Genomic DNA, 57,671 nt, shown 5'->3' with positions numbered 1-57,671 from the left:
TGGAACTCTATGACCGCGAAGACGTGCAGCAGCGCTTCGCGCATAGTGAAGGCGACGGTCAACAAGCCACCCTGCTGATCGAGGGAATCAGTTGCGCCGCCTGCTGCTGGCTGATCGAGCGCCACCTGCGCGCCCAACCCGGCGTGCTGGAGGCCAGCCTCAATATGGGCAACCAACGCCTCAGCCTGACCTGGAACCCGCGAGACAGTAAACTCTCCAGCCTGCTCGCCAGCCTGCGCCGTATCGGCTACAACGCCCATCCTTACGAGCCGGATAAGGCTTCCGAGCAGATTGCCGAAGAAAATCGCCGTTACCTGCGCCGCCTCGGACTGGCCGGGTTGATGTTCATGCAGGTAATGATGGCGACCATGGCCCTATCCAGCGAGTTTGATCAGGACATGACCGAAGGTATGGCCCATCTGCTGCGCTGGGCCAGCCTGCTGATGACCACACCTGTGGTGTTCTACAGCTGCGCGCCCTTCTTTCAGAGCGCCCTACGCGATTTGCGCAATCGCCGCCTGAGCATGGACGTTTCCGTTTCGCTGGCCATAGGTGGTGCCTATCTGGCTGGCATTTACGCCACACTCATCGGCCAGGGCGAGGTGTATTTCGATTCGGTCACCATGTTTGCCCTGTTTCTGCTCGCCGGCCGTTATCTGGAGCGACGAGCGCGACAGCGCACCGTGGAAAGCACCGCCCGACTGGTCAACCTGCTGCCGCCCAGCGCCTTGCGCATCGAACCAGACGGGTCACGCCAGCGCATCATGCTGGAAGAGCTGCGCTGCGGAGATCTGGTCGAGGTCAAACCCGGAGAAAGCATCCCGGCTGACGGGCTGATTGCATGCGGCACCAGCAGTGTTGACGAATCAGCCCTGTCCGGCGAATACCTTCCCATCGCCAAGCAGCCGGGCGACCGCGTCACTGCCGGCACCCTGAACGTCGAAGGCCCACTACAACTGCGCATCGAGGCGCTGGGCGAGCAGACCCGCCTGTCCGCCATCGTTCGCCTACTTGAGCGTGCCCAATCCGACAAGCCCAGGCTTGGCCGGCTGGCTGACGACGTAGCCCAGTATTTTTTGCTCACCGTACTGCTCGCCGCCGTGGTCGTCGGCGGTGCCTGGTGGTGGACGGCAGACGCCCATACCGCCTTCTGGATTGTACTGGCCATGCTGGTCGCCACCTGTCCCTGCGCCCTCTCGCTCGCCACGCCTACAGCGCTCACCACCGCCACCGGCAGCCTGCACCGCCTGGGTCTGCTGGTCACCCGTGGGCACGTGTTAGAGGGGTTGCCACAAATGCAGACGGTGATCCTCGACAAGACCGGCACCCTGACCGAAGGCCGCATGACGCTGGAACAGATCCAGCCCTTTGCCGGCGTCAGCAGCGATCAAGCCCTGCGCTGGGCGCAGATGCTCGAAAGCCACTCCGAACACCCCATCGCTCGCGCTTTTGGCCGCACCAGCGCCCAAGCCAGCGCCTCCCACAACCAGCCCGGCATGGGACTGGAAGGTGTGTGCGACGGCCAGCGCCTGCGTATTGGCAAGGCCGAGTACGCCATGGAGCTGAGCCAGCAGCCGCTCCCCGAGCGCCCCAGCGGCGATGGTCAGTGGCTGCTGCTGGCCGGCGATCAAGGCCCGCTGGCCTGGTTTGGCCTGAACGACCGCCTGCGTAACGATGCCGGCGAGCTGATCAGCGGCCTGAAACAGCGAGGCCTTGATGTGGTGCTGCTATCTGGCGACCACCAAAGCGTGGTGGACCGGGTCGCCGCTGAACTGCAGATTGAACAGGCAATTGGCAATGCCAGCCCCGACGACAAGCTGGCCTATGTGCAACAACGCCAGCGCGCAGGTGAAAAAGTGTTGATGATGGGTGATGGCGTGAACGATGTACCGGTACTGGCCAGCGCCGACATTTCCATCGCCATGGGTAATGCCTCGGACCTGGCCAAAACCAGCGCCGATGCGGTGCTGCTCGGCAGCCGACTCGGCGCCCTGCTGCAGGCCATCGAGATTGCCAAGCGCACCCGTGCGATCATGATCGAGAACTTGGGCTGGGCTACGCTGTATAATGTTGCGGTCCTGCCGCTGGCAGCGCTAGGCATGATCACCCCGGCTCTTGCGGCCCTGGGCATGTCAGTCAGTTCACTGCTGGTGGTGCTCAACGCCTTGCGCCTGACCCGCATCCGCCAGCCTGCGCAAGCCGCATTGCCAGTCGCCCAACCGGAGCCGAGCACATGACCGTCCTCTACATTCTCGTGCCCATCGCCATCGTGCTGGTCATTATTGCTGTCTGCCTGTTCAACTGGGCGGTCAACAACGGCCAGTACGAAGACCTCGACAGCCCCGCGCACAGCATCTTGTTTGACGAAGATGACCCGGCGCACCTCGCCGCGCAGCAGCGCGAGAACAACGGCGACGCAGCGGACAACGAGCAAAAACCCCATTCATGAGCGACCTGCTACCCCAGTTGCTGACCGCGCTGGCCTTGGGCCTGCTCGGCGGCGGGCACTGTATCGGCATGTGCGGCGGCCTGATGGGCGCCCTGACCATGGCCATTCCGCCGGAGCGCCGCCATGGCTGGCCGCTGTGGCGCCTGCTGCTGTCCTACAACGCCGGCCGCATTGCCAGCTACAGCGCCGCCGGCGCCCTGCTTGGCAGCCTCGGCTGGGCCCTGCAGGGCATGGGCCTGGGTGTGATCCTGCGCAGCATCGCCGGCCTCTTGATGATCGCCATGGGGCTGTACCTGGCCAACTGGTGGGCGGGCCTGACCCGCATTGAACAGCTCGGTCGCGGCCTGTGGCGCCATATCGAACCGCACGCCCGCGCCCTGTTGCCGGTGCAGCGGCCCGGTCAGGCCCTGCTGCTCGGTGCCCTCTGGGGCTGGCTGCCCTGTGGCCTGGTGTACAGCACCCTGATCTGGAGCAGCAGCCACGGCAGCGCTGGCCATTCCGCCCTGTTGATGCTCTTCTTTGGTCTCGGCACCCTGCCGACGTTGCTGGCTACCGGCGCTGCAGCCGAGCGCCTGACCGCCCTGCTGCGTCGGCGCAGCCTGCGGGTCAGCGCCGCGCTGGTAATAATCCTGTTTGGACTCTGGACCTTGCCCGGCCCGCATCAACAATGGCTGATGCAGCACTTGAGCCTGCCATCGCAGGCACATCACGGGCATGAATGAACACCTGTTACAACACTCCCAGGCGTGGCGACGATGCCCTGCTTGCGGTAGGCTTTGCTGATCGAACAACGGAGCTGTGACCGTCATGACCGATGCAATCAAACTCAAGTCGCTGCCTGAAGCGCACTGCAAGGACTGCAGCCTGGCCGCCATGTGCCTGCCGCTGGCGCTGCAAGACCAGGAGCTCGACACGCTGGACAGCATCGTCAAGCGTGGCCGGCCGCTGCGCAAGGGCGAGATGCTGTTCCGTCAGGGCGACCCCTTTGACTCGCTCTACGCGCTGCGCTCCGGCACCATCAAGACCTTTACCGTTGACGATGCAGGCGTAGAGCAGATTACCGGTTTTCATCTGGCCAGCGAGCTGATTGGCCTCTCCGGCATGGACGGCGAGCGCCAGCCGGTCTCGGCAGTCGCACTGGAAACCACCTCCGTGTGCGAAATCCCCTTCGAGCGCCTGGATGATCTGACCGCCACCATGCCGTCGCTGCGCCGTCAGGTCATGCGCCTGATGAGCCGCGAAATCCGCGATGATCAGCAGATGATGATGCTGTTATCGAAAAAGACCGCCGACGAGCGCATTGCCACGCTGCTGATCAACCTGTCTGCCCGTTTTCGCGCCCGCGGCTACTCGGCCCGTTCCTTCCGCCTGGCCATGTCACGCAACGACATTGGCAACTACCTGGGCCTGGCAGTAGAAACCGTCTCGCGCGTGTTCACCCGCTTCCAGCAACAGGGGCTGATCGCAGCCGACGGCAAGGAAGTAGAAATCACCAACCACGGCGAGCTCTGTGCGCTGGCCGGTGGCCAACTCGACTGATCCGGTAACCGCTGATGATCTTTGACGAATACGCTATCAAATCGCTGATTCGCCCGGTGCCGGGCTTTCCGAAAGAAGGTGTCACCTTCCGCGACATCACCCCGCTGTTCCAGTCACCCAAGGCCCTGCGCATGGTGGCCGACAGCCTGATCCAGCGCTATATCGACAGCCCGGTCACTCATATCGGCGCGATCGACGCCCGCGGCTTTCTGATCGGCTCGATTCTGGCCTACGAACTCAACCGGCCCCTGGTGCTGTTCCGCAAGGCAGGCAAGCTGCCCGCCGACACGCTCAGCGCCAGCTACGAGACCGAGTACGGGGAGGCAACCCTGCAAATGCACCGCGACGCCCTGAGCGGCGGCGAACAGGTGCTGCTGCTGGATGACCTGATCGCAACCGGTGGTACTTTCCTGGCCGCCGCCAGCCTGGTGCGTCAGAGCGGTGCCGATGTCTACGAAGCCGCTGCCATCATCGATCTTCCCGACCTGGGCGGCTCGCACCAGATGCAGGACACCGGCATCCCCACTTACACCCTCTGCGCCTTTGCCGAAAGCGAGCGCTGATTCCGGCGGCCTGCATGGCAGGCCGTAACCCCTTTCAAGACTCCCATGAACCAGACACTTGATCTCAACACGCCTTGGCGCGAGCGCCTTGCCGCTCGGCTGGAGCAGCCGCGTTTTCAGTACACCATCACTGCCCTGATCCTTATCAATGCCGTTATCCTTGGCCTGGAGACCGCGCCTTCGGTCATGCAGCGCTGGGGCGGCATTTTGCGCGTGCTCGACCAGTTGATTCTCACCTGCTTTGTAGTCGAGATCGCCCTGCGCTTTGTCGCCCACGGCTGGCGACTGCTGCGTGACCCCTGGGGGTTGTTCGACACGCTGGTGGTGGCAATCGCACTGGTGCCTGCAAGCGGCCCGCTGGCGGTGCTGCGCGCCCTGCGCGTGCTGCGGGTACTGCGTCTGGTCTCCATCGTGCCCAGCATGCGGGTGGTTGTGCAGTCGTTGCTCGCCTCGCTCCCCGGCATGGGTAGCATCGTCGCGCTGCTTGGCCTGATCTTCTATGTTGCCGCGGTCATTGCCACCCAGCTGTTCGGCGAAGCCTTTCCCGAGTGGTTCGGCACCCTCGGCGCGAGCCTCTACACGCTGTTTCAGGTAATGACGCTGGAAAGCTGGTCGATGGGTATCGTACGTCCGGTGATGGAGGAGTTCCCCTACGCCTGGCTCTACTTTGTGCCCTTCATCCTGATTGCCACCTTCATGATGCTGAACCTGTTCATTGCAGTGATCGTGGATGCGATTCAGCATCAACGCGATGCACTGGAGCCGGCGCAGGAGCCAGTGGAAGACCCTCAGCAACTGCTGCTGGCCGAAGTACAGGCCCTGCGCAGCGAGCTGACCGAGCTGCGTGAGCGCCTACCCAGGCACGACTCTGGACCTGATCAGACAGCTTGCATATCATCAAGCCGGGAACAATAACAAAGGCTGTCGCCGGGAACGCACTGAGGCAGCCCACGCGTAGAGGACTCCACGCATGAGCAACACGCTGCCGCCCGATACACGGCTATTGCTGATTGATGACCACCAGATCTACCTCGACGGCTTGAGCCTGACCCTTGGCTCGCTTTGTGAAGGCGTCCAGCTCGACCACGCCCATAACGCCGCCGAGGCGCTGCAGAAGGTAAATGAACACCCCTACGACCTGATTCTGCTGGACCTGCAGCTGCCCGACAGCAGCGGCCTGGCGCTCCTACAGAAGCTGCGCGCCGCCGACGCCATGGCGCCCATCGCCATCCTCACCGCCAGCAACAGCCCCAGTGACCTGGATGCCGCCCTGCAGCTGGGCGCCGCCGGCTTCATCAGCAAGACCGCCGACGGCAAAACCCTGCTGCAGGCGGTCACCCAGTTGCTGTATGGCGCACAGGTAGTGATCAGCGACGAGAATCACCCGCTGGATCGCCAGAACAGCGCCCGCGAAGTCGGCATAACCCCGCGTCAGCTGGAGATCCTCGACCTGCTCGCCGAAGGTCTTCCCAACAAGCTCATCTGCCAGCGCCTGTCACTCTCCGAAGATACGGTCAAAACTCACCTTAAGGCGCTGTTCTCCTCACTGGAAAGCCACAACCGTACCGAGTGCGTGAATCACGCGCGCAAACTCGGACTGGTGAGCTTTTAAGCGACGCTACGCCGGAATGACGGGCCGGGAACGCCGATTTCCAACTCGGCCATAACGTTGCACACAGGTTCGCTGGTCGAGCGGGAGCTCGACCTCCCCGGGTAGCGCGGCGCTAGGTGTGAACTGGCGCCTGCGCCAGCAACTGCTGCACGGTGCGCCGCAGGCGTGCTGGCAATACCGGCTTGTAAAGCAGCTGAACATCGGCCAGGCGCACTGCTTCAGTCAACTCCTCCGAGGTGTCTGCCGTGACCAGCGCAGCGGGGCCGGCATAATAGCCGTGCTCGCGCAGCTGCCGAATCAGCTCCAGACCGTTAAGCTCGCCTTCCAGGCGGTAATCACTCAACAAGACGTCGACAGCCACAGTGCGCAGCCCTGCCACGGCCTCCTCGGCACTCGAAAACGCCCACACAATGCAGCCCCAACTGGACAGCAGCGCCTGCATGGCCTCGCGGCTAACGCGGTCATTCTCGATCAAAGCAACCTGGCCGCGCAGCTGAGGCATTACCACGCTCACCGGCTCTTGCGGCTCCATCTGCCACTCGCCCACCGGCGCCTCAAACCAGAACCGGGCGCCCTCCCCAACCCGTGACCACAAGCCCGAGGGATAGGCCAGCAAATGCAGTATCTGCCGACAGATACTCAGCCCCAACCCCACGCCCTTATCCAGGGTGCGCGCAGGGTTACGCAACTGGGTAAACTCCTCAAAGATGCGCTCCTGATCAGCGTCGGCCAGCCCGCAGCCGTTGTCGACCACGGCAATACGTAAGCGCTCGTCCACGCGCACCACTTCAATCCGCACCAGGCTGGCCTCGGCATGAATCAGTGCGTTGTTCAGGTAATTGCGTAGTAGCCGCTCCAGCAGCAGCGGATCGCTCTGGACCGCCAGATGCGGCGGGCAATCAATCTCCAGCCGGATGCCCCTGCGCCGGGCGTAAGTCTCAAGGCTGGCGACCAGGCGCTCTAACCAGGGCCGCAAATTGAACGAGCGGGTTTGCGGCCGCACCATGCCCACGCTCAACCGCGAGATATCCAGCAGCGAATTCAGCATCGCCTGCAGCAGCTGGGTCGAGTCGGTCAGGCGCTCCACGGTACGGCGCGCCTCGCCTTCCAGTACCTGATCCTGCAGATGCTGGATGAACAGCAACATGGCGTGCAACGGCTGGCGCAAGTCGTGACTGGCCGTCGCCAGAAAGCGGGTTTTGCTCTGACTTTCGCGCTCGGCGCGGCGCCGAGCCGCCTCCAGCAATTGCTCGTTCACATAGCCCTGACGCTGCATGTACTCGTAGATATAGGCGCCGAGCGAGCCCATCAGCGCAAAGTTGCTCAAAAAGATGCCGTCGGATATCACCCGGGCCGGCTCGCTGCCAGAGAGCTGGGCGGCAGCCAGATAGCTCAGCACAATCACCCACGAGCCGATCACCGCGTGGCGCATGGGCAACGCCACCAGAAAGAACCCCGACAGCAGCACCAGATAAAGACCATCGTGCGTCACGCGAATGGGCACCTCGGCCAGCCGGGCAACAGTAATCACCATCACCACCATCAGGCCGGAGCAGCAATAGGCCAGCGTCGATACCGCAAAGGCCCGCGCCGGCCTTACCCGCCCCGGACGGTTGGCGTACCAGATAGCGCCACACACCAGCAGCAACGCCGCCGCACGAATACTCAAGGTGTAGCGCGCCACCTCAGGCGGCAGATAAAGATGATCAAGCCACATGAACAGCAGCATGAAGAGAATAGAGGAAGCAGCGACGACAACGACACGACCCGCCATCTTCACGTGCAGGTAGTGCTGAAACGCCTGCTCCAGCGGCCCGCTGAAGCGCAAACGGGCAAAGCCGCGCTGTTGCGCCAACAGCGCAGGTTCATCAATGCCGACAGCGGCAGAAGGAGTGCTTGAGGTCATGCGAATTTAGGGCCCATCGTTGTTATGCATTTGGCCTATATGCCGACTGGTTATATGGCGCAACCATGGCGGCGTTAAATAATTTAAGAACAACACTTTACTGCTGGTTACTAGCGCTATGCTTTAACACAGGACGCTAACTGACAGGACGTACCTGCATGTCTGCCAACCTCGCTTCTGCCCAGTCGTCAGCCTTTTCGTTGGTCGAGTCACTCCATCCGCAGCACCAGCAACTGCAACCGGTCATGCAGTACCTGCAGCTCGACTGCCCACAACTCCAGCGCCTGCTGCTGGGCACCCTGTTGTGCATGAGCAGCTTGCCAACCAGTCGCCGGGCTGCAGATGCCGTCGGTCCGTTTGCCATTCCGCCACGCTTGCACACGCTGATCTGGGATGACTACCTGGCCTTTCAGCCGGACCTGGCCAGCAAGGTGCGCGGCCTGGCCAGCCAGCACTGCTTCCTGACCGACCCGCACGCCGAGCTGGGCTACAACCTGGGTTACGCCGCCGCTATCGCCTGGCTTGTCTACCAGCGCCAGCACATGCTGCCCAAGGCCGGGGCGTCGCTGGCTAGCCTAGCGCGAATCTGGGAAGCCTCCTACCCCCATAGGGGTGGCCACGCCGAGGACTTCCGGCGCGCCTGGCGCAGCAACTGAGCCCGGCCCATCAATACCGCAACATCAAGCAACCCGATACCCGCTTGACCCCTGCCAGGCGCTGGCGCATTGTCGGCGGCACAGTCGTCGGCCGACGGCCCTGACCAGAGGACAAAAACAATGCCCCAGACTTCCGATATCAATCGCCAGATACTGCTGGAGTCGCGCCCGGTTGGCGCCCCGACCCAGGCCAATTTCCGCATGGTCGAAACCCCTGTCCCCACCGTGCAAGCCGGGCAGATGCTGCTGCGCAACCGCTGGATGTCGCTTGACCCCTACATGCGTGGGCGCATGAGCGACGCTAAGTCCTATGCCGACCCGGTACCGGTTGGCGGCGTAATGACCTGCGGCACCGTCAGCGAAGTGGTCAGCTCCCAGCTCGAAGGCTACGCCGCAGGAGACCTGGTCATGTGCTTTGCCTCCGGCTGGCAGGACTACACCCTGTCTGATGGCAGCATGGTGTTTCGCCTGGACCGCAACATGGCTGAACCCTCACAGGCCCTGGGCGTACTCGGCATGCCCGGCTTCACCGGCTACATGGGTCTGACCGACATCGGCCAGCCCAAGGTGGGCGAAACCGTGGTGGTCGGCGCGGCAACCGGCCCGGTTGGCACCGTGGTGGGACAAGTGGCGAAGGTTCTGGGCTGTCAGGTGGTGGGCGTGGCCGGTGGTGCAGAAAAGTGCGAGTACGCCGTCAAAGAATTGGGTTTTGATGCCTGTATCGACCATAAAGACCCGGCACTCGCCGAGAAACTGGCCGCAGCCTGCCCCAAGGGCATCGACGTGTACTTCGAGAACGTTGGCGGCAAGGTATTCGACGCGGTCATGCCGCTGCTCAACGCCCACGCCCGCGTGCCGCTGTGCGGCCTGATTGCCCAGTACAACGCCACCAGTCTGCCCGAGGGCCCCGATCGCCTGCCGCAGCTGATGCGTCTGATGCTCAGCCAGCGCATCCGCATGCAGGGCTTTATCATCTTTGACAACTACGGCCACTGCTATCCCGACTTTCTCAAGACCATGACGCCCTGGGTCGCCGAGGGCCGGGTTCGGGTAAAAGAAGACCGTGTAGAGGGGCTGGAAAACGCGCCCGATGCCTTTATTGGCCTGCTCGAAGGGAAGAACTTCGGCAAGCTGGTGGTGAAGATCGCCGACTGATCAGACAACCGGATCAGCCAGCCCGAGCGCCCGTCATTCGACGGGCGCCAACTCCCACTCCCGGTTGGCCAGATAAGTGCTTACCCGCGCACGTTGCGCCTCGGTCAGGTGCAGGCCCAGCTTGCTGCGGCGCCACAGCAGCGTTTCAGCATCGTCGGTCCATTCGCGCTCGCGCAGATAGCGAATCTCGCGCTCGGTCAGCCCGGCGCCAAAGTCCTCCCCCATATCCTCGGCACAGGTCATCCCGCGCAAGAAAACGCGGCACAGGGTGCCGTAACTGCGCGCAAAGCGCGCACGCTGCGCCTCGCTGAGCCAGGGGTAGCTCTGCGCCAGTTCTGCCTGCAGCGCGGCCTGGGTGTCGAAGTCGCCACCGGCCAGCGCATGTTCTGCCGTCCACGCCGGGCCCGCAGTCGGAAACCACCGCTGCAGGCGGTCCAGCGCCTGCTCGGCCAGCTGCCGGTAGGTCGTCAGCTTGCCGCCAAATACCGCCAGCAGCGGCGCCTGCCCCGGCTCCGCGTCCAGCGTGAGACTGTAATCGCGGCTGACCTCCGCCGCGCTTGCCGTGGCACTGCTGATCAAGGGCCGCACACCGGCAAAGCGGTGCACAATGTCCGATGCGCGTAACTGGCGCTTGAAGTGCGCATTGACCACCTCCAGCAGATAATCGACCTCGTCCTGATCCGGCTCAACCACCGCCGGGTCGCCCTGAAAGTCCACATCCGTGGTACCAATCAGCGAGAACGCGCCTTCGTAGGGCAGCACAAAGACAATGCGCTGATCCTCGTTCTGCAGAATGTAAGCCTCGCTGCCATGATGCAGCTGTGGCACCACGATGTGACTACCCTTTACCAGCCGCACCCCATGCGGCGAGCGAGTATTGACCACCCGCTCCATCACCCGCGCCGCCCAGGGGCCAGCCGCATTAACCAGCGCCCGCACCAGCACGGTACGACGCTCACCCGCAGCGCTTTCCAGGTCCACCTCCCAGAGGTCGTTGCGGCGCCGTGCGGCGGTACAGCGGGTGTGCAAACAGATCTCAGCGCCCAGACTGGCCGCCTGCACCGCGTTAAGCGCCACCAGACGCGCATCATCCGCCCAGCAGTCGGAATACTCGAACGCGTAATCGATAATCGGGTTAAGTACGCCCTGACCGTTCAGCACCTTGCCGGTCGAGCCGGGCAAGCTGGTGCGCCTGTGCAGGTGGTCGTACAGAAACAGTCCGGCGCGCAGCATCCAGCGCGGACGCAGGTGCGGGCGGTGCGGCAACACAAAGCGCAACGGCCAGATCAGGTGCGGCGCCTTTGCCATCAACACCTCGCGCTCGCCAAGGGCCGCGCGTACCAGACGAAACTCGTACTGCTCCAGATAGCGCAGGCCGCCATGTACCAGTTTGCTGCTGGCCGATGAGGTATGTGCGGCCAAGTCATCCTGCTCGCAGAGCAGTACCGACAGCCCGCGACCGGCCGCATCATTGGCAATGCCCACCCCGTTGATACCGCCACCAATAACCAGCACGTCCAGCACGGCTGTTGATGTGGTCTGGCGTCGTCGTTCTTCCGGGTGTGGCGTGAGCATGCAGGGTCCTTTTCAGCTATGCCGGGGCCGGAACGGCAGTCCGGCATGATTGTCAGAGTGCAGGGCTCGGCACAGGGTGGCCGACCGTCCTCTCTAACGCTGTCTGTTGTACAACGGCGCGCGGGCATCAGCAAGCCGGCAGGCGTGACTCGCTGCACAGAGCTTGGCCAATCAGCACCTGCGGTTTAACCTTGGTAGCCCAGCGCTGCCCCTACACTTGAAACAAGCGACACCATGACCCCCGCAACCAAACTGCTCGACAAGGCCAAGGTGGCCTACCAGCTGCACCGCTACACCCACGACCCGCAGGCCGAGTCCTACGGCGGCGAGGCAGCCGACAAGCTCGGCCTGGAGCACCGCCGGGTATTCAAGACCCTGCTGGCCGCCAGCGAAACCGGTGAGCTGCTGGTTGCCGTGGTGCCGGTGTCGGACAAACTGAACCTCAAGGCCCTTGCCGCCGCAGCCAAGGTCAAGAAGACCGCCATGGCCGACCCGGCAGCGGCGCAGCGCAGCACCGGTTACCTGGTCGGCGGTATCAGCCCGCTCGGGCAGAAGAAGCGCCTGCGCACCTTTATCGACAGTAGCGCTGCAGACTGGGACAGCATTTTTGTCAGCGGTGGCCGGCGCGGACTGGAAATTGAGCTCAAGGCCAGCGACCTTCAGGCCCAGACCAACGCGCAGCTGAGCGAGCTGTGCCGCGATTAATACACACCAACACCCATTTGATCAGGACACCCGACATGGCCAAGCCGATCCTCGCCATTGACCAGGGCACCACCAGCAGCCGCGCCATTATGTTCGCCGCCGATGGCAGCCCGCAGCACAGCGCCCAGCAGGAGTTTGCCCAGCACTTCCCGGCAGACGGTTGGGTTGAGCACGACGGCGAAGACATCTGGCAATCCACCCTTTCCGTGTGTCGTGAGGTACTCGACAAGGCCGGCATCAGCGCCGGCGAGGTGGCCGGCATCGGCATTACCAACCAGCGCGAAACCACCCTGCTCTGGGATGCCGAGAGCGGTGAACTGCTGCACCGCGCCATCGTCTGGCAGGATCGCCGCACCGCCGAGTTCTGCGCGCGCCTCAAGGCCGACGGCCACGAGGCACTGATCAGCGAACGCACCGGGCTGCTGATCGACCCCTACTTTTCTGCCACCAAGCTGCGCTGGCTATTGGACGAGGTGCCCGACGCGCGTGAGCGTGCCGAGCGCGGCGAACTGCGCTTTGGCACCATCGACTGTTTTTTGCTCTGGCGCCTGACCGGCGGCCAGGTGCACCGCACCGATGCCACCAACGCCTCACGCACCATGCTGTTCAACATCCACACCCAGCAGTGGGATGAGGAGCTGCTGCAGCTGCTCGACATTCCGGCCAGCCTGCTGCCCGAGGTCATGGACAGCGCGGCCGATTTTGGCCAGACCGACGCCAGCGTGCTGGGTGCCAGCGTGCCCGTGTGCGGTATCGCCGGCGACCAGCAGGCCGCGCTGATCGGCCAGGCGTGTTTCAGCCCGGGCATGGTCAAAAGTACTTACGGCACCGGCTGCTTTATGGTGATGAACACTGGCGACACACCCATCCGCTCGCAAAACCGTCTGCTGACCACCGTTGGCTACCGCCTAAAGGGCCAAACCACCTATGCGCTGGAAGGCAGCATCTTTGTCGCCGGAGCCGCCATTCAGTGGCTGCGCGACGGCCTCAAGCTGATCCAGCACGCCGGCGAGACCGAGGCCCTGGCACGCCAGGCCGGCGACCATACCGGCGTGTACCTGGTGCCCGCCTTCACTGGCCTCGGCGCCCCCTACTGGGACCCGACCGCCCGCGGCGCCATCTTCGGCCTGACCCGCGACACCGGCATCGCGCAGATTGTTGCCGCTGGCCTGCAGTCGGTCTGTTTCCAGACCCGCGACCTGCTCGACGCCATGCAGGCAGACGGCGCGCAAAACACCGCCGCCCTGCGCGTGGACGGCGGTATGGTCATCAACAATTGGGTCGTGCAGGAGCTGGCCAACATCCTCGGCGTCACCGTCGACCGCCCCCAGGTCACCGAAACCACCGCCCTGGGCGCCGCCTATCTGGCGGGCCTGCAGCTCGGTATTTTCAAAGACCTCGACGATATCGCCAGCCACTGGGCGTGCGAGCGCACCTTTACCCCAGCCATGCCGGAGGCACAGCGCAATGCACTATACGAAGGCTGGCTGGACGCAATTAGACGGGTGCGGGAGTAGGCAGCACGGGATCCCGCCTGCGCGGAAGTGACGACTGAGCACTAATCCGCTCAGCGAACTAACGCCCCACACCACGCACTGTCATCCCCGCGAAGGCGGGGATCCAGACAGGGTTCCGAGCCAGCCCTGGATTCCCGCCTGCGCGGGAATGACGACTGGGTGCTAATCCGCTCACCCAACTAACGCCCCAACCCCATACACCGTCATCCCCGCGAAGGCGGGGATCCAGAGCGGTCTCCAAGGCAACACTGGATTCCCGCCTACGCGGGAATGACGGTGGAGTGTTGGCGGCACTATGGGTTAACCAGAGCCACGTGGCGTACTCAGGCCCATGGAAGCTGACTCCGCATCCACACCGCCAATGGCCGCATCAGATACCGTTAATCCAGCCCCAGCATCCCGCGCAGCGTGGACAGCTCCTCGGCCAATACCGTCACCGGCCCAACCAGAGCACGGCGGTCGCGCTCACTGACCTTGTCGTAGGTCTGGAAGCCTTTGCTGGCGTCGCCTTCGCTCAGGTGATAGTTGGCCAGCGTGTCTTCGAGCGCGGCAAAGTTGCTTTCGATCCGCGCGACAAAGGCCGGGTCGTCCTGCTCGACCAAGGGTTTGACCAGCTCGAAGATTTTCTTGGAGCCATCCAGGTTGCCCTGGAAGTCCCACAGGTCGGTATGGCTGTAACGGTCTTCCTCACCGGAGACCTTGGTCGCAGCCACTTCCTCCATCAGCGCAGCTGCGCCACCGACAACCGCTTCCGGCGGAAAGGTCAGGTCCTGCACGCGCTGCTCCAGGTCGTTCACATCGCTCATCAGGCGCTCGGCATAGACATCCATACCGTCGGTGCTGCGCTCATGGAACAGGCCGTACTCCAGACGGTGAAAACCGGTGAAGGTCGGATCTTGGACGCCATGTTCGTAGTCGTCTTCACGGGCGTCGATGCTGGCGTCCAGATCGGCAAACAGCTCGGCAATGGGCTCGATGCGCTCGTAGTAAACGCGGCTGGGGGCATACAGCGCCTGGGCGCGGTCAAGGTCACCGGCCTTGACCGCGTCGGTAAAGGCGCGGGTGTGCTCGGTGAACTGCTCAAGGTTATCGAGCACATAGAGTTTGTAATCGGTAATCGGCGCTACCAGCGCCTGCGGCGCGACGGCGGCCTGGGCCTGCAGCGCGCCAAGACTCAGTGCAGCGGCAAGCAAAACACGACGGGGAATCAGCATGTTGGTCTCCTGAAAGATCGGATGAATATCAGTCACGCATCACGGGTTGCATCGGCAGCAGCCAGCATGCCGCTGCCCAGATAATCGCCAGCCTGTACGCCCGGCAGAGTGAAGAAGTACCCCCCGCCTATCGGCTTGATGTACTCCTCCAGCGGCTCGCCATCCAGGCGCTTCTGCACGGTGATAAAGCCGGCCTGCAGATCAGCCTGATAGGCGATAAACAGCAGCCCCATATCCAGCTGGCCGTTGGCTTCGACGCCATTGGAGTAGTTAAACGGGCGACGCAGGATCAGGTTGCGCTCGCTGCCGTGGGTACGCGGGTTGGCCAGGCGGATATGCGAATCCAGCGGCGTCACGCTGCCGTCCGGGTCACCGGCGTATTGCGGCAGGTCGTGCTCGACACCGCCGTGCATCGGCGAGCCACTATCACGGCGGCGACCAAAGATGGCCTCCTGCTCCTGCAGCGGCGTGCGGTCCCAGCGCTCGACAAAGTTGCGGATCAGCCGCACCGCCTGATAGCTGCCGTTGTGCGCCCAGGCCGGCTCGTCGTTGCTCCGGTCAACCCAGACCAGTTGCTGCATCAAGGTGCGGTCATCTGCTGGCGGGTTGGCGGTGCCATCGCGAAAGCCGAGAAAATTGCGCGCGCTTTCGGTCTCGCCATCGGGGCGCGGCGCCATGACCGGCACACTGCCCTCCTGCTTCCAGCGCACCATCAGCAGGCCGGGGGTGTTCTTGATGATGTCGCGCAGCGCGTGAATGGTGGTGCCTTCGCTATTGGCGCAGAACTGCAGCGAGATATCGCCGTGGCAACGCGCGGCGTCCAACGCGTCATTCGGAAACGCTGTCATGCGCTCCAGCTGCCGTGGCTTGACGTCAGCCAGGCCAAAGCGCTCATCAAACAGCGAGGCGCCAACCGACAGCGTAATGGTCAGCCCATCCGGGTCGATGGTCGGGCCAAGAATGCCGGAGTCGACCGGCGGATAACGCGGGTCGCGCTGCTCGTAGCTGCCGCCCTGGGTGAGAAAGGCAATGCGCTCGCTCAGGGTGCGCAGCAGTTGCTCCAACCCGTCGCGGTCGCGGGCCAGCACATCAAAGGCCACCAGCATGCCTACCGCCGGGCGCGGGGTAGTGATGCCCTGCTGCTTGTCACCGTGCCAGGGATAGGCTTGTCCGGTGGTTGCGCTGGTGGGGGCATCTGCCACCTCGGCCGCATGCGCCGGCTGACCGGCCAGCGCACCGCCACTCAGGCTCGCGGCGGCGATACCGGCCCCGGCAGCGCCAAGGCCCTGCAGAAAACGTCGACGATCCAGCCCCGCAAACGGGCAACCCTGTGTTTGAGGGTCATGCTTACTCATGTTTTCTATTCCTGATCAGCCGCGGCAAGCAGCGGGTTGACGCTGGCCAGTTGCTCAGCCAGGGCCTCACTCAGCGGCAGCACGCGTTGTGCGTCGCCATGGGATACCTCGGTAGCCAGGGCCTGATTGGCCTCGGCCAGTTGTGCCGCCTGATCGGGGTGCGCCTGCTCCAGCACCGGCGCCACCAGGCTGACGACCTTGTCTACGCCCTGCTGCAGACTTACCAGGTCGGCCTGCGCCAGCTCGCTCAGCTGCGCTTGCCCCTGCTGCTGGTCATGCCAGGCCTGCAACACCCGCCCGGCACCGCGCGCCAGCTGCGGCGCGGGCACGCCCTCGGCGCGCAGCCGCTCACGCAAATCGGCCACGTCCTGATTAAGCTGCTCGGCTACCGGCAGCAGTCCGTCCAGGCTTTTCTGCTCAAACAGGCCGTAAGCCAAGCGCTGAAAGCCCATGAACTCTGGGTCCTGCTCGCGCTGGGCAAAGTAGTCGGCTCGGGCGTTGAGGCGCTGATCGAGGTCACTGAACAGGCCAACGGCCAGAGCCATCTGCTGATCCACCGCGCGGGCATCTCGATAGGCCTGCTGGGCAGCCGCCAGGTCACCCGCCGCGATCTGCTGTTGCAACTGCTCGGCCGCCTGCGCCAGAGCGCGGCCACGCAGCGTCAGGTACACCTGATATTCAGCCAGCGGCCCGATCAGCGCGCGGGCAGACACTTCGGTCACGCGCTCGCTGCCGTCGCCCTCGGTTACCGTCAGCGTGCCTTGGGGGTTGCTCAGCAGGCCGCAGGTCATCGCGTATTCACCAGGCGTCAGCTGCGCGGTGAGCTGCTGGTGCATGCCCGGCGCAATGTTCTCGCGCTCCTCCAACACCATCACGCCATCGAGAATCTCCCACTCGATAGCCCGCTCAGAGCCGTTGATCACGGTGAAGCGCCGCTTGCCCGCCGGCACCGAAATGGCATTGGGCACGCAGCCCTTGGCGGTAACGGCGACCTCGGTGCCGTCGGCGGACTGCCCGGCCGACTTGCCGCCCAGCGAAAAATAGAACAGCGCCAGCGCACCCAGCATCAGCAGGGCAGCCGCAACCAGTCCGGCCCGCAAGGCCAGGCGACTGGGCGCAGAAACAGGAGAATCAGACATCGGAAGACACTCGCAAACAGATGAAAACAGCAGTTGAAAACAGCGCTGGGCCAATCAGCCCCGGGCCGCAGCAGACGCAGGCAACGCCTGGCCGCGCGGCCAGAAGAAGGCGCACAGCGCCAGAGCCAGATACCCGAGGTACGCCACTAGCTCACTCACGCTCGGCGTGGGGTAGTAGCCAAAGATGCCAGCGAACAGGCTACCCAGTGCGGTATCCAGCGGCAGCCAGTCACTCAGGTCAAAGACCACCGCCTGAGCGTGGTTCCACAGGCCCGCCTCATGCAGCGCGCGCACCGAGCCGGCAAACAACCCGGCGGCCACCAGCAGGATGAACAGCCCGGTCAGACGGAAGAAGTGCTTGAGGTTCAGGCGCAGGCTGCCACGATAGAAGGCCCAGCCGACCAGCGCCGCGCAGAGCACACCCAAAAGCGCACCCAGCGGCGCACCATGGCTCTGGCTTTGCTGAAATACCGCCAGCAAAAAGAAGATCGACTCCAGCCCCTCGCGAGCCACTGCCAGAAACACCATGCCGATCAACGCCCAGGTGTGCTGACGGCCGTGGGCAAACGCCTGATCCAGCGCACCGGTCAGCTCGCCGCGCAGGCCCTGGGCGGCGCGGCGCATCCAGAACACCATCCAGGTCAGCATCGCCACGGCAACAAAGCCCACCAGCGCTTCAAACAGCTCCTGCTGGCGTTGCGGAAACTCCGCGCTGACAAACTGCAGGCCGGCACCGGCCAGCAAGGCAAGGCTGACCGCCAGGAAAATACCGATCCACACCAAGGGCATCCAGGCGCCGCGCCCGGTCTGGCGCAGATAGGTTGCAATAATGCCGACAATCAGCGCAGCCTCAAGGCCTTCGCGCAGCATGATAAGAAAGGGAATCAGCATGAGATGAAATCGCAGATGAGAATTAATACGCCAGAATGATACTCGTAACAAAATATGTAACAAGTCATGATCGCGTATCCAATTTGGAAACACTGATTTCTCAGCTGACGCTACAAGAAAGGCATACCGCAGTAGGGCGGACTAAGCCGCAGGCGTGTCCGCCGGCAGCCCTTAATCCTGACATTGATGGCTTGGGCGGTTGAACCATGCCAGCGCAGGCAGCCACAGCCACACCGCATCACCCTGTCCCGGGGACACGGCTGCGGCTTTGCCCGCCCTACGTGCCCAAGCTTGGGCTCGGGGATTAGCGCAGCAGCCCGGAGAACGGCAGATAGCGCACGAGGTCACCCGCCGCAAAGGTCTCCCCTGCCGGCACGCAGACCAACCCGGTGGCCTGGCTGGCACTGCTGAGCACACCGGAGCTTTGGTTACCGGCCAACTGCACGGCGCCCTGCTCGAGCCGTGCTCGAAGATACTCATCGCGGGTGCCTGCCTCGGCCCAGGCAAAGGCCGTCGGCAGCTCAAACTGAGGCGCTGCGGTGTCCATCGCCCCCAGTCGGGTCAGCAGATACGGGCGCACCAGCAATAAAAAAGTGACCAAGGTGGCCGCCGGGTTGCCCGGCAGGCCGAGCACGGGCGTGCCGGCGTAGGTAGCCAGCGTAAAAGGCTTGCCCGGCTTGATGGCCAGCTTCCACAGATCCACACTGCCGCCGCCGCGCAGTGCTTGCCCCAGGCAGTCAGCCTCGCCAACCGAGACACCGCCGGAGGTGATAATTACATCGGCTTCAGCGCTCAGCTCGCGCAGGCGCGCGTGGGTGGCGTCCAGGTCATCCGGCAGGATGCCCGCATCCAGGACGGTCTGGCCCATGCTCTTGAGCAGCCCGATCAAGGTAAAACGGTTGCTGTTGTAGATTTGCCCCGGCGCCAGCGCAGTGCCCGGCTCCACCAGCTCATCACCGGTCGACACCACCGCCACCCGCAGCGGCTGACGCACCGATACCTCGGCCAAACCGACCGAGGCGATTACACCCAGCTCTTGCGGGCGCAGGCGCACACCGGCGGCGATCACCTGCGCGCCCGCCACAATATCCTGTCCGCGCCGACGCACGTTCTGGCCGGGCACAACAGGCGCCTGCAACTGCGCCACCTCGCCCTGCTGTACAACGTTTTCCTGCATCTGCACCGCATCCGCGCCCGCTGGCAGCGGCGCGCCGGTAAAGATGCGCGCGCAGGTACCGGGCTGCAGTGGCAGCGGCGCCATGCCCGCTGTAATGCGTTGGCTGACAGGCAGGCCGCCAGCCATTGCCGCAGGCAGATCGCTGCTGGCGAGCGCGTAGCCATCCATTGCACTGTTATCCCAGGGCGGTACATCCGCTACAGCGACGACCGGCTCGGCCAGAACACAGCCCAACGCGCCGGCCAGCGGCACCTTGATGACAGCGGTCGGCGGATGCTCGGCAGCGCTGGCCAGCAAGCGATCAAGGGCGGTGGCGACCGGCATCAGACTCATGCGCGACGACCGCACTGCTCAGCACTGCCCAGGTGCTGCACAAAGTTGCAGGGGCGCGTGCGGCTGTCCAGCTGCGGCTCAAGAATGCGCGTCCAGGCGGTGCGGCAGGCATTGGTCGAACCCGGCATGCAGGCCACCAGCGTGCGGTTTGCCAAGCCGGCCAGCGCGCGGGACTGAATGGTCGATGTGCCAATATCCTCCACCGAGACCTGACGGAACAGCTCGCCAAAGCCCTCCACCTGCTTGTCCAGCAAAGGGGCGACGGCCTCAGGCGTGCTGTCGCGTCCGGTGAACCCCGTGCCGCCGGTAATCAGCACCACCTCTACCTGCGGGTCGGCAATCCAGGCCGACACCACAGCGCGGATACGGTACAGGTCATCGGGATAAAGCTGGCGGTCGGCCAGAGTGTGGCCGGCGGCCTGCAGGCTATCGACCAGCAACTGGCCGGAGCTGTCCGACTCCAGGGTGCGTGTATCGCTGACCGTGAGTACCGCGATATTCAAAGGGCTAAAAGGGGCGTCGGGCTTGGTGCTCATGGGCGGAGTCCTTGTTGAAGAGAAATCATGAAAGCGCAGACACGCAGGTTTGTCCGCCGCTTCCCGCGCTGTTATAACACAGGGCAACGCAGCTCGGACTCCTCCCATGGCCCATCCTCTCAACCTCAGCACCCTGCTTCTGGCCGGCGGCCAGGGCAGCCGGTTGGGCGGTATCGACAAGGGCCTGGTGAGCTTTGACGGCGAGCCGGTGGCCGCCCGCCTGAGCCGTCTGCTGGCTCAACACGGCAATGAGGTATTGATCAGTTGCAACCGCAACGCCGACCAGTACCGCCAATGGGCAGACCGGCTAGTGAGTGACCCGCAGCCGGATTACCCCGGCCCGCTATTGGGGATACTCAGCGCAATGCGCGTGGCCAGCGGCAGCCATCTATTGGTTGTGCCCTGCGATATGCCCCTGCTGGACGCCCCGCTGCTGCAGACGTTAATTGCGCTGGCCAGTGAACACCCCGAGCAGGCGATCGCGCTGCAGAGCGGAGACCAGCTGCAGCCGCTGATCTGCATATTGCCGCTGGCCCTGCTGGGCGCGCTGGAGCAGGCCTGGCAAGCCGGCCAACGCAGCCCGCGCCGCTGGCTTATCGAACAGCAGGTAGTCACCCTGACCATCGCCGCAGATGACCCACGCCTGCTCAACGCCAACACCCCCAGCGAATGGCACACCCACCACCAGCGCTAACATCCAAGTCACCCGGCGGGCAAACCTTCGGCCTGCCCACCCCACACACAAGGCCGCACCAGCCGTAGGGTGGCCTAAGCGAAGCGTGTCCACCATTAACGACGCGAGGCCGCGCAACCAGCGGTGGAGTCGCCCCGCACACCCGCTAACTCCGCGAAAAACAGCAATTTTTTTCGATTGCCTCTTGTGCCATCAGCTCTTTTAGGTAAAATGCCGCCCACAACGGAGCGTAGCGCAGCCTGGTAGCGCGTCTCGTTCGGGACGAGAAGGTCGCTGGTTCGATTCCAGTCGCTCCGACCAACAGCAAAAACCCCTGACTCAGTGAGTCAGGGGTTTTTCTTTATGCGCTGCAAAAAAGCAGGCGACCGGGCTTTCACCCGGCCGCCGCCCCGTCAGTCCAGCATCTCGCGCAGCACGTGGTGCAGAATGCCACCCGCCTTGAAGTAGGCAATCTCGTTGGCGGTATCGATACGGCACAGCACTTCAAACTCGACGACCTTGCCTTCCGGCGTAGTCGCCTTCACCTGCAGGCGCTGCCCCGGCTTGATGTTGTCATCAATGCCGAGAATATCGATCTGCTCATGCCCATCCAGCCCCAGCTCGGCGACATTCTTGCCGTCAACAAACTGCAGCGGCAGCACGCCCATACCAACCAGATTGGAGCGATGAATGCGCTCAAAGCTCTCGGCCAGCACCGCCTTGACGCCCAACAGATTGGTGCCCTTGGCGGCCCAGTCACGGCTTGAGCCAGTGCCGTACTCCTTGCCGGCCAACACCACCAGCGGCGTGCCTTCGCTCTGGTAGCGCATGGCGGCATCGTAGATCGACAGCCGCTCGCCCGAGGGCACGTGGATGGTCTCGCCACCCTCCTCGCCACCCAGCATGCGGTTGCGAATCCGGATATTGGCAAAGGTACCGCGCATCATCACCTCGTGGTTACCACGACGCGACCCGTAGGAGTTGAAGTCATCCGGCTCCACGCCCTGGGCCTGCAGGTATTCACCCGCGGGCGAGCTGGCCTTGATGTTACCGGCCGGCGAGATGTGGTCAGTAGTGATGGAGTCACCAAACACCGCCAGTACCCGCGCCTTTTCAACCGACTGCAGCGGCGCCAGCGGCTGATCGATGGCTTCAAAATACGGCGGATGCTTCACATAGGTGGAGGCATCATTCCAGGCGTAGGTCTTGCCCTCGCCCACAGCAATCGAGCGCCAATGCTCATCGCCGGTAAATACATCGGCGTAGCGGCTGCGGAACATGTCGTCCTCAACCAGCGCGACCGCATCGGCAATATCTTGGTTGCTCGGCCAGATGTCCTTGAGGAACACCGGACGGTTGTCGGCGTCCAGCCCCAGCGGCTCCTCGCGCAGGTTGATACGCGTATTGCCGGCCAGCGCGTAGGCCACCACCAACGGCGGCGACGCCAGCCAGTTGGCCTTGACCTGCGGATGCACGCGGCCTTCAAAGTTACGGTTACCCGAAAGCACCGCCGATACGGCCAGGTCGTGCTCACTGACCACCTTGGACACCTCATCGGGCAGCGGCCCGGAGTTGCCGATACAGGTGGTGCAGCCGTAACCCACCAGGTTGAAGCCCAGCTTGTCCAAGCTGTCGGTCAGGCCGGCCTTCTCCAGATAATCGGTTACCACCTTGGAACCCGGTGCCAGCGAGGATTTAACCCAGGGCTTGCGCATCAGTCCGCGTTCAACGGCGTTTTTGGCCAGCAAGCCGGCCGCCATCATCACACTTGGGTTGGAGGTATTGGTACAGGAGGTAATGGCAGCGATAACTACGGCGCCGTGATCCAGCACGTGCTCTTCGCCATCCACCACGATAGATGCCTGCGCGTTGGGGCCGCCCACCGCGGTGCCGCCACCGCCCTCGCTTTCAAGACGGGCTTGTTCGTTGTCGGCGGGTGTCATCTGCAATGCCAGCAGCTCTTCAAAGGCTGCTGGCACATCCGGCAGCGCAACACGGTCCTGCGGGCGGCGGGGGCCGGCGAGACTCGCCTCAACCTCCCCCATGTCCAGGTGCAATGTGTCGGTAAACTCCGGCGCATCACCGGCCTCACGCCACAGGCCCTGGGCTTTGCAATACGCCTCTACCCGCGCAACCACCTCGTCAGGCCGGCCAGTCAGGCGCATGTAACGCAGGGTTTCGTCGTCCACCGGGAAAAAGCCACAGGTGGCGCCATACTCCGGCGCCATATTGGCGATGGTCGCGCGGTCAGCCAGCGGCAGGTCCGCCAGGCCGTCACCGTAAAACTCGACAAACTTACCGACCACGCCCTTGGCGCGCAGCATCTGCGTCACGGTCAGCACCAGGTCGGTAGCGGTAATACCTTCACGCAGCCGGCCAGTCAACTTGAAGCCAATCACCTCGGGGATCAACATCGACACCGGCTGCCCCAACATGGCGGCCTCCGCCTCAATGCCACCCACACCCCAGCCCAATACACCCAGGCCGTTGATCATGGTGGTGTGCGAGTCGGTGCCCACCAGGGTGTCGGGCCAAGCCCACTGCTCACCGTCCACCTCTGCGGCCCAGACGGTCTGCGCCAGATATTCCAGATTGACCTGGTGACAGATACCCGTACCCGGTGGCACCACACGGAAGTTGTTAAAGGCTTTCTGCCCCCAGCGCAAAAACTCGTAACGCTCGCCGTTGCGCTGCATTTCAATCTCGACGTTTTGCGCAAAGGCCTGGTCGCTGGCAAAGCGGTCAACCATCACCGAGTGGTCGATGACCAGATCAACCGGAGACAGCGGATTGATCTGGTCCGGATCGCCATTGGCACGGGCCACCGCATCGCGCATGGCAGCCAGGTCGACCACGGCGGGCACGCCGGTAAAGTCCTGCATCAAGACACGGGCCGGGCGGTATTGAATCTCACGGTCAGAGCGCCGCTCCTTCAGCCAGTCCGCCATCGCCTTGATGTCGTCCTGCGTCACGGTTTCGCCGTCTTCGTTGCGCAGCAGGTTTTCCAGCAACACCTTGAGCGACTTGGGCAAGCGCTTAAGCTCCGGCAGCGTCTCTGCGGCCTGGGCCAACGAGTGGTACAGGTAGGTGCTATCACCGACGGCTAGTTGCGCGCGGGACTTCAGGCTGTCTTTCACGGACATATCTCCTCCTAATGTCGAGCACTGGCCACGTTTGTGGTTGCTATAATGGTTCGGTGCCAGCACATGTATTTGGTCCTGAGAGCCGCAATCTCTGCCTGCGCTCTGTGTTCGGAAGACCATAGTGCGCCAAAAATGTTCATGCGGACTATAAAGACACAGTGTTCTGTGACCGATACACCAAGCATAGTCAATCCGGCACCCCTGCCAATCCGGCGATCATGCCGAGAGTCACTCAGTAGAGAATCCGAACATGCGCAACAACCAGCCCGTCACTCAACGCGAACGCACCTTCCCCGAGACGCAACGGCTGATCTCCACCACCAACCTCAAAGGCATCATCACTTACTGCAATGACGCTTTTGTGGACGTCAGTGGCTTCACCCGGGAAGAATTGATCGGCAGCCCGCACAACATGGTGCGCCACCCCGACACACCGGCTGCGGTGTTCGCTCACATGTGGGCCGACCTCAAGCGCGGGCGCGCCTGGATGGGTATCGTCAAAAACCGCTGCAACAACGGCGATCACTACTGGGTCAATGCGTTTGTCACACCGATTTATGAGAACGGTCAGGTTCAGGGCTACGAGTCGGTACGGGTGCGCACCACACCCGCCCAGGTGCAACGGGCCGAAGCCTTGTACCAACGCCTGAACAGTGGCCGCAAGGCGGTTACGGCCGACTGGGCTGGCATGGCCCTGACTATCGTCCCCAGCGCACTGATGCTGGCTATCGGCGCTGCGGCAGGTGCGGCGCTGGGCTGGAGCGGCGTGGCGCTGGCGGCCGTACTGGGTATTCCGGCCGGTCTTGGCCTCAAGGCACTGCTCGACAAGCGTCTGGAGCGCATCATCGGAGCCGCCGAGAGCACCATTACCGACCCGTTGCTGGCGCAGATGTATACGCCCTATCAAGGTGCGTTGGGCCAGATCGAAATGGCCATCCACAGCCAGCAGGCGCGCCTGCAAACCTGTCTTACCCGCCTGGCCGACAGCGCAGAGCAACTCAAATACCAGGCCAGCGAAGCCAGCCAACTGGCCAGTCAGAGCAGTCAGGGGCTCGCGCAGCAACGCGCCGAGACCGATCAGGTCGCCGCAGCGATCAACCAGATGGCCGCCGCCACCCAGGAAGTCTCAGGCAACGTCCAGAGCACTGCCGACGCCACCCACGAGGCCAGCGAACTCGCCCTGCGCGGCAAGACGGTCGCTACCCGTGCGCGCCAAGCCATGGAGAGCCTGTCCGGCGCCGTAAACTCAGCCACCACCATCACCAACAAACTGGCCAGTGACGCCCGCGAGATCGGCAGCGTGGTTGATGTAATCAAAGGCATCGCCGAGCAAACCAACCTGCTGGCCCTCAACGCCGCCATCGAAGCGGCGCGCGCGGGCGAACAAGGCCGGGGCTTTGCCGTGGTAGCCGATGAAGTACGCGCCCTCGCCAGCCGAACGGCTGAATCCACCGAGCAGATTCACAACCTGATTGCTAACCTGCAGCAGGCCGCACAAAGCACGGTAGAGAGCATGCGCTCGGGTAACGAGCAAGCCGAACGCGGCGTACAGCAGGTCAGCGAAGCAGACGATGCACTTGAGGGCATTCGCCAGGCCATCGAGCGCATCAACGAAATGGCCAGCCAGATCGCCAGCGCCGCCGAGGAGCAAAGCAGCGTAGCCGAAGAGATCAACCGCAACGTCAGCAATATCGCCAACCTGGCCGACAGCACCTCCAACGACGCTCACCGCAGCGCAGCACTGAGCAACGAGCTGACCGCGACCGCGCAGGCTCAGGTCAACCTGGTGGAGCGCTTCAACCGCCGCTAAGCAAGGGCGCACGATCAACTGCGCCTCACCGAGGCGCAGACATTTCAGCATGCTGACAGCACCAGCCAGAGCAGCACACTTAACAACGCATCTGCCAGCCCAGAGCCCGTCGCCTAATCCGGTACGCACCCTGAACAGCCGCGCCCCCTGCCCTGACCTAAGCAGCAGTGATAAACTCCCGCTTTTGTTTGCCAGCCAAGGACACCACCATGTGCGGAATCGTCGGCGCCACCGCCCAGCGCGATATCACCCCCATTCTGCTTGAAGGCCTGCGCCGTCTCGAATACCGCGGTTACGACTCCGCCGGCGTTGCTGTACTGAACCCCGGTGACGGCATCCAGCGCGTACGCGCGGTCGGCAAGGTTGCCGAGCTGGAAAGCGCCCTGCAGGCCACGCCGGTCAACGGCACCCTGGGCATCGCCCACACCCGCTGGGCCACCCACGGTAAACCCGCCGAGCGCAACGCCCACCCGCATATTTCCAACGGCCTGGCGGTGGTGCACAACGGCATCATCGAAAACCACGCACCGCTGCGCAAACGCCTGCAAGACCTCGGCTTTGAGTTCACCTCCGAGACCGACACCGAAGTGGTCGCCCACCTGCTGGCACACCACTATGCTGACAGCGCCAACGTACTGGACGCCTTCCGCGCCACCCTGGCAGATATCCACGGCGCCTACGCATTGGCCGTAATCCACGAGTCCGAGCCGCATACGCTGTACTGCTCGCGCATGGGCAGCCCGCTGGTGATTGGCGAAGGCTGCGGCGAGCATTACCTGGCCTCCGACCCGCTGGCGCTGCTGCAGGTTACCGACCGTTTCCGTTACCTGGAAGAAGGCGACTACGCCCGCGTGACCCGCGAGCAATGCGAAATCTGGGACCGTCAGCACAACAGCGCAAGCCGCCCGGTGGCGCGCTACGAGCACGCCGCCCACAGCCTCGACAAGGGCGAGTATCGCCACTTTATGCTCAAGGAAATTTTCGAGCAGCCGCAGGCCATCAGCGACACACTGGCCGGCACGCTCGGCGACGATCACGTTCTGACCGCGGTTCTCGGTCCTGAAGCCGAAACCCGCCTGGCAGATATTGCCAACATCCATATCGTCGCCTGCGGCACCAGCTATCACGCAGGCCTGGTGGCCCGTTACTGGATCGAGGAGCAGGCCAGCATTCCCTGCCAGGTAGAAGTAGCCAGCGAATACCGCTACCGCAGCGCCGTCGTGCCCGCCAACACTCTGCTGATTACCATCTCCCAGTCAGGCGAGACCGCCGACACCCTGGCCGCCCTGCGTTACGCCAAAGACCAGGGCTACCTGGCAACGCTGGCCATCTGTAACGTCGCCGGCAGCTCGCTGGTGCGCGAAGCAGACTGGCGCCTGCTGACCCACGCTGGCCCCGAGATCGGCGTAGCCTCCACCAAGGCCTTTACCACCCAGCTGGTTGCCCTGCTGTGGCTGACCACCGCCCTGGCGCAAACACGTGGCCGCACCGAATACGTCGCCCGCAACGTCGATGCGCTGCGCGCTCTGCCGGCTCAGGTAGAAGCCGTGCTCAGCCTGGAGCCAGCCATCACCGAGCTGGCCCAACGCTTTGCCAACAAGCATCACGCCCTGTTCCTGGGCCGCGGCCCGCACTACCCCATCGCGATGGAAGGCGCGCTCAAGCTCAAGGAAATCTCCTACATCCACGCCGAAGCCTACGCCGCCGGCGAGCTCAAGCACGGCCCCCTGGCACTGGTAGATGAAGACATGCCCGTGGTCAGCGTCGCGCCCAGCGACAGCCTGCTGGAAAAACTGCGCTCCAACCTGGAAGAAGTCCGCGCCCGCGGCGGCCAGCTGATCAACTTCGCCTGCGAAACCATCGAGCCCAGCGGCGACGCCAGCGTGCAGACCGTCGGCCTGCCTTGGGTAGAAGAATGCGTCTCCCCGGTGCTCTACACCCTGCCCCTGCAACTGCTCAGTTACCACGTTGCCCTGGTCAAAGGGACAGACGTCGACAAGCCCCGCAACCTGGCAAAATCGGTGACCGTGGAGTAGGTGCACTTCTTGCATAAGACTGAGCGACAACTGCCAGGTCAGTAGCCAACCCGCATGATAGACGAAAGCACCATAATCCAAGCGAAATTCGCGCCCAAAAATGGCGCACAACAAGGTAAACTGCGCACCGTTTTTAAATAAGGCAATCCGGTGACAACCGGATTGCACCGCCACTGGCGCACTTCAAGAAGATTCGGAACCAATCCGAACATCCCCTCTCAAAGCACCCGGCGCGCACCCCAAGCCGCACTGCGCCGCCAACCTGCTGTTTTAACGAGAGTTGCAATATCCGTAAGGTCACAAAAAAGTAACCTTACCTAAACATACTAAGCCGGCCTAAAATGCATCACCGCCCTTCTGGCACCGCACCACACACGGCCAGAAGCAAGCAAAGTCCTCAGGATGAAGACTGTAAATCCTGGGGCGGTAGCGTGCCTGAACGCCTGTTTATTGTGCAGCCAACGCGTCTCGGGCCTCTATCACTTTAGCGACACAGCAAGCTTGACCCCCACCGGGGCCATGGATACAGTCGAACAGCCCTCCGAGCTACCCACGGCGCAGAGGGCCGCAACTCAAGGCAGAGATAGCAGCAACATGTTCAATTCCATCCTCATTGTCTGCGTGGGCAACATCTGCCGCAGCCCCATGGCCGAAGCCATGCTTCGAGATCAGCTGGCGGGCAAGAATATCCGCGTTGCCTCCGCCGGCGTCGGCGCCCTGGTCGATAAGCCCATGGACAGCACCGCGCTGGAAGTCCTGCGTGAACACGGCGGCGATCACCCCGATCACAAAGCCCGGCAGCTGACCCGCGAGATGGCGCACCAGTACGACCTGATCCTGACCATGGAACCACGCCATGTGCAGGACATCCTCAAGATAGCCCCCGAGGCACGCGGCAAAACCTTCCTGCTTGGCAAATGGCAAGGCGATCAAAAGGTCCCCGACCCCTACCGCCAGCAACGCCCCGCGTTTGAGCACGTTTATCAATTGGTACAGCAAGGCGTAGCCAGCTGGGCCAAGCACCTATAACAAGCACACCAGAATTCCACTCCTGATTTCCGAAGGGATTACATGCAGAACAACACCCCGACTACTGCAGCACAGCACGACAGCGACGAAATCGATCTCCTGGCCCTGCTCGGCGCATTGATAGATGGCAAATGGGTCATCGCCGGCTTTACCGTCTGCTTTGCAGTTATCGGTGTTGTTTATGCGCTGTTGGCGACGCCGATTTATCAGGCTAACGCGTTGATTCAGATTGAGGAGAAGTCTGGTAACACCCTTTCCGGACTCGGCGAACTCTCAGACATGCTCGGCAGTACGCCTGAGGCGGTTACGGAAATTGAGCTGCTGAAATCCCGTGCGGTAATCGGGCAGGCAGTGGAAAACCTGAAGCTCGATATTATTGTAGAGCCCAACTACTTCCCCATCATTGGCCGCTGGATGGCCCGCCGCTATGAGCCGGAAACCAAAGGTGAAATAGCCTCACCACTGCTTGGTTTTGACAGCTTTGCCTGGGGCGGTGAAAACGTCGATATCTTCCAGCTTGACGTACCAAGTAGTTATCTTAGTAAACCCTTAGAGCTAGTTGCCGGCGAAAACAACACCTATACCCTTTACAACGATGAGGGAGAGGCTGTTCTTCAGGGCGCTGTGGGAGAGCAGGTCAGCAGCAGTGGCTTTACCATGCAGGTGAAAGCGCTGAACGCACGACCGGAAACCCGCTTCGACGTCATCAAGCAGCGCAAGCTGAATACCATCATCGACTATCAACAACAACTAGGCGCTTCAGAGCGCGGCAAAGACTCCGGCATCATCAGCCTAAGCATGCAGCACGAAAGCCCACAATACGCAATCAGCATCCTGGATGAAGTAAGCCGACTATATGTACGCCAAAACGTGGAACGCAACTCTGCAGAAGCCGCGCAAAGCCTTGAGTTTCTGCGCGAGCAACTGCCTCAAGTGCGTAAAGAGCTGGAACGCTATGAGCAAGCGCTCAATGAGTATCAAACCAGCACCAAATCCGTTGACATCACCATTGAAACCCAAGCCATCCTGGACCAGATTGTCGAGCTGGACACCCTGATCTCCGAGCAAAACCTCAAACGCGCGGAAATGGAACGCCGGTTCACCCGTCAGCACCCGTCTTATCAAGCGCTGCTTGACCAAATGGAGCAGCTCAAACGCCAAAAGGCAGAGCTGACCAGCAAGGTAGAGTCACTACCAGCCACCCAACAAGAATTACTGCGCCTGACTCGTGACGTAGCCGTCACTACCGAGGTGTATACCACCATGCTCAATAGCACTCAGGAGCTGGACGTATTGCGCGCCGGTACTGTGGGGAATGTCCGCGTTATCGACACCGCAGACGTTAATGTTGAAGAGCCCGTCAAACCCAAGAAAGCGCTGATCGCGATCATCGCAACACTGCTAGGCGGCTTTATCGGCGTCGCTCTAGTGCTGCTGCGCAAAGCGCTTAATCGTGGGGTCGAAGACCCAGATGTCATAGAGCAACTCGGCCTGCCGGTCTACGCAACTATCCCTTTCAGTCGAGATCAGGAAGTAGTCGAAGGCGGTGTAAAAAGTCGCCGCCCTGCTACTACTGCTACCTCTGGCCTGCTGGCGGTTACCAACCCGGCCGACCTGGCCATCGAAGCCCTTCGCAGTCTGCGCACCAGCCTGCACTTCGCACGCCTCGAAGCAAAAAACAACATCCTGATGATTTCCGGCCCCAGCCCAGGCGTCGGCAAATCCTTCGTGTCTGCCAACTTAGGGGCCATCATGGCACAGGCCGGACAGCGCGTGTTGCTAATTGATGCCGACATGCGCAAAGGATATTTGAACAAGCTATTCAAGCTCCCCGCCGAAAATGGATTATCAGAATTGCTCGCGACAAGAATCACTAGTAAAGACGCGATCTACCAAACCGAAGTCGAAGGCCTACAGGTTGTACCGCGCGGTCAAATACCTCCTAACCCATCGGAGCTATTGATGCACGCAAACTTCACCAGCTTCCTGGACAACGTCAAAGACGAGTACGACATCGTTATTGTAGATACTCCCCCTATCCTTGCCGTAACAGACGCTGCGATCGTCGGCCGTCACGTGGGCATGAGCCTCATCGTTACCCGCTTTGCCGTAAATGCCGCAAAAGAAATCGAAGTCGCTATGCGGCGGTTTGAGCAAAACGATATTCAGCTCAAAGGGGCAATCTTCAATGCGGTAGAGAAAAAAGCCTCCTCGTATGGATATGGCAACTATGGCTACTACAACTATGAATACAAATCAGACAAGTAACACTCAAGCCCAACCGGGCAAAGGATTGTCCTAAATCATGTGCGGAATCGTCGGCGCCACTAGTAATAGAAACGTTGTCCCTATTCTTCTTGAGGGGCTAAAAAGGCTTGAATACCGCGGATACGACTCTGCGGGCATTGGCATAATCAAGGGTGAAACAATTCACAGCTGGAAAGCCACTGGCAAAGTCAAGGAGCTGGAAGCTTGTATTGCCTCAGCACCCGATACAGCTCAAACGGGTATCGCACACACCCGCTGGGCCACGCATGGCAAACCGCTCAAGCACAACGCACACCCCCATCGCTCCGACAGGCTCGCTGTGGTGCACAACGGCATCATTGAAAACCATTCGGGCTTGCGCAAGAAGCTACAAGAGCAAGGATATGAGTTCAACTCGGACACAGATACCGAGGTAATCGCTCACTTGCTTGCCAGTCACTATCGTAAAAGCGAAGACTTGCTCGTCGCATTGCGCAATACGCTCAACCAGTTACGCGGTGCCTACGCCATCGGTGTGATTCACGAAGACCAACCGGAGATGCTCTACTGCGCCCGCCAAGGCAGCCCTTTGGTGATTGGGGTTGGCAGTGAAGAACACTTTATCGCCTCCGACCCACTCGCCTTGCTGCAGGTGACTGACACCTTTGTCTATCTGGAGGAAGGCGATCACGCTGTTATTAGCCCGTGCGGTATTAAGCAATGGGACGCAAGCAACAACCCCAAACAAGTAAGTAGTCAACGCTACGAGCATGCTGAGCTCAGCATGGAGAAGGGCGAATACCGGCATTACATGCTGAAGGAAATACACGAACAACCCGCGGCGCTGCGCGACACCTTGACAGGTTTGTTTACAGAAGATCGCGTATTGACCGCCATTCTTGGACCTGAAGCAGAAAAGCGGCTACACGAAGTACAAAATATTCATATTGTCGCCTGCGGTACTAGCTACCATGCTGGCCTGGTCGCTCGCTACTGGATTGAAGACATTGCCGGGCTCGCCTGTAATGTTGAAATTGCCAGCGAGTTTCGTTACCGTCGCGTCGCTGTGCCCGCAAATACATTACTGGTCTGTATCTCTCAGTCAGGCGAGACAGCGGATACACTAGCCGCATTGCGCCACGCTAGGCATGAGGGCTACCTGGCCACCCTGGCCATTTGCAACGTGCCTGGCAGCTCATTAGCCCGCGAGGCAGATTGGCGACTACTGACCAAAGCCGGCCCGGAAATTGGCGTGGCGTCGACCAAGGCTTTTACTACCCAGCTTGCCGCCTTGCTCTGGCTAAGCGCTGCACTCGCCCAGACCCACGGAGCGCCGCCAGAAATTACCGGCGAGATAGTCCGCGCCTTGCATGGCTTACCAACCCAAGTCGAACAAGCGCTCCAACAAGATGCTGATATTCAGCGCTTGGCAGAGCGCTTTGCAAACAAACAACACACGCTTTTTCTGGGCCGCGGCCCCCTGTATCCCATCGCCATGGAAGGCGCACTCAAGCTAAAAGAAATCAGCTATATACATGCTGAAGCTTATGCTGCTGGCGAACTAAAACATGGCCCGCTGGCACTAGTTGATGAAAGCATGCCGGTTGTATCTGTTGCGCCCAACTGCCAACTATTGGAGAAACTTAAGTCCAACCTGGAAGAGGTGCGGGCTCGCGGTGGCCAGTTAATTAACTTCGCCTGCGAGACAGCAGACATGCAAGATCAAGATGGCATCACTCACATCCACATGCCTTGGGTGAATAGCTGCATCGCTCCCATTCTCTACACTCTTCCCCTGCAACTGCTCAGCTACTATGTGGCCTTAGTCAAGGGCACAGACGTCGACAAGCCCCGCAACCTTGCAAAGTCAGTCACTGTTGAGTAGTTAGCACCACCAACGCACCAACTCACTCCCGGCTATTAAAAGACATGACTCAATTGAAAACCCTTTGCGTATTCGGTACGCGTCCCGAAGCTATCAAAATGGCGCCACTCGCACTGCAACTGGCAGAAGACCCCCAAGTTGATGCCAAGGTGTGCGTCACAGGTCAGCACCGCGAGATGCTAGATCAAGTATTAGGGCTATTCGATCTAAAGCCCGACTTCGATCTCAATATCATGAAGCCAGGACAAGACCTGACCGATGTCACGTCTGCCATCCTGCAAGGCATGAAAAGCGTATTGGACACCTGCCGGCCCGACATCGTATTGGTCCATGGGGACACTGCAACCACATTCGCAACGGCCTTGGCTGCATACTATCAACAAATTCCGGTAGCCCATGTGGAAGCAGGTTTGCGCACCGGTAACCTCTACTCTCCTTGGCCGGAAGAAGCGAACCGTTCGCTTACCGGCGTATTGACTGCACTGCATTTCGCTCCGACCGAAGGCTCCCAGCAAAACCTACTCCGTGAAGCAGTCCCGGCAGACCGGATCCATATAACTGGCAACACGGTAATCGACGCGCTGCTGCAGGTGGTTGAGAAACTAAAACAGCCGGAGCTCAATAATCAGTTCGACCAGCAATTCAACTTCCTAGACGCCAACAAAAAACTGGTACTAGTGACCGGCCATCGACGGGAAAGTTTTGGTGGAGGTTTTGAGCGTATTTGCCAAGCCCTGGTAAACACGGCCGCGAAGCATCCCAATGTACAAATTGTCTACCCCGTGCATCTAAATCCGAACGTAAGAGAGCCAGTCAACCGCCTACTGAGCGGCCAGTCAAATATCAAGTTAATCGAACCTCAAGATTACTTACCCTTCGTATACCTGATGAACCGTGCCCACATCATTCTCACCGACTCGGGTGGAATTCAGGAAGAGGCACCATCACTTGGTAAACCGGTGTTGGTGATGCGTGACACCACTGAGCGACCAGAGGCGGTCGCAGCAGGAACCGTTCGCTTAGTAGGCACAGATGATGAGCAAATATGCCAAGAACTCGACCTATTATTAGAAAATGCTGAGGCGTATAGAAAGATGGCCTTGGCACATAACCCTTACGGCGATGGAGAAGCATGTAAGCGAATAATCCGAGAGGTGAAACTATGGCATAAGAAAACTACTACCCATAATGCGTGAAACTCTAAACAACATCTTCACCCCAAGGCGGAAAAACCAGCTCAGCTCAGCCATAGCAAAAGGTTTAGAGCTATCAAAAGTATTGGCACTAAACGTAATCGCCGCAAGAACACTCCAAATCGAGCAGTATGGCCTTTTAAATCTTATCATATCAATAGGCGCAATACTGGGCGTAATTGCAGAGTTCCGAGTACAAGAAATAGTGGTCAGAAAAATAGCTAGCGGCGCCAATCAAAGCCAAGTAATTTGTGAAGGCCTAGCAGCTGGACTTTTTTTTAGCACAAGCGTCACACTTGCGCTGCTAATTAGCGCCTCGTTCTTAGCAGACAACTTCAGCTGGATACACTACGCAGCCGTATATTCGCTTATACACATAACCTCAACAGCAAAAATATTCAAATACGCACTACTTGCTAACGGCAAAAATTCCGACATTGCGATATCAGAGATTGCATCATCGATACTTATCGCCGCTTTTTTATTATTAGCAATATTGCAAGACTTCTCAATAAACAGCTACATCTACGCTCGAATAATAGACATAGGCGCGAGTAGCCTGGTTGCGCTAGCACTATACAACAAAGGATTTCGACTCAACCTCCAGTGTCCAAGCATCAAAAAAGTAGTTTCATTATGCACAGAGTGCTTTCCGCTAGTAATTTCCGGCGCCCTAATTATCTTCCTACAAAGAGCCGACCATCTAATGGTAAGTTACTTTCGAGGAAATCAAGAATTAGGGATATACAGTGCAGCAACTACAATCCTGACACTTTTCTGCGTCGCACCTATACTTCTTAGCCAAACAAATGCTCCAGAAATTTTCAGACTTACAGGAACAGAGAATGATATTGAGAGCGGAAGAGTTGCATATCTAAAAGAAAATATCAGAATTGGATTAATTCTATCTGTGATTCTAGGAATCTCAAGTGGAATACTGCCGGGTGTTTTGTTCGGAAGCGACTATGCAGACGCCTCCACGATACTAGCGGCATCGTTCATAACGCCTCTCATAGTATCTATAGGGGCGGCGAGCAGCCAGATAATTATAGCAGATAGAAAAGGCAGCACTATTTTTTACAAATCCCTCTTGGCCATTGCCATAAACATCATCATGAATTTGGCATTGATACCGCCATATGGTGGCGTAGGGGCGGCCATATCGACGATCACAGCACTATTCATAACAAATATAGCTTCTAACTTAGTCATACCAAAATACAGATACATATGGAAAATCCAAATAAAAGCACTCACCCCACTAAAACGAAGAACGACATGAAAAACAATACAGTCTACACGATCACTTTTCATTCAGTACTTAACCATGGGGCCGTCCTACAAGCTTATGCTCTACAGGCATATCTGAGAACATTAAATTACAATCCAGTCATAGTAAATTACACGCCACCGTACTTTATAAACCAAGTACTAAGACCAGCAAAGGGCATTGGAAAGACAATTCTTAAATACAGAAGACTTTATCTATTCAAAAAATTCTCAAAGCAACACCTAGCAACAAGCACCCGCCATATATCAGAAAAGAAATTAGCCAAACTTCCTTTCGCGCACGCTGCAATATGCGGCAGCGATCAAATATGGAACAAGCATTTAACGAACGGAGCGCCGGACAAAGCGTACTATCTATCCTTTATTAAAAAAGGCACAAAAAAACTTGCCTACGGCGCTAGCGCCGGCGGGCACACATTAGATAACTCAGAGCAGGAGACTCTAGATTTATTGAAAGATTTCGACGCTATAGGAGTTAGGGAAAACCACCTATGTGACAACTTAAAAAAGCAGTTCGCGATGAAAAATGTACAGATGGTATCAGACCCTTCGCTACTTATATCCAATTACAACAATATAATGGACCATAGCAAAACACCAGGATCGAAATACATCGTCAGCTATGAGGTAAGCAGCGATACTACGAGGGCAGAGTACAGCAAATATCTAAAAAAAATCCAAGAGCTCACCAAGCTGCCAACCTATCATATTGGAGATAAATTTTTAGAAACCGCCGATCACAACATACTTGCCATATCACCATCACAATGGCTTTCATTAATTAGCTCTGCAGAATATGTAGTAACCAATTCGTTTCACGGCACCATGTTCTCAATGAACTTCAAGAAGAAATTTGCATTCATAAAACATATAGAAGAAGAAAAAAACGCTAGAACAATGAGCCTGCTTAAACGAATACACCTAGAGAAAAAGGCGGTAACGACGACAGAGCACCCAAGCGAAATCCTCAATAACTACAGCACGGAAGAGCTGCAAAAATTCATACAAGAGTCTCAAATCTTTTTGATTTCAGCCCTTACCAAAAATGAAAAATAACACAATAAAAGCCGGAACAATAATAGGCCTTTCTTCAATACTAATATGTCTTGACAGCCTACTAAAAATAAATCTAGGATCCTTCCACCTACAGCTTGGGGTAGCAACAATCCTTTTGGCTTCACCGCTAATATTTCTGAGCTTAAAAAGCGAACCAACAACGCTTGACGCAACATATTTCGTCCTGCTCATCTATATATGTCTAAATTTCCCCTTTGCAATAAATAAGGACGTCTTCCTTACAGGGCTCTCATACGTCTTAATATTCACAATATTATACAAAACAATCGGAAGAGTTAGTAGATTTATAAACTGGGAAAGAGTATCAACATTCGCACTTCTAACACTAATTATCACCGGCTTTTTCCAGTACTCACTGATAAACATATTTGACCACCAGCTTGAACTAAGAGGAATAGACGCGAGCTATTATCAACACAAAGGAAACCTTGGCTACCGAATGCGCGGATTCTTCTTAGAACCAAACTGGTTCGGATTAACCCTATTCTCATGGTCCTTCTTGTTTATATATAAAAAAGCATCCTTCTCAACAATAGACTTTCTGATCTTACTGCTTACAGCAGTATGCATATACCTTAGCGAAAACAGGCTTATATACATACTTTACCTATACATAATTACCATGTTCTTTTTTTCCAAAAGAGCGGAAAGCCTTTCAAAATTAGTTCCCGTACTGTCGGTTTCGGTCGCAATATTTATTTATATACTTTTATCCATAAGCGGTCTGGACTTAACAGATCGCTCTGCTGCCGCCAGGACCTATACAATGGCGCAGACATGGAATGTTTGGATTGAAAGTAGTCTAATAGAAAAAATATTCGGCTACGGATTCTCGAACTGGGGTTACTACTCAAATCTATGGGAATTAAGTTGGAGCAACTATAGGTTCGATCAAGCACTAACAAGGCGTGACAACGCGGAGATTTACGTCTTTTTGTTCGAAATGGGCTTGGCATCAATCATTCTTTTTATGGTCGACCTTTTTTTCATTGGGAAAAAATCAAAAAAACCAATATTGCCAATATTTATAAGTTCAATTTATATCTCCAGCTTCTTTTATCCAATATTTAACTTTTTGTTTTACCTAATACCTATGATGGTAGTGCGTCATGAAATCCTCAAAAAAAACCAATAGCCAGATAACGCACCTAATAAGAGACGCTCGACTTAAAAGCGGCGGAGCCCAGAAAATACTTCACCAAATACACCGCCACCAACAGAGCAACTTTTCCAGTAGAATAATTTCTTTTACGAAAGACACGCCGCGAGGCAAAGATAACAACATTCTTTTCATAGCAATAAAAACACTCATAACTTTAATTCTCAACAAACATGACATATTCATCATACACGACCGAATTTTATTAATACCTTTTTTATTCATAAGAAGCCGTAAAGCCATCTTCATATGCCACAGCACCTTTCCTGACAAAAACTACATATTTAGGCTTGCTTCACACCTTCGGTTCATTGCGGTATCCGAGGCAAGCCTTTTGTTTCTAAGATCAGTCAACCCCAAGTTAGTGCCAAGGCTAATACCGAACGGCATCCCCGCTCCACCTAAGGAGGAGATGCGACGAGTCACCTCAAGCAGTGAAATAAATTTAGGTTATGTCGGTCGGCTTTCCGAGGAAAAGGGTGTTCTTGACTTGTTAAATGCGTTTTCAAAAGTGGCTTGTGCGAACCAGACCGTAAAGCTCCACTTAGTAGGTGAAGGTCCACTTCGTGAGGTCATTGAAACTAGCATATCCGCCTCAAATTTCAGGGAGCGGATTATCCTACACGGGCATCACTCGTCCCCCTTTTCCGTGCTTCAAGAAATCAATGCGATAGTAGTACCTTCTCACTACGAGGGTTTTGGTCTGGTATACTACGAAGCTTTGGCACGTAATCACGTTGTAATCGCGTCAGACCTACCCTCGTTTAAAATCCTTCCAAAAGAGAAGAAGGTCTTCTTCTTCCCTGCAGGGGATGTAGCTCAGTTAGAAAATTCAATCAATCAATTCATTAAAAACTCCATGAAAATCAATACGATTGAGAACATATCACCTAGACATACCTATTCGAGCGAAACGAAGATGGCTTCGAAATATTATGATTTCATAGAGGAAATCGAAAATGCCTAGTATTTTAGGGCTAAACTATGACAAGCTTAGCCGAGATCAGACCATAACAAAGATTTGCACCCACATTGACAACGGTGACAAGATTATTAGGGCAGACATAAATGTCGGCACTATCACATCTAGTCAGAGCGATAAAAAGCTACTCGATTTTATCAACTCGTGCGACATTGTTAATATGGATGGTGCCGGCGCCTTAATGGGAGCGGCTTTCCTCGGGCTACCCAGACCAGAAAGGGTTACGGGCGTCGACTTGTTCTTGGAGCTGTTGAAAGTCTCAGAAAAGAACTCATATCCGGTTTATTTTTTGGGCGCAACAAAAGACACACTAGATCTACTCGTAAAAAAAGTAAAATCAAAGTTTCCCGCCCTTGATATCTGTGGATATCATGACGGTTACTTCTGGGGGGCAGAGAAGAAAGTAATCGAAGACATAAACAATTCTCAGCCTAAGATATTATTCATAGGAATAAAGTCCCCCGAGAAGGAGTACTTCCAAACCGACTACAAGAACGCGATTAGCGCTAACCTTATCATGGGTGTAGGCGGCAGCTTCGATGTTGTATCTGGAAAAATAAAAAGAGCACCTGCACTTATACAAAAGCTTGGGCTAGAGTGGCTCTATCGAATCTACCAAGAACCGCGAAGGCTATTAAAAAGATACTTGAAGTCCAACTATCAATTTGCTCTCCTGCTTGCAAAGGAAAAAACAAATCAACTCACCAAAGGTGGAAAGAATGACTAGCGCAAGCCACCCAATAAAAAATTCTTTTGGCGTAAAATCAAGTTGCAAAGAACTCGTCGCCATAGAAAGCGAATCCACTCTATCGGAGTTGTGGGCCAGCCGCGTATTTGAAGGCCCAGTGATAGTATTAGGTGGTGGCTACAACATTATCCCACCGACCTTTTTTGATGGAATTGTAGTTACTTCTGCAATGACGTCCATATCGCACAAGTCCGACCGGAACGGTTCATCTTTAATCACCGTAGAGGCCGGACTTCCATGGGACGACTTTGTAGGCTACACCGTACAACATTCCTACACTGGCTTAGAAAACTTATCGCTGATACCTGGTACTGTTGGTGCTGCACCTATTAATAACATTGGAGCCTATGGCGCAGAAATTTCCGAGCACGTGGAATCTGTGCATTGCTTCAACACAAAAACAGGGAAATTTGAAACCTTCAATAACGGCGACTGCAAATTCAGCTATAGAAACAGCGTATTCAAAGAGCGCCCAGAACTCTTCATCATAAGTGTGACCTTTAACTTAAAAAAAGAAAATGCAGACAAGCCATCGATCACCACCACATCAAAAGAGTTAGCGCGCGCAGCTTTATTAGCCCTTTCTGCAATACGAGTCAAAAAGCACCCAAAACTAAAACTCACAATTAGCTTCGACAAGATCCGTGATTTTTTAAACATTCGAAGCGTGCCGGCCAAAGCCAAACGCCATATCGTTAAGGCAATACGTAGAAAGACATTAAATGATCCCAGAATCATCGGAAACTCTGGCTGCTTTTTTAAATGTCCAATTATCTCTTCCCAAAAACTTGAAGAACTAAAATCAAAATTTCCTGACATTGAGTATTTTGACCACCCCCCTAGTGAAAAGAAGATATCTGCCTGCTGGCTAATTCGATCTACAGGCTTTGCTGGGAACACCTTCCAGGGGGTCGCCTGCGATATAAACAGGCCTGTTGTACTTCTTAACGTTGAGAATGCATCCGCCGAGACAGTATTTCATCATGCTCTATCAATCAAAGACGCGGTTAAGGATAAATTTGGAATAACTCTTGAAGAAGAGGTAACTTTATTCACCCAATAGACTTCTTCTCGCGAATATAGAGCGCTTTAGTCTTTGCAGACCGAAAGTTTTTTGAACCGCAAGAATCTACTATCTTTCATGTATAAACTTACATCCTTCAAGGCTTACGACATCCGCGGCCAACTCGGCACAGAGCTCGATGAAGATATCGCCTATCGTATTGCTCGCGCGTTCGCACAGTTCCTCAAGCCCCAGCGTATCGTCTTGGGTGGCGATGTCCGCGCCACCTCCCCCACTCTTAAAGCTGCGCTCGCCAACGGCTTACGTGATGAAGGCGTGAACGTTCTTGATCTTGGCCTGGCCGGCACTGAAGAAGTCTACTTCGCCACGTTCCACCTGGGCGTAGATGGCGGCATTGAAGTAACCGCATCACATAACCCCATCGACTACAACGGCTTCAAGCTGGTACGCGAAGGAGCCCGCCCCATCTCCGCTGACACCGGCCTTGCCGCCATTCGCGAAGTGGCAGAAGCCAGCAGCTACGAGCTGGTCGACGGTAAAGACCCGGCGGTGGCAGAAGCAGACCGCGGCAGCTATGAGCTAGTCGATACCCGCGCGGACTTCGTGAAACACCTCATGGGCTATATCGACGTCTCCGCCTTTGACCGCCCGCTCAAGCTAGTTGTCAACGCCGGCAACGGCGCGGCGGGGCCTGCGGTTGATGCGATTGAGGCTGCTTTCAGTGCCGCCGGCCTGCCCGTTACCTTTATCAAGATCTGCCACGAGCCAGACGGCACTTTCCCCAATGGTATTCCTAACCCCATTCTCGTCGAAAACCGCGCTACAACGCGCGACGCGGTACTGGAACATGGCGCGGACGCCGGCATCGCCTGGGACGGCGACTTTGACCGCTGCTTCCTGTTCGACGAGCAAGGCCGGTTTATTGAGGGCTACTACATCGTCGGCCTGCTTGCCGAGGCGTTTCTGCAGAAAGAAAACGGCGCTCGCATCATTCACGACCCGCGCCTGGTCTGGAACACGCTTGAGCAGGTAGAGAGTAACGGTGGCGTCGCGGTACAAACCAAAGCCGGTCATGCCTTTATCAAAGAGCGCATGCGCAATGAGGACGCCATTTACGGCGGCGAAATGAGCGCGCATCACTACTTCCGAGACTTCGCCTACTGCGACAGCGGCATGATCCCTTGGCTGCTGATTGCTGAGCTCATGTGCCGCAAAGGCCTGGCTCTGTCAGCTCTGGTCGGCGAGCGTATTGCACGCTTCCCCTCCTCCGGCGAGATCAACCTCAAGGTAAAAGACGCCCCATCAGTGCTCAAGACCATTGAGTCCCAGTATGCCGGTGACGCCTTGAGTGTGGACCACACAGACGGCGTAAGCATCGAGTTTGCAGACTGGCGCTTCAATCTGCGCGCCTCCAACACCGAACCGGTCATTCGCCTCAACGTTGAAAGCCGAGCTGACCAGGCACTCATGGAACGGCAGACCAAGCAATTGCTGGACGCGATCAACGCAATGTCCTGAATGGCTTCTGTAGCGCCACCACCGCAGAAATCGGCACCACTCGGCAGCCGATCCCTGCGATACTATGCGACCTGAGTCACAGGCTCGTCATAGCGCTCTGCCCTGTCAACGCGTTGGGCAAAAAGGGGTGAAACCACTTCACCCGGCAAGACTCTTAATCAGATCGCAGCCGACAGTGTTTGTGAACATTGTGCATTCGCAGGAATAGATCATGCAGCCTACCCAGAACGGAATCATCCGCTCCAATGAACCGATGCTCGCGGTCATGCACCGCTGGCTAGACCTCGTCGTCATTGCTGGCGTACTTTTTGTAGTGCTCTGGTTTCAAGAGACCACACTGCACCGCGATCACTGGATCAGCTTGCTGATCACGCTCTTTCTCTTTTATCTGATCAACGATTTCAGCCACCTCTACGGCTCCTGGCGGGGTGAACACTCGCTGCGCGAGCTACGCCAGGTGGGTGGCAACTGGGCAGCGGCCTTTGCCGCAGCCTTTGTCACTGACTACTTCTTTTTTCAGAACACCCGCTTGCCAGACGTGGAAAAGGTGGCTTGGTTTGCCTTGGGGCTAATCAGCCTGTGGGGCTACCGTGTGCTGCTGCGGCAGATCATGCGCCGCCTGCGTAGCCACGGTTACAACACACGTTCCGTTGCCATCGCCGGTGCCGGTGAGCTGGGCCAGAGACTTGCGAATAACATCGTTAGTACCCCCTGGATGGGTCTGAACCTGATGGGGTTCTATGACGACAAGACCAGCGACCCGATTCCTCTTGCCACTACTAGCGTGTCAATACCTGTAAACGGTGATATGCGCCAGCTGATCAACGACGCCAAAGCAGGCATAATTGACAAAATCTATATCACCCTACCTATGCGCGCGGAACTCAAAATCAAGTGGCTGCTCGATGAACTCAGCGATAGCACCGCCTCGGTTTACCTGATTCCTGACGTCTTCGTGTTTGACCTTCTGCATGCGCGCAGTGAGTCCATCAACGGGCTGCCGAGCATCAGTATCTTCGACACCCCAATGGACGGCGCCAACCGCATCGTCAAGCGCATCGAAGACATCATTCTTGCCACGCTGATCCTCGGGCTGATATCCATCCCCATGCTGATGATCGCCTTCTGCGTTCGCATAACCTCTCCCGGGCCTGCGCTCTTCCGCCAGAAGCGCTACGGCATTGACGGCAAGTCCATCGAGGTCTGGAAGTTCCGCAGCATGAAGGTGATGGAGAACGGCGCCAAGGTCACCCAGGCCACCCGTGGCGATAACCGTATCACCCCCTTTGGTGCTTTTTTGCGTCGCCCCTCTCTAGACGAGCTGCCGCAGTTCATCAACGTCCTGCGTGGTGAAATGTCCATCGTCGGCCCCCGCCCCCACGCCATTGCCCACAACGAGGAGTACCGCAAGATCATCAGCGGCTACATGCTCCGCCACAAGGTCAAACCTGGCATTACCGGTTGGGCACAAATCAACGGCTGGCGCGGTGAAACTGACACCCTCGACAAGATGGAGAAGCGCATCGAGTATGACCTGGACTACATCCGCAACTGGTCGCTATTTCTGGATTTGAAAATTGTATTCCTGACTATCTTTAAAGGGTTTATCAACAAGAACGCCTACTGATATGCAATCCACAGCTCGCATTCTCGTCACCGGCGGCGCCGGCTATATCGGCACCCACACCTGCATTCAACTACTGTCTGCCGGCTACCAGCTATTGGTGCTGGACAACTTCAGCAATAGCTCTCCGGAGGCGTTGCGCCGAGTGCAGGCGATCACGGGTATTGAGGTGCCCTGCGTTGAAGGCGACATCAATGATGCCGCGCTGCTGGATAGACTGTTTGAGCAGCACGCTATTGATGCCGTTATTCACTTTGCCGGGTTAAAAGCGGTCGGCGAGTCTGTAGCGCAGCCGCTGCGCTATTACCACAACAACGTCAGCGGCACCGTTACCCTGTGCCAAGCGATGCAGCGCGCGGGTGTTTTCAATCTGGTGTTCAGCTCGTCGGCCACGGTCTACGGCGACCCGGCGACACTGCCGATTCGCGAGGACTTTCCCACCAGTGCGACCAACCCCTATGGCCGCTCCAAGCTGATCATTGAAGAGATTCTGGGTGATCTATACACCTCCGATCCGCGCTGGAACGTGGCTTTGCTACGTTACTTCAACCCAGTCGGCGCTCACCCCAGCGGGCTGATCGGTGAAGACCCCAGCGATATCCCGAACAACCTGATGCCCTATATTGCGCAGGTTGCCGTTGGTCGCAGGGAAAAGTTAAGCGTATTTGGTAGTGATTACCCCACGGTGGATGGCACCGGGGTGCGCGACTATATCCATGTCATGGATCTGGCGGATGGTCATGTGAGGGCGCTGGCCTGGCTGCAGCAAGGCTTGGGTATCAAGGCATTCAATCTCGGCACCGGGCGCGGCTATTCGGTATTGGAAATGCTCAAGGCTTTTGAACAAGCCTGTGGCAAGACGTTAGCGTACGAGCTGGTCGCCCGCCGCCCCGGCGATGTCGCCAGTTGCTATGCAGATCCGACGCTGGCAGAGCAAGAGCTGGGCTGGAAGGCGACCCTGGGTATTGAAGCCATGTGCGCCGATGGGTGGCGCTGGCAGTCGCAAAACCCCGAAGGGTATCGCAGCTGAGGGCGGTACCGGGCGCTGGGAAGGTTGAGCTTTTGCTCAACTAGCGGGGAACGGTGCAAGCCCATGGCCGAGTTGGAACTAGGCCTTCCCGTAATACGGAGCGGGCTGGTGGACAAGCCGTTGGCTTCTCCACCCTACGGGGCATTGCGCGGGTCCAGCGGGGTTTCGTGAAGGTCGAGCTCCCGCTCGACCAGCGGGGGCTCGGTGCAGGTCCGTGGCCGAGTTGGAACTCGGCCTTTACGTAATTGGGCGTGGGTGGTGGACACGCCTTTGGCTTTGTCCACCGTACTTGTGGGTTTACTGGGCTTTGATAAAGTCGATAAGGCCGCGGGTGGAGCTGTCTAGCGCGGCGGCGGCTTCTTCGCCACGAATCACGCCAAGAGTTTCGGTGGCAATCTTTTTACCCATCTCCACGCCCCATTGGTCGAAGGGGTTAATGCCCCAGATAACCGCTTGGGCAAACACCTTGTTCTCGTACGCCGCGATCATGGCGCCCAGGCTGAACGGGCTAAGCTCCTTCAACAGCAGAGTCGAGCTGGGCTGGTTACCGCGGTAGCGCTTGTAGTGCGGCAGCTCGCCCTCCTCTTCCAGCGCAGCTTCTCCCAATGCCAGCAGGCGCGACTGCGCCAGGCAGTTGGCCAGGGCCAGCTCATGCTGACTGACCAGTTCTTCTGCATCGGCCGTATGGCGCGCTTCGTGATAACGCAGCGCCGGCGCAATAAAGTCACAAGTCACCACCTCTGTGCCCTGGTGCAGCAGTTGATAGAACGCGTGCTGCGCGTTGGGACCAACCTCTCCCCACAATACCGGGCAGGTGTGCAATTGCACCAGCTCGCCGTCGCGGTTCACTGACTTGCCGTTGGACTCCATCTCCAACTGCTCCAGATAGGCCGGCAGCTTCTCCAGTCGGCCATCATAGGGCAGGATGGCATGGGCGTTGATGCCCAGGCAGTTGGTATTCCATACGCCAATCAGCGCCATCAATACCGGCAGGTTGCTCTCCCAGGGCGCGGAGCGAAAATGCTCATCCATCAGGTGTGCACCCGCCAGCAGCTGGCGGAACCCCTCCATGCCGATACGCAACGCAATCGGCAGTCCAATACAGGACCACAGTGAATAACGACCGCCCACCCAGTCCCAGATCCGCAGCTGGTTTTCCCGATGAATACCCCACTCGCTCATCTTCTCGGGCTTGGACGACACGCCGATAAAGTGGCAGTGCATCAGCCCTGCGCATTTACCCAGCGAGCGCTCTAACCAGGCCAGCGCCGTGTTGGCGTTGTAAAGTGTATCGACAGTCGTGAAGGACTTGGACGAAACAATAAACAGCGTATTTTGCGGCCGCAGTTGCTGCAGCAACTGCGCCATCTGACTGCCGTCCATTGATGACGCGAAGTGAATGCCGAGTGACTTGCTGCTCTTGATCGCGAAATCGTTGAGCGCGCGGCTGACCATCAGCGGCCCAAGATCCGAGCCGCCCACACCGATGTTCACCACGTCGGTGATGACCTCACCGGTCATGCCACGCCACTGGCCGCTGTGAATCTTATCGACGATGGCAGCCATGCGATCCAGCTGCGACTGCACGTCGGAATAAACGCCCTTTACCGGTTCCTTCAGCTCTGTGTCGGCAGGCACACGGAGTGCCCAGTGCATGGCCGCGCGCTGCTCGGTGTTGTTGACCGTTTCGGCATTGAACAAGCGCTCGATCCAGCCGCGCAGGTCAGCACTGTCAGACAGGGCAAACAACTTTTCCAGTGCCAGCGAGTCCACTCGCTGCTTGCTGTAGTCCAGCAGCAGCGGGCCGGCCGTTACGTTAAACCCGGCAAAGCGCTGTTCATCCGCTCGAAACAGCTCAGCCAGGTGCAGAGGGCGCAGGCGCTCTGCCTGGATATTCAGGTCAGCCCAGGCCTGCTGCTCAGCTTGGGTACCCGTATCGGGTATGGATTTGAAGGCATTCATATCGGCATCCCTCTGGGCTCAACGCCCAACTCCGTAATAGGTAAAACCATGCTCGCGCACGTAGGCCGGGTCATACATATTACGGCCATCAAGGATTACCGGTTGCTTCATACCCTTGCGCAGCCGGTCCAGGTCAGGATTCCAATACATTTTCCATTCAGTGAGCACCATCAGCGCATCCGTGCCGTCAGCTGCGGCGTAGGGGTGACTGGCATAGTGCAACCCCGAGTGATGTCCGTAGCGTTCCAGCAACGCCGGCAAGGCTTCTGGGTCGTGCACGCGCACCTTGGCGCCTTGGGCCCAGAGGGCCTCAAGAATACGAATGATGGGTGCGTTGTCGATGCGCCCAGTTTCAGGCTTGAAGGCCGCGCCCCAAATGGCAATGGTGCGGCCCTTAAGGTCTGTGTGATAGTGCTGCCACAGTCGGCGGAACAGATACTCTTTCTGGCGTTCGTTAATCTCGATCACCTGATTGAGCAAGGAAGAGCCCACACCAGACGCGTCCAGGGTATCAACCAGGTTGATCACGTTGCTTGAGAACCCAGGGCCACCAAAGCCAACGCCAGGATACAGGTAGGCTGGCCCGATACGCGGATCGGCCGCAACGCCCTGACGAACGCTTTCGATATCTATACCCAGCGAGTCAGCCAGGTTGGCCATGTCGTTCATAAAGCTGATGCGGGTCACCAGCATGCCGGTGATGGCCAGCTTGGTAAATTCCGCCTCACGCGGACTCATGACCAGAAAGTGGTCACGGTCGCGGTTAAAGGGGCGAAAAATCTCCTTCACCAGCAGCTCTGCATAGCCATCCTTGCAACCCAAGATAATTTGCGGCGGTTTGTGCATGCCATCCAGTGCAGTACCTTCCTGCAGAAAATCCGGCAGCGCTACGACCGAACGGCGGCTTTCGCCGCCGCCGGCACGTAGCAGGTTTTCCAGATGCTCGGTAAACCCTACAGCAAAGGGGCTCTGGTTAACCACCAGCCAGCTGCGCTCGCGCACCTGAGACAGCCGCGTGACTATCTTTTCGGCCAGCGACGACTCGTCGGTATCCAGCGCCAGAAAAACCGCTCGGCTGTCTGCGCCGGGCAAGCCATCAAAGTCACCGTACACGAGCCGACCACTGGTATGTCCGCTGCTGATCAGCCGTCGCAGGCCGGGCTCACTGTAAGCAGCCTTGTTGGCGATAATCTGCTGCCGAACACGCCCCTGGGGCATGCGCAGCACCACATTGTGGCCAGTGGAGGCCAGGCTGCCGGCGGTGACCAAAGCAGAAAGGGTGTCGCCGTAAAGATCGATATGCACGATAGGCTCCGCGTTAGTCGTTATATTGACGCAGCAGCTCGGCAAACTCGGCACCTACCTGCGGATGACGCTTGGCGTAGGCCAGCGTCGCCTGCAGATAACCAATTTTGCTGCCGCAGTCGTAGGTCACGCCCTGCATACGGTAGGCCTCGACCGACTCTTCCTTCATCAGGGAGGCGATAGCGTCAGTCAGTTGAATCTCGTTGCCGGCGCCTGGCGCAGTATCAGCCAGCAATTCAAAGATACGCGCGGGCAGGATGTAGCGCCCAACCACCGCCAAATCAGAGGGTGCATCGGCCTGCGCCGGCTTTTCTACAACGCCCGTCATCACCTGGCTGGTACCGGCCGCAGGTGCGTCGCCCTCAAGGGCAACCACTCCGTATTGCGACACCTTGTCCATGGGCACCTGCTCCACCATGATCTGCGCCCGCTGGCTGGCCTGATAGCGCTGCACCATGGCAGCCAGGTCCGGCTCCGAGCCGGCCGGTTGCAACTCGGCATCAACCAGCACGTCGGGCAGCATGACGGCAAAAGGAGCATCGCCGACCACTTCACGGGCGCACATCACGGCATGGCCCAGGCCAAGGGCCTTGCCCTGGCGTACGCTGATCACGCGAACGTCCGGCGGCAGAATGGAACGCATGACCTTGAGCAGTTCTTCCTTACCGCGCCGCTCCAGTTCATTTTCCAGCTCGTAGTGCACATCAAAGTGGTCTTCGATGGCGCGCTTGGCGGAGTGGTTGACCAGCACAATCTGTTTAATGCCCGCGCGTACGGCTTCATCCACCACGTACTGGATAACAGGCTTATCAACAACCGTGATCATTTCCTTCGGAATGGCCTTGCTGGCAGGGAGAAAGCGAGTACCGAGACCGGCAACGGGGAGAACGGCTGTTTTAACAGTCACAGATAACTATCCTTTGTCGACGACATCAAAAATCAGAAAAAATAAACGCCAGAGCGCGCTACAAAGAGCAGCGGCCTGAAATATCACGCATATTTCGCGCCAGCTAACGACTGACCAGCAAATGCGTTGGCCTGTGCAGACCGCTCACCCGCAGACTTGATACTGCGCAGCGGCATTTTCAGCCGCTGCTCGCGATGCAGCAGGGTAAGCAACAGAATGGCGCGCTCTTCACCATCATTGCGCAAAAAAATGGCTTCAAGCTCACTGAAGGGGCCTTCAGTAATGCGCACGGCATCACCGCAGGAAAATTGGCAAGCCACAGGCGCTTCACGTTCGTGCGCATGCAGGCGATTGATCAGGTCGGCAGGAACTACCGCCGGTTCGTTACCAAAGGTCACCAGGCGCGCAACGCCGCGGGTGGAGCGGATGGAGTACCAGTTGTCTTGCAGCCGATCCAGCCGCACAAACAGGTAACCGGGGAACAGGGACTCACTCACCTCAGCCTGGCGACCGCGCTTAACCTGCTGAGCGCGACGTAGCGGGCGATAGCAATTAAAGGACTGATTGCGCAGATTTTGTTCTGCCCGCTCATCCTGACGGGGTTTGCATTGAATCAGGTACCAACCTGAGGCGTTTGCGTGTTGTCCAGACATCCTGTCACCCGAGCAGCCTAACGGCCCGCTCCCAATTGAACTTGGTAAGTTGGCTCTCACCTTGCACATATAAGATCACCTCACCCCCCAAAACCCTGGGCAGGCAATTGCGGCGCAATGATAATTGCCTGCCCTCCCCCCGGACAAGACTTGACTTACCCGGGGCGACACATGGTCATCACGCGCCACCGCACAATAGTTTTGGCGCGAAAAGACAGCCCCCGCACCCGCTTTGGCCTGTAGCGAGACAGGCTCCGATAGCACCAGACCCCGCCCTACCGTGATCTACGCCTACCGCATGAAAGCTTTGTGACCAATGTCACACATTAAATTCAAAATACACCAACGCATACGCCAACCATCCCGAACCAGCGCATAAACACAACCGTCCTACCAACAAGCCCTCGGGTACCAGCAGCACACCCTGATGGCCATCATGACGCCACCATGCACTAGGAACAAGGCTCTGATTTGGGGGTTTTCATTCACTTTTAACTGCGTATAATCCAAGTCGTATTTCCCACGTAACAAGGAGACGAGTTATGAATAAACAAGTACTTGCACTGATTGCCAGCGGCCTGTTGCTCGCCTCCGGCGCGGCCATGGCCCAAAGCGGCACAGACGGCACAGGCACTCCCGCCGGTGGCGCAGCTGCTGGCGGCAATTCTGGCACTGGTGGTGGCGCAGTTGTTGGCGGCGAAGCATCGGGCGGCCTGAGCGGTATGGGCGGCGTTGTTCTGGGCGGGGCAGTCGTCGGCGGCGCTATTGCTGCAGCTAACGATGACGGTGATGGCTCCAGCGGTACCGGAGGCACCAGCGGCAGCAGCACCACCGGCGGCACCACCACTCCCTGATCCGGGGCGCTTTATAACGGATACAAAGCCACCCACCAGCATGCTTGGGTGGCTTTTTTTTGCGCGGCATTATCGCCGCCTAATTGACTATAAGAACTTCTGCCCATGAATCGCATCGCCCTCGGCGCCCTTGGCGCAACGACTCTTTTACTGCAAGCCTGCATGTTCTCCCCCGGCATGCATATGGACACGGACCGTCTGATCGCCGAAGACTCTGTCGAGGCAAGCATGGTCGAGATGGTGCAGATCACCCCCAAGGTGCTGGCACAGGAAAGTGTCGTACGCCCCAAGCGGCAGATACCTCAAGCACTGCTTGATTACGCTCCTGAAAACTATCGGCTTGGCCCCAATGACGCCCTGTTCATCACCGTGTGGGACCACCCAGAGCTGACCATCCCCGGCGGCCAGCAGCAACCCTCGTCTGCCAACGCGCGGGTAGTACGAGACGACGGCACCCTGTTCTATCCCTTTATCGGCAACGTAAAAGTGGCGGGGCTCACCCAAGAGGAGCTGCGCAAGCTGATTTCAGAACGTTTGGCTCGCTATATCGAGCAACCACAGGTTGACGTCAACATTCTCGAATACAACAGCCAGAAGGTCACCCTGAGCGGTGCTTTTAACAACCCTGGCTTTCGGGCAATCAACTCGCAACCCCTCACCTTGCTGCAGGCAATCGGCGAGGCAGGGATTGACCAATCCCGCGCGGACCTCTCGCGCCTGCAAATTCTGCGCGATGGCCAAATCTACACACTGGATTACGACTATCTCACTGGCCACCCCAGTGCGGTTGGCAATATCTATTTGAAAGATGGCGACAAGCTGCATTTCGGCTTGAACGATGCCCGTAAGATCTTCGTCATGGGAGAAGTGCCGAGCCCAACTGCACTAGCCTACAGTACTAGCCGCATGACACTGAGCGAAGTACTGGCAACTGTTGGAGGCCCGTCCCCCACTACGTCCAGTGGCCGTGAGGTATACGTGATTCGCGGCGTCGAGAACCTGGAAACCGACAAGGCCACTGTATTCCAGCTGAACGCTCAATCCCCCTCTGCGTTCATCTTGGCAGACCAGTTTGAAATGCAACCGCAAGACGTCGTATTTGTTGGCGCTGCTGGGATTACCCGTTGGAACCGCTTTATCAGCCAGTTGCTGCCAAGTGCCACACTTGTGGGCACTACAGCCAGAGCGGGTAGCGATTACAACGACTTCTCTAACGACAACTGATCGTGTACCGGATGCGCACCCTGCGCAGCTGCGCCTTGCTCGCAGCTGCGGTAACTGTGAGCGGCTGCAACTCGATGACGTCCAACGCCATCGACAGCTTCCGCCTGGCGTGGCAAGGCAAGGTCAACGAGATACCTGACGGCCAAGTGCTAGCAGTATCCGGTGACAGCCTACTGATCCGCGCCGGTGCTGCGGAGGCGCTGTTTACGGCGCCAGCCGGAAGTACCGGCTGCATCGCCTGGTGGGGCATCGCCGAGCAGGTTGAGACCTGTTATGGCCGCATCAGCCAAATTGTTGGCCTGGAAACAGACGTTGCCCAACCTCTGACCGTAGATGATCCGTTTAAAACAGGCCTTTTGCGCGTAACCGAGGGCCAGCAGGTAACCCGCTTGGTCGATTTTCCGCTGTCCTACCAGACCGGCATTACGCAAATTGCGACCTACTCTATAGGCCCGCAAGAGTCGCTGACTCTGTTTGGCCAGACGGCACAATACCAGCGCATTGACGAGCGCATCTGGATGCCAGAGCTGGACTACTCGGCACTCAACCAGTATTGGGTGGACCCGAACACCGGCCTGGTGCGGCGCAGCCTGCAACACCCCAGCCCCGACTTTCCGGTTTTTGAAGTTATCAGCACCCATAAGACCAGCAAGGATGCGCAAGAATGATCGTTAGGCTGCTAATAGCAGCGCTGCTGCTCCACCCTGCGCTACTCGCAGCGGCTCCCGTATTCAGCGTCAACGGGGCAGTAGCCCAACCCGGCACCTATAACTGGCAGCCGGGCGTTCGGCTACTGGATGCCTCCGTTACCGCACAAGTCAGCCCAAACGCTTGGTATATGGGTGCCACGCTGCAACGCGAAAGCGCCAAGCTGGAGCAGCGCAAGCTCAAGGTGGGCCTGTTGTTTGACCTCCGCAGTGCCAAGGTGCGCTCGCGACTAGCTGGCGCCCCAGAAGCCCAAACACTGATTGAGCGGCTAATCGCTCAGGTAGAGGGCATGCCCGTTACCGGCCGCATTCCGGCCGAAATGAACCCCCTAAAGCAAAGACTTGTCCGCTTCAACCCTCTGCTGGAGGCGGGAGACAAGATCAACTATGCGCTCCGTCCAAACAGCATTACCGTAACCGGTGCCGTGCAAGCAGACTGCAAGCTCACTTACTCCTATGCTACCAGCCTGTATGACTATCTAGCCGCCTGCCCTGCACACCGGCTAGCCTCCGCCGACACGCTGTATCTGATACAGCCGGACGGAGCAGTAGAGCAACTAGGCAGCGGCCACTGGAATCAACAGGATGCGCCGGTCGCAGTCGGCGCGACACTGTTCGTACCAATAGATGCAGCCGCACTGACCGCCGACGACGAGCCCGAGACTTTTAACGACGATATGGCAGCCTTTATCGCCACTCAGACACCCGCACAGGAGCGCGTTAGGTAATGCAGCGTCCATCCCTGCCAACCCTGTCCGCTGCCGCGCTGCCGTCTTTGCTACTGGTTAGCCTAACCGCCACCGCCGACATTAATAGCCGCTACAACACCACCCAGCATGACTTTGGTGGCGTTGGTCTGTTGCAAACACCAACGGCACGCATGGCCGAAGACGGCAACTTGAGCTTTAACGCCAACCGCACCGAGCCCTACAGCCGGTACAGTATCTCTGCACAGCCACTGCCGTGGCTCGAAGGCACCATTCGCTATATCGCCATTACCAACCGAAACTACGGGCCAGAAGAGTTTAGTGGCGACCAAAGCTTTAAGGACAAGGCGATCGACTTTAAAGTCCGCCTGCTTAAAGAAGGCTACTGGACTCCGCAAGTTGCGTTCGGTATGCGAGACGCTGGCGGTACGGGCCTTTTCTCCAGCGAATACTTTGTTGCCAACAAACGCTTTTACGACCTGGATGTTAGCTTAGGTATTGCCTGGGGCTATATCGGTAATCGAGGTGGCATCGATAACCCGCTTGGGTGGTTTAAAGACAGCTTCAACGACCGCGGCGAAGTGACTGCGGACGTATCTCAGGCCGGCGACCTTGGTACCAACCGTTACTTTAAAGGCCCCATTGGCGTGTTTGGCGGTGTCGAGTATCAAACCCCTTGGGAGCGCCTTCGCCTCAAGGTAGAACTGGATGGTAACGACTATCAGTCTGAGCCACTAAACAATGACATTGATCAGGACTATCCGATCAACTTCGGCGCCACCTACCGCCTGGGCAAAAGTATTGACCTGACCGCGGCACTGGAGCGTGGCAACACGGCCATGTTCGGCATTACCTACCAGGCGAACATGAAGACTAACCCGGAGCCAAAAAAATACCTGGATCCGGCCCCCGAAGCTCGACGCGGCCTACCCGCTGGCGTGAACGGCAGCCAGGTTGACTGGGCCGACGTGAGCCGTCGCCTTGGCGAAAATGCGGGCATCAACGTGCAGCAAATATCCCTGCACGGTGACGAAGTGATCGTCACCGGCGACCAGACCCGCTATCGCAACCGCGCCCAAGGCGTGGGCCGCGCCGCGCGCGTGCTGGACAACAGCCTGGGTGAAGGCACCTACGACTGGTATACCTTGGTGTATCGCCCCCGAGGCATGGAGGTCAGCCAGACCAGTATTAACGCCGAGACGCTGCGCCGTTATGAAATGAACGAGGTAAACGCAGACACCTTGCGCAAGGGCGTTGTCAACGCGGTGCCCTCGGTACTGGATGACGAGGTTGTCTACACCGCGCCCCTGGACAAATACAGCTTTGGCACCTCGCTGGGTTATACCCAGAATGTCGGCGGCCCAGATGGCTTTCTGCTGTACCAGTTCCTGCTGCGCTTTAACGGTGCTTACTACTTTGATGACAATAAGTGGCTGAACGGCAGCGTTGGCGTCAACCTGTTGAACAACTACGACAAGTTTGAGTACGACGCCCCAAGTAATCTGCCGCGCGTTCGCACCGACATTCGCTCGTACGCTACCAGCTCAGATGTGCAGCTCAGCCGCCTGCAGTACACCCAGACCCACCGCCTGGATCGTGACCTCTATGCCATGGCCTATGCCGGTCTGTTTGAGTGGATGTACGGCGGTGTTGGCGGTGAAGTACTGTACCGCCCCTACGGTGCAAACTGGGCAATTGGGGCAGACTTTAACTGGGTCAAGCAGCGCGGTTTTGAGCAGGACTTCAGCTTCCGTGACTATTCCACCCTTACTGGCCATGTAACCGGTTACCTGCAGACTGGCATCTATGACGTGCTGGCCAAGGGCAGCGTGGGCCGCTACCTGGCGGGCGATTATGGCGCTACGCTGGACCTGTCGCGTCGCTTTGACAATGGCTTCACGATGGGCGCCTGGGCGACCATGACCAACGTCTCCAAGGAGGAGTTTGGTGAAGGTAGCTTTGATAAGGGCGTCTATATCCAGATTCCGTTCGATGCCTTCTTCATTCGTTCCACTACGTCTGTCGGCACCATCGCCTGGAACCCGCTGACCCGTGACGGTGGCGCCCGACTTGGCCGCTACTACCAGCTCTATAACTTTACCAACGACCGCGACCTCGACAACTTCAACGACGGCTTCCGCCGCCTGACCGAGTAATGGTTATGTGGCGCACGCTGGAAGACCTACGCCGTACTTGGCGCCCATGGTTTGTCGTCGGGTTCTTCGCACTGCTGGCCTTAGGGCTGTATCTGGGGATGCGCCCCACCCCACCGCCAGCGGCTTACAGCTGGCAGGCCAGCTTTTATCATGGCGGCGGTATCTTTGCGCTGACGCTGCTGAGCTTTCTGGCCTTTGCGCGCTGGCCTTGGTGGTTGCGTGCCGTGCTGCTGTCTCTGGTTGGTGTGGCGGTGGAGCTGGTGCAGTCACTGCACCCGACCCGCTCCACTGACTGGCACGACATTGTCGCCAACAGCACCGGCTTGGTGATCGGCTTGCTGTTGATTAGCGGCTATCAGTACGTGCTGCGCCGCCAGGCCGCCTAGCACCGCGCGCAGCAACTCCCCTTCCGTTCTCCTCCTCTGGCCCCTGACCTGCCCCGTATGGGTTATGTACGGGGCGGCGGCTTCGTGCGTCAACATTTGGACCATTCGTCAGACATTTCCTTTTATTGACATTTTTGCGTCACAGGTCGCAGAGATTAACCCCCCCATATTGTTAGCTTCAAATCTGGTACATCGATAAGGAAAGTCCATGACCAGAGACAAATTTACACCTCGTTTCACGCCTACAGAAATCTGGAAGGGTTGGCAGCGCTCACCACAGCGTGAAGAGCGGCCCATCCCGTACGACCTGCAACTCATCACTCTGCGCCTGGCCGACTCATTGCCTCCTAGCGCCATGCAGACCTTGCAGGAGGAGGTACGAGCCCAGCCTCCGGAAGAGCGTGTGCTGTACCGGCGCCAGCGGCTGGATCATCACCTGCAGCAGGGCCACGGTTGTTGCCTGCTGGAACACCCCGAAATGGCGGCCGAGTTGGCCGATGCGCTGGAAAGCCAGAATCGCAAACGCTACAAGCTGATCGCCTGGTGCATCATGCCCAATCACGCGCAGATTCTGCTGGAGCCAACCTACTCTACCCCGCGCATCATTCAAGCTTGGAAAACCGCGACGACACATTAGATGCACCGCAACAAGCAGTCGCTGACGCTCGGCACACCCGGCCGCATGCTGTGGATGCGCGATTACTGGGACAGGTACATCAAGGATGAGCAAGACCTGCAACAGAGCATTCGCGAGCTGCACAACACGCCGGTCGCGGCCGGCCTGTGCGAGCGGCCTGAGCAGTGGCGCTGGTCCAGCGCCTATGAGTCCAGGTGAATTGATCGGCTCCGGCGGGCATAATGGGCACCTTACTCAGGAGGCCCCATGCACCCAGACGAACAACACCGGCTGCTGGAAGCCGTAGCCACCCTCACCCGCGCCGCCGGTGAGGTGATCATGGACATTTATCACAGCGACTTTGCCGTGCGCGGCAAGGACGATGCGTCTCCTGTGACGGATGCGGACGAGCGTGCCGAGGCGCTGATTCTGGCCGGGTTGGCCGAGTTGGGGGTGGACTTTCCGGTGGTGGCAGAAGAAGCGACGGCGGCGGGTCACGTGCCCGAGGTGGCTGATTGCTTCTGGCTGGTTGACCCCCTTGATGGCACGCGGGAGTTCGTCAACCGCAACGGCGAGTTTACCGTCAACATTGCACTGATCGAGAACGGCAGCCCGCTGCTGGGCGTGGTTTTTGCGCCGGCCATTGGCGCGCTGTACGCCGGGTCTCGCGCTGGCGGCGCCTATATTGAAGATGCCGATGGGCGCCGCGCCATTAAGGCTCGTGAGCCTGCCTCAGAGGGGCTTGATGTGCTGGCCAGCCGCTCCCACGGCGATAGCGCAGCGCTCACGCAGCTGTTGGCAGGGCGGCCGATTCGCTCGCTCATCAACGCGGGCTCCTCGCTCAAGCTGTGCCTGCTGGCTGCCGGCCAGGCCGACATCTATCCCCGTCAAGGGCGCACCATGGAATGGGACATCGCGGCAGGTCATGCAGTGTTGGCGGCAGCTGGCGGGCAGATACAAACCCTGGACGGCGGTCCGCTCCTGTACGGCAAACCCGGCTTTGAGAATCCCCATTTTGTCGCGTGCGGCGCCCAGCCGTTTTTTTGAGGGGTTTAGGTAGTCAGCACGGTGTACACGCCTGCGCCTCAGTGCACCCTACAGCGCAGCTCTGCCAGTAGGGCGGATTGAGCGCAGCGTATCCGCGGGTGCCCGCTCGGGTAACAGTCTTCTGCAAGTCGATTGGTGTACACGCCTGCGGCTTAGTACACCCTACGGCACAGCGCAGCCAGTAGGGCGGATTAAGCGCAGCGTATCCGCGCATGCCCGCACGGGTAACAGTCTTGCGCAGGTCGATTGGTGTACACGCTTGCGGCTTAGTACACCCTTGTATCTCGACTACTGCCTCTCCAAGGAGGCATAGTTCCCGACTGATCCTCGGGGGAGGCTGGTAAGCCGTGTCCACCC

General features: G+C 58.5%; 49 protein-coding genes and 1 tRNA gene (1 of these 50 running past the window's edge). 37 read left to right on the top strand and 13 right to left on the bottom strand.

All coding sequences use genetic code 11. The features are described from left to right. The 7 genes from BM116_RS15350 to BM116_RS15320 all read left to right on the top strand — a co-directional run. Window positions 1-2,237: the 3' portion of a heavy metal translocating P-type ATPase gene (locus BM116_RS15350; protein WP_083727169.1), read on the top strand. It extends 217 nt beyond the left edge of the window; the window shows 2,237 of its 2,454 coding nt (coding positions 218-2,454); its start codon lies beyond the left edge, outside the window; it ends in the stop codon at window positions 2,235-2,237. Beyond that, the gene (gene ccoS, locus BM116_RS15345) at window positions 2,234-2,449 is read left to right on the top strand and encodes a cbb3-type cytochrome oxidase assembly protein CcoS (protein ID WP_083727171.1); all 216 of its coding nucleotides are present in this window, start codon (window positions 2,234-2,236) and stop codon (window positions 2,447-2,449) included. The genes BM116_RS15350 and ccoS overlap by 4 nt, the downstream gene beginning before the upstream one ends. Further along, the gene (locus BM116_RS15340) at window positions 2,446-3,171 is read left to right on the top strand and encodes a sulfite exporter TauE/SafE family protein (RefSeq protein ID WP_083727173.1); all 726 of its coding nucleotides are present in this window, start codon (window positions 2,446-2,448) and stop codon (window positions 3,169-3,171) included. Before ccoS ends, BM116_RS15340 begins: the two co-directional genes overlap by 4 nt. 85 nt (window positions 3,172-3,256) lie before the next feature. Then, a complete protein-coding gene (fnr, locus tag BM116_RS15335) occupies window positions 3,257-3,988 on the top strand; it encodes a fumarate/nitrate reduction transcriptional regulator Fnr (RefSeq protein ID WP_083727175.1) in 732 nt (243 codons plus the stop codon). Window positions 3,989-4,002: 14 nt separating this feature from the next. Continuing rightward, window positions 4,003-4,551 (top strand): adenine phosphoribosyltransferase, encoded by a 549-nt coding sequence (locus BM116_RS15330; protein WP_083727177.1) that lies wholly within the window; start codon window positions 4,003-4,005, stop codon window positions 4,549-4,551. Between the two features lie 45 nt (window positions 4,552-4,596). Next, a complete protein-coding gene (locus BM116_RS15325; RefSeq protein ID WP_083727179.1) occupies window positions 4,597-5,466 on the top strand; it encodes an ion transporter in 870 nt (289 codons plus the stop codon). A 55-nt stretch (window positions 5,467-5,521) separates the two neighbouring features. Then, window positions 5,522-6,163 carry a response regulator gene (locus BM116_RS15320; protein ID WP_083727181.1) on the top strand — a complete coding sequence of 214 codons (642 nt, stop codon included), beginning with the start codon at window positions 5,522-5,524 and terminating at the stop codon, window positions 6,161-6,163. A 112-nt stretch (window positions 6,164-6,275) separates the two neighbouring features. On the opposite strand, the gene BM116_RS15315 is transcribed toward BM116_RS15320, so the two are convergent. Beyond that, the gene (locus BM116_RS15315) at window positions 6,276-8,069 is read right to left on the bottom strand and encodes an ATP-binding response regulator (protein WP_083727183.1); all 1,794 of its coding nucleotides are present in this window, start codon (window positions 8,067-8,069) and stop codon (window positions 6,276-6,278) included. A gap of 158 nt (window positions 8,070-8,227) precedes the next feature. On the opposite strand from BM116_RS15315, the gene BM116_RS15310 reads away from it, so the two are divergent. Beyond that, on the top strand, window positions 8,228-8,725 hold the full coding sequence (locus BM116_RS15310; protein ID WP_083727185.1) for a hypothetical protein: 498 nt from the start codon (window positions 8,228-8,230) through the stop codon (window positions 8,723-8,725). 120 nt (window positions 8,726-8,845) lie between these two features. Next, window positions 8,846-9,880, top strand: a complete 1,035-nt coding sequence (locus BM116_RS15305; protein ID WP_083727187.1) for an NADPH-dependent curcumin/dihydrocurcumin reductase — start codon at window positions 8,846-8,848, stop codon at window positions 9,878-9,880. 33 nt (window positions 9,881-9,913) lie between these two features. Here the strand turns inward: BM116_RS15305 and glpD are convergent, their stop codons facing one another. Next, a complete protein-coding gene (gene glpD / locus BM116_RS15300) occupies window positions 9,914-11,455 on the bottom strand; it encodes a glycerol-3-phosphate dehydrogenase (protein ID WP_083727189.1) in 1,542 nt (513 codons plus the stop codon). Window positions 11,456-11,689: 234 nt separating this feature from the next. Between glpD and ybaK the strand changes: the two genes are divergently transcribed. Together ybaK and glpK are read left to right on the top strand one after the other, a co-directional pair. Continuing rightward, entirely contained in the window at window positions 11,690-12,160 is a 471-nt protein-coding gene (gene ybaK / locus BM116_RS15295) for a Cys-tRNA(Pro) deacylase (protein ID WP_083727191.1), read from the top strand. A 35-nt stretch (window positions 12,161-12,195) separates the two neighbouring features. Then, window positions 12,196-13,677 (top strand): glycerol kinase GlpK, encoded by a 1,482-nt coding sequence (glpK, locus tag BM116_RS15290; RefSeq protein ID WP_083727193.1) that lies wholly within the window; start codon window positions 12,196-12,198, stop codon window positions 13,675-13,677. Between the two features lie 380 nt (window positions 13,678-14,057). Here the strand turns inward: glpK and efeO are convergent, their stop codons facing one another. The 6 genes from efeO to moaB form a co-directional block, all read right to left on the bottom strand. After that, entirely contained in the window at window positions 14,058-14,891 is an 834-nt protein-coding gene (gene efeO, locus BM116_RS15285; RefSeq protein ID WP_083727245.1) for an iron uptake system protein EfeO, read from the bottom strand. Between the two features lie 32 nt (window positions 14,892-14,923). After that, on the bottom strand, window positions 14,924-16,246 hold the full coding sequence (gene efeB, locus BM116_RS15280) for an iron uptake transporter deferrochelatase/peroxidase subunit (RefSeq protein ID WP_083727195.1): 1,323 nt from the start codon (window positions 16,244-16,246) through the stop codon (window positions 14,924-14,926). 5 nt (window positions 16,247-16,251) lie between these two features. Beyond that, window positions 16,252-17,385: a cupredoxin domain-containing protein gene (locus BM116_RS15275; protein ID WP_083727197.1), complete on the bottom strand. Its 1,134-nt coding sequence runs from the start codon at window positions 17,383-17,385 to the stop codon at window positions 16,252-16,254. A 54-nt stretch (window positions 17,386-17,439) separates the two neighbouring features. Then, window positions 17,440-18,276: an iron uptake transporter permease EfeU gene (efeU, locus tag BM116_RS15270; RefSeq protein WP_083727199.1), complete on the bottom strand. Its 837-nt coding sequence runs from the start codon at window positions 18,274-18,276 to the stop codon at window positions 17,440-17,442. A gap of 304 nt (window positions 18,277-18,580) precedes the next feature. Further along, window positions 18,581-19,786 carry a molybdopterin molybdotransferase MoeA gene (locus BM116_RS15265; RefSeq protein WP_235846775.1) on the bottom strand — a complete coding sequence of 402 codons (1,206 nt, stop codon included), beginning with the start codon at window positions 19,784-19,786 and terminating at the stop codon, window positions 18,581-18,583. Beyond that, window positions 19,783-20,322, bottom strand: a complete 540-nt coding sequence (moaB, locus tag BM116_RS15260) for a molybdenum cofactor biosynthesis protein B (protein ID WP_083727201.1) — start codon at window positions 20,320-20,322, stop codon at window positions 19,783-19,785. The genes BM116_RS15265 and moaB overlap by 4 nt, the downstream gene beginning before the upstream one ends. 106 nt (window positions 20,323-20,428) lie before the next feature. Here moaB and mobA point away from each other — a divergent pair, with 106 nt between their 5' ends. Together mobA and BM116_RS15250 are read left to right on the top strand one after the other, a co-directional pair. After that, a complete protein-coding gene (mobA, locus tag BM116_RS15255; RefSeq protein ID WP_083727203.1) occupies window positions 20,429-21,016 on the top strand; it encodes a molybdenum cofactor guanylyltransferase MobA in 588 nt (195 codons plus the stop codon). A 223-nt stretch (window positions 21,017-21,239) separates the two neighbouring features. Further along, window positions 21,240-21,316: transfer RNA gene (locus BM116_RS15250), tRNA-Pro, on the top strand. 92 nt (window positions 21,317-21,408) lie between these two features. Here the strand turns inward: BM116_RS15250 and acnA are convergent. After that, window positions 21,409-24,138 (bottom strand): aconitate hydratase AcnA, encoded by a 2,730-nt coding sequence (acnA, locus tag BM116_RS15245; protein ID WP_083727205.1) that lies wholly within the window; start codon window positions 24,136-24,138, stop codon window positions 21,409-21,411. A gap of 250 nt (window positions 24,139-24,388) precedes the next feature. Here acnA and BM116_RS15240 point away from each other — a divergent pair, with 250 nt between their 5' ends. The 15 genes from BM116_RS15240 (at window position 24,389) to galE (ending at window position 44,790) form a co-directional block, all read left to right on the top strand. Continuing rightward, window positions 24,389-25,948, top strand: a complete 1,560-nt coding sequence (locus tag BM116_RS15240; RefSeq protein WP_083727207.1) for a methyl-accepting chemotaxis protein — start codon at window positions 24,389-24,391, stop codon at window positions 25,946-25,948. Between the two features lie 209 nt (window positions 25,949-26,157). Then, window positions 26,158-27,984: a glutamine--fructose-6-phosphate transaminase (isomerizing) gene (gene glmS, locus BM116_RS15235; RefSeq protein ID WP_083727209.1), complete on the top strand. Its 1,827-nt coding sequence runs from the start codon at window positions 26,158-26,160 to the stop codon at window positions 27,982-27,984. A gap of 594 nt (window positions 27,985-28,578) precedes the next feature. After that, window positions 28,579-29,013: a low molecular weight protein-tyrosine-phosphatase gene (locus tag BM116_RS15230; protein WP_083727211.1), complete on the top strand. Its 435-nt coding sequence runs from the start codon at window positions 28,579-28,581 to the stop codon at window positions 29,011-29,013. 42 nt (window positions 29,014-29,055) lie between these two features. Continuing rightward, window positions 29,056-31,281: a polysaccharide biosynthesis tyrosine autokinase gene (locus BM116_RS15225; protein ID WP_083727213.1), complete on the top strand. Its 2,226-nt coding sequence runs from the start codon at window positions 29,056-29,058 to the stop codon at window positions 31,279-31,281. 37 nt (window positions 31,282-31,318) lie between these two features. Further along, entirely contained in the window at window positions 31,319-33,145 is a 1,827-nt protein-coding gene (glmS, locus tag BM116_RS15220) for a glutamine--fructose-6-phosphate transaminase (isomerizing) (RefSeq protein ID WP_083727215.1), read from the top strand. A 44-nt stretch (window positions 33,146-33,189) separates the two neighbouring features. After that, the gene (gene wecB / locus BM116_RS15215) at window positions 33,190-34,341 is read left to right on the top strand and encodes a non-hydrolyzing UDP-N-acetylglucosamine 2-epimerase (RefSeq protein ID WP_083727217.1); all 1,152 of its coding nucleotides are present in this window, start codon (window positions 33,190-33,192) and stop codon (window positions 34,339-34,341) included. Further along, a complete protein-coding gene (locus tag BM116_RS15210; protein ID WP_083727219.1) occupies window positions 34,334-35,620 on the top strand; it encodes an oligosaccharide flippase family protein in 1,287 nt (428 codons plus the stop codon). The genes wecB and BM116_RS15210 overlap by 8 nt, the downstream gene beginning before the upstream one ends. Continuing rightward, window positions 35,617-36,684, top strand: a complete 1,068-nt coding sequence (locus BM116_RS15205; protein WP_169847274.1) for a polysaccharide pyruvyl transferase family protein — start codon at window positions 35,617-35,619, stop codon at window positions 36,682-36,684. Before BM116_RS15210 ends, BM116_RS15205 begins: the two co-directional genes overlap by 4 nt. Continuing rightward, complete coding sequence (locus BM116_RS18700) at window positions 36,674-37,840, top strand: hypothetical protein (protein ID WP_139056971.1); 1,167 nt, start codon at window positions 36,674-36,676, stop codon at window positions 37,838-37,840. Before BM116_RS15205 ends, BM116_RS18700 begins: the two co-directional genes overlap by 11 nt. Next, entirely contained in the window at window positions 37,815-38,831 is a 1,017-nt protein-coding gene (locus tag BM116_RS15195; protein ID WP_083727225.1) for a glycosyltransferase family 4 protein, read from the top strand. The genes BM116_RS18700 and BM116_RS15195 overlap by 26 nt, the downstream gene beginning before the upstream one ends. Further along, window positions 38,824-39,573 carry a WecB/TagA/CpsF family glycosyltransferase gene (locus BM116_RS15190; protein ID WP_083727227.1) on the top strand — a complete coding sequence of 250 codons (750 nt, stop codon included), beginning with the start codon at window positions 38,824-38,826 and terminating at the stop codon, window positions 39,571-39,573. Before BM116_RS15195 ends, BM116_RS15190 begins: the two co-directional genes overlap by 8 nt. Continuing rightward, complete coding sequence (gene murB, locus BM116_RS15185) at window positions 39,566-40,657, top strand: UDP-N-acetylmuramate dehydrogenase (RefSeq protein ID WP_083727229.1); 1,092 nt, start codon at window positions 39,566-39,568, stop codon at window positions 40,655-40,657. Before BM116_RS15190 ends, murB begins: the two co-directional genes overlap by 8 nt. Window positions 40,658-40,735: 78 nt before the next feature. After that, window positions 40,736-42,136 carry a phosphohexomutase domain-containing protein gene (locus BM116_RS15180; RefSeq protein ID WP_083727231.1) on the top strand — a complete coding sequence of 467 codons (1,401 nt, stop codon included), beginning with the start codon at window positions 40,736-40,738 and terminating at the stop codon, window positions 42,134-42,136. Window positions 42,137-42,347: 211 nt separating this feature from the next. Further along, entirely contained in the window at window positions 42,348-43,763 is a 1,416-nt protein-coding gene (locus BM116_RS15175) for an undecaprenyl-phosphate glucose phosphotransferase (RefSeq protein ID WP_083727233.1), read from the top strand. Between the two features lies 1 nt (window position 43,764). Continuing rightward, a complete protein-coding gene (gene galE, locus BM116_RS15170) occupies window positions 43,765-44,790 on the top strand; it encodes a UDP-glucose 4-epimerase GalE (RefSeq protein WP_083727235.1) in 1,026 nt (341 codons plus the stop codon). Window positions 44,791-45,087: 297 nt separating this feature from the next. Here the strand turns inward: galE and pgi are convergent, their stop codons facing one another. From pgi to rfaH, 4 genes are all read right to left on the bottom strand, one after another. Continuing rightward, complete coding sequence (gene pgi, locus BM116_RS15165; RefSeq protein WP_083727237.1) at window positions 45,088-46,752, bottom strand: glucose-6-phosphate isomerase; 1,665 nt, start codon at window positions 46,750-46,752, stop codon at window positions 45,088-45,090. Between the two features lie 18 nt (window positions 46,753-46,770). Then, on the bottom strand, window positions 46,771-48,057 hold the full coding sequence (locus BM116_RS15160; protein WP_083727239.1) for a nucleotide sugar dehydrogenase: 1,287 nt from the start codon (window positions 48,055-48,057) through the stop codon (window positions 46,771-46,773). A gap of 13 nt (window positions 48,058-48,070) precedes the next feature. Beyond that, window positions 48,071-48,964 carry a UTP--glucose-1-phosphate uridylyltransferase GalU gene (galU, locus tag BM116_RS15155; RefSeq protein WP_090475247.1) on the bottom strand — a complete coding sequence of 298 codons (894 nt, stop codon included), beginning with the start codon at window positions 48,962-48,964 and terminating at the stop codon, window positions 48,071-48,073. Between the two features lie 83 nt (window positions 48,965-49,047). Continuing rightward, entirely contained in the window at window positions 49,048-49,617 is a 570-nt protein-coding gene (gene rfaH / locus BM116_RS15150) for a transcription/translation regulatory transformer protein RfaH (RefSeq protein ID WP_083729292.1), read from the bottom strand. Between the two features lie 542 nt (window positions 49,618-50,159). On the opposite strand from rfaH, the gene BM116_RS15145 reads away from it, so the two are divergent. From BM116_RS15145 to cysQ, 9 genes are all read left to right on the top strand, one after another. After that, window positions 50,160-50,471 carry a hypothetical protein gene (locus tag BM116_RS15145; protein WP_083729294.1) on the top strand — a complete coding sequence of 104 codons (312 nt, stop codon included), beginning with the start codon at window positions 50,160-50,162 and terminating at the stop codon, window positions 50,469-50,471. Between the two features lie 105 nt (window positions 50,472-50,576). Further along, window positions 50,577-51,695, top strand: a complete 1,119-nt coding sequence (locus tag BM116_RS15140) for a polysaccharide biosynthesis/export family protein (RefSeq protein ID WP_083729296.1) — start codon at window positions 50,577-50,579, stop codon at window positions 51,693-51,695. Between the two features lie 11 nt (window positions 51,696-51,706). Beyond that, window positions 51,707-52,363, top strand: coding sequence for a YjbF family lipoprotein (locus BM116_RS15135; protein WP_083729298.1), 657 nt, complete (start codon window positions 51,707-51,709; stop codon window positions 52,361-52,363). Further along, a complete protein-coding gene (locus BM116_RS15130) occupies window positions 52,360-53,130 on the top strand; it encodes a capsule biosynthesis GfcC family protein (RefSeq protein WP_083729300.1) in 771 nt (256 codons plus the stop codon). The genes BM116_RS15135 and BM116_RS15130 overlap by 4 nt, the downstream gene beginning before the upstream one ends. Next, the gene (locus BM116_RS15125) at window positions 53,130-55,265 is read left to right on the top strand and encodes a YjbH domain-containing protein (RefSeq protein WP_083729302.1); all 2,136 of its coding nucleotides are present in this window, start codon (window positions 53,130-53,132) and stop codon (window positions 55,263-55,265) included. Before BM116_RS15130 ends, BM116_RS15125 begins: the two co-directional genes overlap by 1 nt. Window positions 55,266-55,270: 5 nt before the next feature. After that, the gene (locus BM116_RS15120; RefSeq protein WP_169847325.1) at window positions 55,271-55,651 is read left to right on the top strand and encodes a VanZ family protein; all 381 of its coding nucleotides are present in this window, start codon (window positions 55,271-55,273) and stop codon (window positions 55,649-55,651) included. Between the two features lie 208 nt (window positions 55,652-55,859). Then, window positions 55,860-56,288 carry a transposase gene (locus tag BM116_RS15115; protein WP_083729306.1) on the top strand — a complete coding sequence of 143 codons (429 nt, stop codon included), beginning with the start codon at window positions 55,860-55,862 and terminating at the stop codon, window positions 56,286-56,288. After that, the gene (locus BM116_RS15110) at window positions 56,289-56,486 is read left to right on the top strand and encodes a hypothetical protein (protein ID WP_083729308.1); all 198 of its coding nucleotides are present in this window, start codon (window positions 56,289-56,291) and stop codon (window positions 56,484-56,486) included. A gap of 48 nt (window positions 56,487-56,534) precedes the next feature. Further along, window positions 56,535-57,314 (top strand): 3'(2'),5'-bisphosphate nucleotidase CysQ, encoded by a 780-nt coding sequence (cysQ, locus tag BM116_RS15105; protein ID WP_083729310.1) that lies wholly within the window; start codon window positions 56,535-56,537, stop codon window positions 57,312-57,314. Window positions 57,315-57,671 lie beyond the last annotated feature (357 nt).

It is taken from the genome of Halopseudomonas pachastrellae, assembly GCF_900114765.1.
Taxonomy (GTDB): domain Bacteria; phylum Pseudomonadota; class Gammaproteobacteria; order Pseudomonadales; family Pseudomonadaceae; genus Halopseudomonas; species Halopseudomonas pachastrellae.
Note: the sequence above shows the minus strand (reverse complement) of the source record. Positions and strands in the feature narration are given on the sequence as shown.

Bases quoted from the DNA above. Each gene is read 5' to 3' on its own strand.
- BM116_RS15125 (WP_083729302.1), top strand. From the start codon at position 53,130: ATGCAGCGTCCATCCCTGCCAACCCTGTCCGCTGCCGCGCTGCCGTCT.
- BM116_RS15195 (WP_083727225.1), top strand. From the start codon at position 37,815: ATGAAATCCTCAAAAAAAACCAATAGCCAGATAACGCACCTAATAAGA.
- BM116_RS15145 (WP_083729294.1), top strand. From the start codon at position 50,160: ATGAATAAACAAGTACTTGCACTGATTGCCAGCGGCCTGTTGCTCGCC.
- BM116_RS15130 (WP_083729300.1), top strand. From the start codon at position 52,360: ATGATCGTTAGGCTGCTAATAGCAGCGCTGCTGCTCCACCCTGCGCTA.
- efeB (WP_083727195.1), bottom strand. From the start codon at position 16,246: ATGAGTAAGCATGACCCTCAAACACAGGGTTGCCCGTTTGCGGGGCTG.
- BM116_RS15340 (WP_083727173.1), top strand. From the start codon at position 2,446: ATGAGCGACCTGCTACCCCAGTTGCTGACCGCGCTGGCCTTGGGCCTG.
- moaB (WP_083727201.1), bottom strand. From the start codon at position 20,322: ATGAGCACCAAGCCCGACGCCCCTTTTAGCCCTTTGAATATCGCGGTA.
- BM116_RS15115 (WP_083729306.1), top strand. From the start codon at position 55,860: ATGACCAGAGACAAATTTACACCTCGTTTCACGCCTACAGAAATCTGG.
- BM116_RS15120 (WP_169847325.1), top strand. From the start codon at position 55,271: ATGTGGCGCACGCTGGAAGACCTACGCCGTACTTGGCGCCCATGGTTT.
- BM116_RS15190 (WP_083727227.1), top strand. From the start codon at position 38,824: ATGCCTAGTATTTTAGGGCTAAACTATGACAAGCTTAGCCGAGATCAG.
- glmS (WP_083727215.1), top strand. From the start codon at position 31,319: ATGTGCGGAATCGTCGGCGCCACTAGTAATAGAAACGTTGTCCCTATT.
- BM116_RS15330 (WP_083727177.1), top strand. From the start codon at position 4,003: ATGATCTTTGACGAATACGCTATCAAATCGCTGATTCGCCCGGTGCCG.
- BM116_RS15265 (WP_235846775.1), bottom strand. From the start codon at position 19,786: ATGAGTCTGATGCCGGTCGCCACCGCCCTTGATCGCTTGCTGGCCAGC.
- BM116_RS15230 (WP_083727211.1), top strand. From the start codon at position 28,579: ATGTTCAATTCCATCCTCATTGTCTGCGTGGGCAACATCTGCCGCAGC.
- fnr (WP_083727175.1), top strand. From the start codon at position 3,257: ATGACCGATGCAATCAAACTCAAGTCGCTGCCTGAAGCGCACTGCAAG.
- ybaK (WP_083727191.1), top strand. From the start codon at position 11,690: ATGACCCCCGCAACCAAACTGCTCGACAAGGCCAAGGTGGCCTACCAG.
- BM116_RS15305 (WP_083727187.1), top strand. From the start codon at position 8,846: ATGCCCCAGACTTCCGATATCAATCGCCAGATACTGCTGGAGTCGCGC.
- BM116_RS15225 (WP_083727213.1), top strand. From the start codon at position 29,056: ATGCAGAACAACACCCCGACTACTGCAGCACAGCACGACAGCGACGAA.
- glpK (WP_083727193.1), top strand. From the start codon at position 12,196: ATGGCCAAGCCGATCCTCGCCATTGACCAGGGCACCACCAGCAGCCGC.
- acnA (WP_083727205.1), bottom strand. From the start codon at position 24,138: ATGTCCGTGAAAGACAGCCTGAAGTCCCGCGCGCAACTAGCCGTCGGT.
- BM116_RS15325 (WP_083727179.1), top strand. From the start codon at position 4,597: ATGAACCAGACACTTGATCTCAACACGCCTTGGCGCGAGCGCCTTGCC.
- BM116_RS15135 (WP_083729298.1), top strand. From the start codon at position 51,707: ATGCGCACCCTGCGCAGCTGCGCCTTGCTCGCAGCTGCGGTAACTGTG.
- BM116_RS15240 (WP_083727207.1), top strand. From the start codon at position 24,389: ATGCGCAACAACCAGCCCGTCACTCAACGCGAACGCACCTTCCCCGAG.
- BM116_RS15210 (WP_083727219.1), top strand. From the start codon at position 34,334: ATGCGTGAAACTCTAAACAACATCTTCACCCCAAGGCGGAAAAACCAG.
- BM116_RS15275 (WP_083727197.1), bottom strand. From the start codon at position 17,385: ATGTCTGATTCTCCTGTTTCTGCGCCCAGTCGCCTGGCCTTGCGGGCC.
- galE (WP_083727235.1), top strand. From the start codon at position 43,765: ATGCAATCCACAGCTCGCATTCTCGTCACCGGCGGCGCCGGCTATATC.
- BM116_RS15205 (WP_169847274.1), top strand. From the start codon at position 35,617: ATGAAAAACAATACAGTCTACACGATCACTTTTCATTCAGTACTTAAC.
- BM116_RS15315 (WP_083727183.1), bottom strand. From the start codon at position 8,069: ATGACCTCAAGCACTCCTTCTGCCGCTGTCGGCATTGATGAACCTGCG.
- wecB (WP_083727217.1), top strand. From the start codon at position 33,190: ATGACTCAATTGAAAACCCTTTGCGTATTCGGTACGCGTCCCGAAGCT.
- efeO (WP_083727245.1), bottom strand. From the start codon at position 14,891: ATGCTGATTCCCCGTCGTGTTTTGCTTGCCGCTGCACTGAGTCTTGGC.
- BM116_RS15110 (WP_083729308.1), top strand. From the start codon at position 56,289: ATGCACCGCAACAAGCAGTCGCTGACGCTCGGCACACCCGGCCGCATG.
- mobA (WP_083727203.1), top strand. From the start codon at position 20,429: ATGGCCCATCCTCTCAACCTCAGCACCCTGCTTCTGGCCGGCGGCCAG.
- BM116_RS18700 (WP_139056971.1), top strand. From the start codon at position 36,674: ATGAAAAATAACACAATAAAAGCCGGAACAATAATAGGCCTTTCTTCA.
- BM116_RS15140 (WP_083729296.1), top strand. From the start codon at position 50,577: ATGAATCGCATCGCCCTCGGCGCCCTTGGCGCAACGACTCTTTTACTG.
- BM116_RS15320 (WP_083727181.1), top strand. From the start codon at position 5,522: ATGAGCAACACGCTGCCGCCCGATACACGGCTATTGCTGATTGATGAC.
- ccoS (WP_083727171.1), top strand. From the start codon at position 2,234: ATGACCGTCCTCTACATTCTCGTGCCCATCGCCATCGTGCTGGTCATT.
- glmS (WP_083727209.1), top strand. From the start codon at position 26,158: ATGTGCGGAATCGTCGGCGCCACCGCCCAGCGCGATATCACCCCCATT.
- glpD (WP_083727189.1), bottom strand. From the start codon at position 11,455: ATGCTCACGCCACACCCGGAAGAACGACGACGCCAGACCACATCAACA.
- efeU (WP_083727199.1), bottom strand. From the start codon at position 18,276: ATGCTGATTCCCTTTCTTATCATGCTGCGCGAAGGCCTTGAGGCTGCG.
- pgi (WP_083727237.1), bottom strand. From the start codon at position 46,752: ATGAATGCCTTCAAATCCATACCCGATACGGGTACCCAAGCTGAGCAG.
- BM116_RS15175 (WP_083727233.1), top strand. From the start codon at position 42,348: ATGCAGCCTACCCAGAACGGAATCATCCGCTCCAATGAACCGATGCTC.
- rfaH (WP_083729292.1), bottom strand. From the start codon at position 49,617: ATGTCTGGACAACACGCAAACGCCTCAGGTTGGTACCTGATTCAATGC.
- BM116_RS15310 (WP_083727185.1), top strand. From the start codon at position 8,228: ATGTCTGCCAACCTCGCTTCTGCCCAGTCGTCAGCCTTTTCGTTGGTC.
- cysQ (WP_083729310.1), top strand. From the start codon at position 56,535: ATGCACCCAGACGAACAACACCGGCTGCTGGAAGCCGTAGCCACCCTC.
- murB (WP_083727229.1), top strand. From the start codon at position 39,566: ATGACTAGCGCAAGCCACCCAATAAAAAATTCTTTTGGCGTAAAATCA.
- BM116_RS15180 (WP_083727231.1), top strand. From the start codon at position 40,736: ATGTATAAACTTACATCCTTCAAGGCTTACGACATCCGCGGCCAACTC.